At 44.7% G+C, this 57,671-nt stretch carries 49 protein-coding genes and 2 pseudogenes (1 of these 51 running past the window's edge); 23 read left to right on the top strand and 28 right to left on the bottom strand.

Annotated features, from left to right (window positions below; translation table 11 throughout):
• The 5 genes from LYNGBM3L_RS04550 to rpsG all read right to left on the bottom strand — a co-directional run.
• On the bottom strand, window positions 1-1,203 hold the 5' end (the start) of the coding sequence (locus tag LYNGBM3L_RS04550) for a 3'-5' exonuclease (RefSeq protein WP_008179645.1). It extends 1,254 nt beyond the left edge of the window; 1,203 of the gene's 2,457 nt are visible here — the first part of the coding sequence; the start codon lies at window positions 1,201-1,203; its stop codon lies beyond the left edge, outside the window.
• Between the two features lie 576 nt (window positions 1,204-1,779).
• A complete protein-coding gene (gene rpsJ, locus LYNGBM3L_RS04545; protein WP_008179644.1) occupies window positions 1,780-2,097 on the bottom strand; it encodes a 30S ribosomal protein S10 in 318 nt (105 codons plus the stop codon).
• 98 nt (window positions 2,098-2,195) lie between these two features.
• A complete protein-coding gene (tuf, locus tag LYNGBM3L_RS04540) occupies window positions 2,196-3,425 on the bottom strand; it encodes an elongation factor Tu (RefSeq protein ID WP_008179643.1) in 1,230 nt (409 codons plus the stop codon).
• 23 nt (window positions 3,426-3,448) lie between these two features.
• A complete protein-coding gene (gene fusA, locus LYNGBM3L_RS04535) occupies window positions 3,449-5,524 on the bottom strand; it encodes an elongation factor G (protein ID WP_008179642.1) in 2,076 nt (691 codons plus the stop codon).
• Between the two features lie 140 nt (window positions 5,525-5,664).
• Window positions 5,665-6,135: a 30S ribosomal protein S7 gene (gene rpsG, locus LYNGBM3L_RS04530; RefSeq protein WP_008179641.1), complete on the bottom strand. Its 471-nt coding sequence runs from the start codon at window positions 6,133-6,135 to the stop codon at window positions 5,665-5,667.
• A 186-nt stretch (window positions 6,136-6,321) separates the two neighbouring features.
• On the opposite strand from rpsG, the gene LYNGBM3L_RS42800 reads away from it, so the two are divergent.
• On the top strand, window positions 6,322-6,471 hold the full coding sequence (locus LYNGBM3L_RS42800; protein WP_154659673.1) for a hypothetical protein: 150 nt from the start codon (window positions 6,322-6,324) through the stop codon (window positions 6,469-6,471).
• Here LYNGBM3L_RS42800 and rpsL read toward each other — a convergent pair.
• The 5 genes from rpsL to LYNGBM3L_RS39710 form a co-directional block, all read right to left on the bottom strand.
• A complete protein-coding gene (rpsL, locus tag LYNGBM3L_RS04525; RefSeq protein WP_008179640.1) occupies window positions 6,464-6,835 on the bottom strand; it encodes a 30S ribosomal protein S12 in 372 nt (123 codons plus the stop codon). The two genes, LYNGBM3L_RS42800 and rpsL, sit on opposite strands and share 8 nt — an antisense overlap.
• Window positions 6,836-6,923: 88 nt before the next feature.
• Window positions 6,924-7,268, bottom strand: a complete 345-nt coding sequence (locus LYNGBM3L_RS04520) for a HesB/IscA family protein (RefSeq protein WP_008179639.1) — start codon at window positions 7,266-7,268, stop codon at window positions 6,924-6,926.
• Between the two features lie 528 nt (window positions 7,269-7,796).
• Complete coding sequence (locus LYNGBM3L_RS04515; RefSeq protein ID WP_008179636.1) at window positions 7,797-8,225, bottom strand: phosphomannose isomerase type II C-terminal cupin domain; 429 nt, start codon at window positions 8,223-8,225, stop codon at window positions 7,797-7,799.
• Between the two features lie 310 nt (window positions 8,226-8,535).
• On the bottom strand, window positions 8,536-10,596 hold the full coding sequence (locus LYNGBM3L_RS04510) for a phosphodiester glycosidase family protein (RefSeq protein WP_008179634.1): 2,061 nt from the start codon (window positions 10,594-10,596) through the stop codon (window positions 8,536-8,538).
• Between the two features lie 255 nt (window positions 10,597-10,851).
• Window positions 10,852-11,106: a hypothetical protein gene (locus LYNGBM3L_RS39710; RefSeq protein ID WP_008179632.1), complete on the bottom strand. Its 255-nt coding sequence runs from the start codon at window positions 11,104-11,106 to the stop codon at window positions 10,852-10,854.
• A gap of 782 nt (window positions 11,107-11,888) precedes the next feature.
• Here LYNGBM3L_RS39710 and LYNGBM3L_RS04505 point away from each other — a divergent pair.
• Both LYNGBM3L_RS04505 and LYNGBM3L_RS04500 read left to right on the top strand, forming a co-directional pair.
• A complete protein-coding gene (locus LYNGBM3L_RS04505) occupies window positions 11,889-16,697 on the top strand; it encodes a glutamate synthase-related protein (RefSeq protein ID WP_008179630.1) in 4,809 nt (1,602 codons plus the stop codon).
• Window positions 16,698-17,378: 681 nt separating this feature from the next.
• Window positions 17,379-18,578, top strand: a complete 1,200-nt coding sequence (locus LYNGBM3L_RS04500; protein WP_008179628.1) for a DegT/DnrJ/EryC1/StrS family aminotransferase — start codon at window positions 17,379-17,381, stop codon at window positions 18,576-18,578.
• 372 nt (window positions 18,579-18,950) lie between these two features.
• On the opposite strand, the gene LYNGBM3L_RS42795 is transcribed toward LYNGBM3L_RS04500, so the two are convergent.
• Together LYNGBM3L_RS42795 and LYNGBM3L_RS39705 are read right to left on the bottom strand one after the other, a co-directional pair.
• Complete coding sequence (locus LYNGBM3L_RS42795; protein ID WP_131827243.1) at window positions 18,951-19,292, bottom strand: hypothetical protein; 342 nt, start codon at window positions 19,290-19,292, stop codon at window positions 18,951-18,953.
• Between the two features lie 117 nt (window positions 19,293-19,409).
• Window positions 19,410-19,511: pseudogene (locus LYNGBM3L_RS39705) on the bottom strand (transposase); the annotation flags it as partial.
• 458 nt (window positions 19,512-19,969) lie between these two features.
• Here LYNGBM3L_RS39705 and LYNGBM3L_RS44885 point away from each other — a divergent pair.
• The 10 genes from LYNGBM3L_RS44885 (at window position 19,970) to LYNGBM3L_RS04450 (ending at window position 28,649) form a co-directional block, all read left to right on the top strand.
• Window positions 19,970-23,014: a S8 family serine peptidase gene (locus tag LYNGBM3L_RS44885; RefSeq protein ID WP_008179627.1), complete on the top strand. Its 3,045-nt coding sequence runs from the start codon at window positions 19,970-19,972 to the stop codon at window positions 23,012-23,014.
• Window positions 23,015-23,047: 33 nt separating this feature from the next.
• A complete protein-coding gene (locus tag LYNGBM3L_RS42790; protein WP_008179625.1) occupies window positions 23,048-23,203 on the top strand; it encodes a hypothetical protein in 156 nt (51 codons plus the stop codon).
• A gap of 104 nt (window positions 23,204-23,307) precedes the next feature.
• Window positions 23,308-23,556, top strand: a complete 249-nt coding sequence (locus LYNGBM3L_RS35305) for a cyanobactin biosynthesis system PatB/AcyB/McaB family protein (RefSeq protein WP_008179623.1) — start codon at window positions 23,308-23,310, stop codon at window positions 23,554-23,556.
• A gap of 149 nt (window positions 23,557-23,705) precedes the next feature.
• Window positions 23,706-25,187 carry a zinc ribbon domain-containing protein gene (locus tag LYNGBM3L_RS04480; protein WP_008179622.1) on the top strand — a complete coding sequence of 494 codons (1,482 nt, stop codon included), beginning with the start codon at window positions 23,706-23,708 and terminating at the stop codon, window positions 25,185-25,187.
• A gap of 191 nt (window positions 25,188-25,378) precedes the next feature.
• On the top strand, window positions 25,379-25,915 hold the full coding sequence (locus tag LYNGBM3L_RS04475; protein ID WP_008179620.1) for a Nif11-like leader peptide family natural product precursor: 537 nt from the start codon (window positions 25,379-25,381) through the stop codon (window positions 25,913-25,915).
• A gap of 135 nt (window positions 25,916-26,050) precedes the next feature.
• Window positions 26,051-26,233 carry a hypothetical protein gene (locus LYNGBM3L_RS04470; RefSeq protein ID WP_008179618.1) on the top strand — a complete coding sequence of 61 codons (183 nt, stop codon included), beginning with the start codon at window positions 26,051-26,053 and terminating at the stop codon, window positions 26,231-26,233.
• 41 nt (window positions 26,234-26,274) lie between these two features.
• Window positions 26,275-27,150: a class I SAM-dependent methyltransferase gene (locus LYNGBM3L_RS04465; protein WP_008179616.1), complete on the top strand. Its 876-nt coding sequence runs from the start codon at window positions 26,275-26,277 to the stop codon at window positions 27,148-27,150.
• Between the two features lie 55 nt (window positions 27,151-27,205).
• Window positions 27,206-27,499 (top strand): hypothetical protein, encoded by a 294-nt coding sequence (locus LYNGBM3L_RS04460; protein ID WP_008179613.1) that lies wholly within the window; start codon window positions 27,206-27,208, stop codon window positions 27,497-27,499.
• 414 nt (window positions 27,500-27,913) lie between these two features.
• Window positions 27,914-28,288: a hypothetical protein gene (locus LYNGBM3L_RS04455; RefSeq protein ID WP_008179610.1), complete on the top strand. Its 375-nt coding sequence runs from the start codon at window positions 27,914-27,916 to the stop codon at window positions 28,286-28,288.
• A 43-nt stretch (window positions 28,289-28,331) separates the two neighbouring features.
• Window positions 28,332-28,649 carry a hypothetical protein gene (locus tag LYNGBM3L_RS04450; RefSeq protein WP_008179608.1) on the top strand — a complete coding sequence of 106 codons (318 nt, stop codon included), beginning with the start codon at window positions 28,332-28,334 and terminating at the stop codon, window positions 28,647-28,649.
• Between the two features lie 826 nt (window positions 28,650-29,475).
• Here LYNGBM3L_RS04450 and LYNGBM3L_RS04445 read toward each other — a convergent pair.
• The 4 genes and pseudogenes from LYNGBM3L_RS04445 to LYNGBM3L_RS04430 form a co-directional block, all read right to left on the bottom strand.
• Entirely contained in the window at window positions 29,476-30,393 is a 918-nt protein-coding gene (locus LYNGBM3L_RS04445) for a polysaccharide deacetylase family protein (RefSeq protein ID WP_229414304.1), read from the bottom strand.
• A 129-nt stretch (window positions 30,394-30,522) separates the two neighbouring features.
• The gene (locus LYNGBM3L_RS04440) at window positions 30,523-32,079 is read right to left on the bottom strand and encodes a bifunctional pantoate--beta-alanine ligase/(d)CMP kinase (RefSeq protein WP_008179603.1); all 1,557 of its coding nucleotides are present in this window, start codon (window positions 32,077-32,079) and stop codon (window positions 30,523-30,525) included.
• A 116-nt stretch (window positions 32,080-32,195) separates the two neighbouring features.
• A pseudogene (locus LYNGBM3L_RS49300) lies at window positions 32,196-32,591 on the bottom strand (septal ring lytic transglycosylase RlpA family protein); the annotation flags it as partial.
• 1,036 nt (window positions 32,592-33,627) lie between these two features.
• Window positions 33,628-34,710 carry a septal ring lytic transglycosylase RlpA family protein gene (locus LYNGBM3L_RS04430; RefSeq protein ID WP_008179597.1) on the bottom strand — a complete coding sequence of 361 codons (1,083 nt, stop codon included), beginning with the start codon at window positions 34,708-34,710 and terminating at the stop codon, window positions 33,628-33,630.
• A gap of 672 nt (window positions 34,711-35,382) precedes the next feature.
• Between LYNGBM3L_RS04430 and purM the strand changes: the two genes are divergently transcribed.
• Complete coding sequence (purM, locus tag LYNGBM3L_RS04425) at window positions 35,383-36,435, top strand: phosphoribosylformylglycinamidine cyclo-ligase (RefSeq protein ID WP_008179594.1); 1,053 nt, start codon at window positions 35,383-35,385, stop codon at window positions 36,433-36,435.
• Window position 36,436: 1 nt separating this feature from the next.
• On the opposite strand, the gene LYNGBM3L_RS04420 is transcribed toward purM, so the two are convergent.
• On the bottom strand, window positions 36,437-37,660 hold the full coding sequence (locus LYNGBM3L_RS04420; protein ID WP_044492266.1) for an RNA-guided endonuclease InsQ/TnpB family protein: 1,224 nt from the start codon (window positions 37,658-37,660) through the stop codon (window positions 36,437-36,439).
• A 55-nt stretch (window positions 37,661-37,715) separates the two neighbouring features.
• On the opposite strand from LYNGBM3L_RS04420, the gene LYNGBM3L_RS37845 reads away from it, so the two are divergent.
• A complete protein-coding gene (locus LYNGBM3L_RS37845; protein WP_008179590.1) occupies window positions 37,716-37,847 on the top strand; it encodes a ribbon-helix-helix protein, CopG family in 132 nt (43 codons plus the stop codon).
• A 318-nt stretch (window positions 37,848-38,165) separates the two neighbouring features.
• Here the strand turns inward: LYNGBM3L_RS37845 and LYNGBM3L_RS04415 are convergent, their stop codons facing one another.
• From LYNGBM3L_RS04415 to petM, 4 genes are all read right to left on the bottom strand, one after another.
• Window positions 38,166-39,803: a DUF6930 domain-containing protein gene (locus LYNGBM3L_RS04415; protein WP_008179589.1), complete on the bottom strand. Its 1,638-nt coding sequence runs from the start codon at window positions 39,801-39,803 to the stop codon at window positions 38,166-38,168.
• A 465-nt stretch (window positions 39,804-40,268) separates the two neighbouring features.
• Window positions 40,269-41,186 carry an NAD(+) kinase gene (locus tag LYNGBM3L_RS04410; protein ID WP_044492265.1) on the bottom strand — a complete coding sequence of 306 codons (918 nt, stop codon included), beginning with the start codon at window positions 41,184-41,186 and terminating at the stop codon, window positions 40,269-40,271.
• Between the two features lie 212 nt (window positions 41,187-41,398).
• Window positions 41,399-42,376 carry an SDR family oxidoreductase gene (locus LYNGBM3L_RS04405; RefSeq protein ID WP_008179584.1) on the bottom strand — a complete coding sequence of 326 codons (978 nt, stop codon included), beginning with the start codon at window positions 42,374-42,376 and terminating at the stop codon, window positions 41,399-41,401.
• A gap of 222 nt (window positions 42,377-42,598) precedes the next feature.
• Window positions 42,599-42,703 (bottom strand): cytochrome b6-f complex subunit PetM, encoded by a 105-nt coding sequence (petM, locus tag LYNGBM3L_RS35300; RefSeq protein WP_063747919.1) that lies wholly within the window; start codon window positions 42,701-42,703, stop codon window positions 42,599-42,601.
• 162 nt (window positions 42,704-42,865) lie between these two features.
• Here petM and pdxA point away from each other — a divergent pair, with 162 nt between their 5' ends.
• A complete protein-coding gene (pdxA, locus tag LYNGBM3L_RS04400; RefSeq protein ID WP_008179581.1) occupies window positions 42,866-43,966 on the top strand; it encodes a 4-hydroxythreonine-4-phosphate dehydrogenase PdxA in 1,101 nt (366 codons plus the stop codon).
• 20 nt (window positions 43,967-43,986) lie between these two features.
• Here the strand turns inward: pdxA and LYNGBM3L_RS04395 are convergent, their stop codons facing one another.
• A complete protein-coding gene (locus tag LYNGBM3L_RS04395) occupies window positions 43,987-44,361 on the bottom strand; it encodes a hypothetical protein (protein WP_008179579.1) in 375 nt (124 codons plus the stop codon).
• Between the two features lie 603 nt (window positions 44,362-44,964).
• Between LYNGBM3L_RS04395 and msrP the strand changes: the two genes are divergently transcribed.
• Window positions 44,965-45,954, top strand: a complete 990-nt coding sequence (gene msrP, locus LYNGBM3L_RS04390; protein ID WP_008179577.1) for a protein-methionine-sulfoxide reductase catalytic subunit MsrP — start codon at window positions 44,965-44,967, stop codon at window positions 45,952-45,954.
• Between the two features lie 172 nt (window positions 45,955-46,126).
• Here the strand turns inward: msrP and LYNGBM3L_RS04385 are convergent, their stop codons facing one another.
• Window positions 46,127-46,753: a class I SAM-dependent methyltransferase gene (locus LYNGBM3L_RS04385; RefSeq protein WP_008179574.1), complete on the bottom strand. Its 627-nt coding sequence runs from the start codon at window positions 46,751-46,753 to the stop codon at window positions 46,127-46,129.
• A gap of 107 nt (window positions 46,754-46,860) precedes the next feature.
• Between LYNGBM3L_RS04385 and hemH the strand changes: the two genes are divergently transcribed.
• Window positions 46,861-48,024, top strand: a complete 1,164-nt coding sequence (hemH, locus tag LYNGBM3L_RS04380; protein ID WP_008179571.1) for a ferrochelatase — start codon at window positions 46,861-46,863, stop codon at window positions 48,022-48,024.
• 129 nt (window positions 48,025-48,153) lie between these two features.
• Here the strand turns inward: hemH and LYNGBM3L_RS04375 are convergent, their stop codons facing one another.
• Both LYNGBM3L_RS04375 and LYNGBM3L_RS04370 read right to left on the bottom strand, forming a co-directional pair.
• A complete protein-coding gene (locus LYNGBM3L_RS04375) occupies window positions 48,154-48,654 on the bottom strand; it encodes a DUF427 domain-containing protein (protein WP_008179569.1) in 501 nt (166 codons plus the stop codon).
• Between the two features lie 458 nt (window positions 48,655-49,112).
• Complete coding sequence (locus LYNGBM3L_RS04370; RefSeq protein WP_131827244.1) at window positions 49,113-49,862, bottom strand: 2OG-Fe(II) oxygenase; 750 nt, start codon at window positions 49,860-49,862, stop codon at window positions 49,113-49,115.
• A 439-nt stretch (window positions 49,863-50,301) separates the two neighbouring features.
• Between LYNGBM3L_RS04370 and egtD the strand changes: the two genes are divergently transcribed.
• Window positions 50,302-51,333: an L-histidine N(alpha)-methyltransferase gene (egtD, locus tag LYNGBM3L_RS04365; protein ID WP_008179564.1), complete on the top strand. Its 1,032-nt coding sequence runs from the start codon at window positions 50,302-50,304 to the stop codon at window positions 51,331-51,333.
• 106 nt (window positions 51,334-51,439) lie between these two features.
• Here egtD and LYNGBM3L_RS42785 read toward each other — a convergent pair whose 3' ends face one another.
• Window positions 51,440-51,604, bottom strand: coding sequence for a hypothetical protein (locus LYNGBM3L_RS42785; RefSeq protein ID WP_008179563.1), 165 nt, complete (start codon window positions 51,602-51,604; stop codon window positions 51,440-51,442).
• 35 nt (window positions 51,605-51,639) lie between these two features.
• Between LYNGBM3L_RS42785 and ovoA the strand changes: the two genes are divergently transcribed.
• From ovoA to LYNGBM3L_RS04350, 4 genes are all read left to right on the top strand, one after another.
• On the top strand, window positions 51,640-53,004 hold the full coding sequence (gene ovoA, locus LYNGBM3L_RS04360) for a 5-histidylcysteine sulfoxide synthase (RefSeq protein WP_008179561.1): 1,365 nt from the start codon (window positions 51,640-51,642) through the stop codon (window positions 53,002-53,004).
• A gap of 130 nt (window positions 53,005-53,134) precedes the next feature.
• Window positions 53,135-53,359, top strand: coding sequence for a DUF433 domain-containing protein (locus LYNGBM3L_RS04355; protein ID WP_008179559.1), 225 nt, complete (start codon window positions 53,135-53,137; stop codon window positions 53,357-53,359).
• A 47-nt stretch (window positions 53,360-53,406) separates the two neighbouring features.
• Window positions 53,407-53,565, top strand: a complete 159-nt coding sequence (locus LYNGBM3L_RS42780; RefSeq protein ID WP_008179558.1) for a hypothetical protein — start codon at window positions 53,407-53,409, stop codon at window positions 53,563-53,565.
• 153 nt (window positions 53,566-53,718) lie between these two features.
• On the top strand, window positions 53,719-53,934 hold the full coding sequence (locus LYNGBM3L_RS04350) for a hypothetical protein (protein ID WP_008179557.1): 216 nt from the start codon (window positions 53,719-53,721) through the stop codon (window positions 53,932-53,934).
• 458 nt (window positions 53,935-54,392) lie between these two features.
• Here LYNGBM3L_RS04350 and LYNGBM3L_RS04345 read toward each other — a convergent pair whose 3' ends face one another.
• Both LYNGBM3L_RS04345 and LYNGBM3L_RS04340 read right to left on the bottom strand, forming a co-directional pair.
• The gene (locus tag LYNGBM3L_RS04345; RefSeq protein ID WP_009148815.1) at window positions 54,393-55,904 is read right to left on the bottom strand and encodes a reverse transcriptase domain-containing protein; all 1,512 of its coding nucleotides are present in this window, start codon (window positions 55,902-55,904) and stop codon (window positions 54,393-54,395) included.
• Window positions 55,905-56,447: 543 nt separating this feature from the next.
• A complete protein-coding gene (locus tag LYNGBM3L_RS04340) occupies window positions 56,448-57,551 on the bottom strand; it encodes an RNA-guided endonuclease TnpB family protein (protein ID WP_075873657.1) in 1,104 nt (367 codons plus the stop codon).
• Window positions 57,552-57,671 lie beyond the last annotated feature (120 nt).

Here is a 57,671-nt window from a genome sequence, read left to right as displayed (position 1 = left end):
AAAAGGATTTAGAATCAGACGTAGGTAAGCAAGAGCATCTTTGACTTCCTGTCGCATGAAAAATTGGAATCGCTCAACTGTAATACAAGGAATACCCATGCGCTCCAATATCTGACTGATAATCTCTGTGCGTTTATGGTTACGAGCAAGAACTGCTACTCGACTGTAAACAAAATCCTTTTGCTTACTTGCTAGTTGCTGGATTTGTCCACCAATCCACTCTGCTTCCGTCCACTCATTATTTGCTAAATGGAATTGAATCAAATCACCATCTTTACACTCAGGCGCTGGTGTAATGTTTGTTTGTCGATGTTCAAAGGAATCTGCAAATCCAGAAGCAGCATTCAGCAGGACTTTTGTTGCTCGATAGTTCCAGGTTAAAGAATAGCTTCTAGGATTAAAATCATGATAAAATTGTTTAATTACCTTCTCTGGTTCAGAACCTCGCCATTCATAAATAGTCTGATCTAAATCTCCAATCATCCCTAAATTACCACTGTTGGCAGCCAAGTGCTTGACAATACCATACTCTGACAGATGGGTGTCTTGAACTTCGTCAACTTGAACAAAATCAAACTTATCTGTCCAACGTTGGCTAATCTCTGGTTCATGGTGTACCATGAGACGAACATAAAATATCAGATCTGCAAAGTCTAAGGCATGACGCTTTTGAAGGATAGTTTGATACTGAGCAGCACATTGAGCGTAGTTATTCCCTAATGGGGCATATAGATTTTCAACCAGATTATCTAGAGATAATTTACAGTTTTCAGCCTGAATTTTGCACTTAACTAAGCTAGAAAACAACTGCTGGGCATCTCTATCTTTCAATACATGGAAAACTTCTTTAACCAATTCGAGACAATCATTATCGTCATAAATCACGAAATCTGTTGGCAATCCAATCTGACGAGCTTCCATCCGTAGTATGGAGGCACACAAACCATGAAAAGTTTTAATTGTTAGGTGTTGTAGTTGTTCTGGACAATACTGAGATAACCGCCCGCTCATTTCCTTGGCAGCTCGATTGGTAAAGGTCAGGCATAGAATTCGTTGAGGAGAGATACCCTGATTAATTGCACATAAAACCCGCTCTGCTAAAACACGAGTTTTGCCTGTACCAACCGGAGCAAGTACCAAAATTGCGCCTTCTACGTGGCTAGCGATCGCATTTTGTTCTCGGTTAAGCTCGTTGCTGAACATCACGAGGTGTAACTAAATTTTCATTATAGGTAATTCTTTGGTGTTGCGTCACTAGTGGAATGCTTAACCAGAAAGGGAAATTTGTTTATACTTTAAAAATAACTAATCAGCCTGATTGATAACTGCATCAAGACAATTGATGAACCTATTGATGATTTTTTTTGCTATGATAGGATCGGGCATTGCATATTTTTTTTTAGTAAACCATTCTTTGCGTCAGCAACGCCTACCTTTCTTTTGACCCTCATAGACTGCTCTATTCCTTCAAGACCATGAGGGCTACTTTCCTTATCCAGTCTGCTTTATGACTTACTTGTCGCCCCCGCAGGGAGCAGCAATAACAATACCTTTGACCAGGCTTTTGTGTAATATTTTGCTCACTGTCTTACTGCTGAAGCCTGGTGGGGTTTTCCCATTATATCTTTTCTAGTTTATTTAGAAGAAAAGTTGATGAGTTGCGATTTTACTTCTAGTTGAATACTTATAATTTTTGGTTGATTGTCAATTTTCCATTAACAATCAACCAAAGGCTATCAATCATCTTATTTTATCAATGATTACCGGGACTTTAAATCCTTAAAGCTTAACTTCAATATCAACTCCAGCAGGCAAATCCAATTTCATCAGAGCATCAATAGTCTTTGAAGAAGGCTGATAAATATCAATAATCCGTTGGTGAGTACGTGTTTCAAAGTGTTCCCGAGAATCTTTATCAACGTGAGGCGATCGCAAAACACAGTAAATACGACGTCGAGTGGGTAAGGGAATCGGGCCAATAGCTGTAGCATTTGTCCGGTTTGCTGTATCTACAATCTTCTCACAGGAAGTGTCCAGCAAGCGTCTATCAAAGGCTTTTAGTCGAATCCGAATTTTCTGCTGTTGAATAGTTGCCATTTTTTTAATTTTCTAGGTTCTTTTGTTAGCGTAAATAAACATGAATAAAGAGCAGAGAAGCTAGAACTTCCCTGCTCCTACTCTATAGTAGAGTACTGCTATTCGAGGATCTTGCTGACCACACCTGAGCCGATGGTGCGACCACCTTCACGGATAGCAAAGCGCATTCCTTGTTCAATCGCAATGGCGTTGATCAGGCTCACTGTCATTTTGATGCGATCGCCTGGCATCACCATCTCAGCTGTAGAGCCATCGTCAGCAGTAAAGGCATCAATAGTGCCAGTCACATCAGTGGTTCGTACATAGAACTGAGGGCGATAGCCGGAGAAGAAGGGAGTATGACGTCCACCTTCTTCTTTCTTCAGGACATATACCTCAGATTCAAACTTGGTGTGAGGGGTGATTGAACCGGGCTTGGCAAGTACCATACCCCGCTCAATGTTCTCTTTTTGGATACCCCGCAGCAGTAGTCCAACATTGTCTCCAGCCATCCCTTCGTCTAGGGTCTTCTGGAACATTTCCACACCAGTTACGGTGGTGTTACGGGTCTCTTTAAGCCCGATGATTTCTACCGTCTCACCAACTTTAACCTTACCCCGCTCGATTCGACCGGTGGCAACAGTTCCCCGACCAGTGATGGAGAAGACATCTTCCACTGCCATCAGGAATGGCTTATCCACATCCCGCTCTGGTGTGGGAATGTATGAGTCTACATTAGACATCAGTTCTAGTACCAGATCAGTCCACTCATTGTCACCTTTGGCAATGCTTGGATTCTCGGTCAGGGCGTTTACAGCCTCTAAGGCTGACCCAGCCACAATCGGGATATTGTCCCCGTCAAAGTCATAATCGCTCAACAGTTCCCGAATTTCCAGTTCTACTAGCTCTAGGAGTTCTTCATCATCTACTTGGTCTTTCTTATTTAAGAAAACCACGATGTTAGGAACTCCCACCTGCCGAGCTAGGAGGATATGTTCTTTCGTTTGTGGCATGGCACCGTCAGCGGCAGAAACCACCAGAATTGCCCCATCCATTTGCGCCGCACCCGTGATCATGTTTTTCACATAGTCAGCGTGGCCTGGGCAATCTACGTGGGCATAGTGGCGATTTTCGGTTTCGTACTCTACATGAGCAGTATTGATGGTAATCCCCCGTGCTTTTTCCTCAGGAGCTGCATCAATTTCCTCGTAGTTCCTCGCTTTTGCCTTCCCTTGAGCCGCCAATGTCATAGTAATAGCAGCAGTTAGGGTAGTCTTGCCGTGGTCTACGTGACCAATCGTGCCAATGTTGACGTGGGGTTTATTCCTTTCAAACTTTTCGCGTGCCATGAATTACATGTTCCTTTTTTTTGTTATGCGTTCCCTTGATTCTTAGCAATGATGGCTTCTGCCACATTGCGAGGTACTTCATCATAGGTGTTAAACTCCATAGAGAAAATACCCCGACCTTGGGTCTTAGACCGGATATCCGTAGCATAACCAAACATCTCTGCTAATGGAACTTTAGCAGTGACTTTGGCAATGCCGTCTTCAGAACCCATACCTTCAATTTGACCACGGCGGGAGTTGAGGTCACCCATGACATCCCCAAGGAAGTCTTCGGGCACTTCAACCTCAACTTTCATCATAGGCTCTAGGAGTACTGGCGCAGCCTTCATCACAGCATTCCGCATGGCCATAGAACCAGCAATCTTAAATGCCATTTCTGAAGAGTCTACGTCGTGATAAGACCCATCTATTAGGGTAACTTTCACGTCGATCACTGGATACCCTGCTAGAATACCTGATTCACAGGCTTCCTTCATCCCCTGTTCAGCAGGAGAGATGTACTCTCTCGGTACAGAACCACCTACAATCTTGGAGACGAATTCAAAACCACTACCAGTATCTCCTGGTTCCAATTCAACAATAACGTGACCGTACTGACCTTTACCGCCACTTTGACGGATAAATTTACCTTCCGCCTGGACTGATTTACGAATCGTCTCTCGATAGGCTACCTGGGGAGCGCCCACATTCGCTTCTACCTTAAACTCTCGCAGCATCCGGTCTACCAGGATTTCCAAGTGCAGTTCACCCATGCCCGCAATCACAGTTTGGTTGGTTTCTGGGTCAATGCTGACACGGAAGGTGGGGTCTTCTTCAGATAGGGATTGGAGGGCTTTGGATAGCTTCTCCATATCCTGCTTGGTTTTTGGCTCTACTGCCACCGAGATCACTGGTTCTGGAATGAAGAGGGATTCCAAAATAATCGGAGACTCTTCGTCACAAATAGTATCCCCAGTGATAGTATGCTTCAAACCAACCGCAGCGCCCAAGTCTCCAGCCCGCAACTCCTCTACTTCAATCCGGTCATCAGCTTTCAATACAATCAAGCGAGATATCCGTTCCTTCTTATCCTTAGTGGAGTTGAGGACATAGCTCCCCTTCTTCAGTACCCCAGAGTACACCCGTAGGAAAGTTAGGCGACCATAGGGGTCTGCCATAATCTTAAATGCCAGAGCTGACATAGGGGCTTCGTCATCAGCCACCCGCTCGACGGTTTCACCCTTAGGCATAGTACCTTGAATTGGCGGAACATCAATCGGAGCTGGTAGGTAATCAATAACCGCATCCAACAGCAGCTGAACCCCTTTGTTCTTGAATGCAGAGCCACACAGCATGGGAACGATTCTGCCCTCAATGGTTCCTTTGCGCAGGGCTTCACGAATTTCCTCTGCCGTGATTTCCTCTCCTTCAAGGTACTTCTCAATTAACGCCTCGTCAGTTTCAGCCACCGATTCCACTAATTTGGCATGGTATTCTTGGGCTTGCTCTTTGACCTCTTCAGGAATTTCTGTATCTTCGATGTCAGTTCCCAGGTCATTGGTGTATATCTTGGCTCGCATCCGCACCAAGTCAACAATTCCTCTAAAATCCTTTTCACTGCCAATAGGGATTTGGATGGGAACAGCATTGGAGCGCAATCGGTCACGAACTTGCTCGTAGACCTTGAAGAAGTTTGCTCCTGTCCGGTCCATTTTATTAACAAAAGCAATTCGAGGTACCTGATAGCGGTCTGCTTGCCGCCAGACTGTTTCAGACTGAGGCTGGACACCACCTACGGAGCAAAACACAGCAATCACACCATCCAATACCCGCATGGAGCGTTCCACTTCAATGGTGAAGTCAACGTGACCGGGAGTATCGATAATATTAATCCGATGCTCTCGCCAGTTGGTGCTAATCGCAGCAGCAGTGATCGTGATTCCCCGCTCCCGCTCTTGGTCCATCCAATCAGTTACAGCTGTACCTTCATGGACTTCACCAATTTTGTGAACAATTCCGGAATAAAACAGGATTCGTTCAGTTGTTGTTGTTTTGCCCGCATCAATATGAGCTGCAATTCCGATATTGCGTGTTTTCTCAAGGGGGATGGTGCGTGCCACGGTTACCTCCTTTATCTGGTGCCACCATTTCCTCACCAGGTAGCTATCTATTTACAATTTTATACTTTTTTTAAGTTTTTTAGGCATTTGTGGACATTATCTTATGGCTACCAGGTTCTTGTTCTGAACTTTTAGGGTAATTAGTACCGATAGTGGGCAAAAGCTTTATTTGCCTCGGCCATTCTATGGGTTTCTTCACGCTTGCGAATAGCATTTCCGGTTTCATTGGCAGCATCCATCAGCTCATTAGCCAATTTGCTAGCCATGCTCCGACCGGAGCGACTTCTGGAGAATTTAATCAGCCAGCGTAGGGCTAGGGTAGTCCCTCGCTCAGCCTTTACTTCCATAGGAACCTGATAGGTTGCCCCACCAACCCGGCGAGCCTTGACTTCTACTAGAGGCGTCAGGTTACGCACAGCTTTTTCAAAAGTTTCTATGGGATCAGCTCCAGTTCTTTCTTCAATGATTTTCATTGCGTCATAGATAATTCGGTAGGCAAGGGATTTCTTGCCATGACGCATCAGTCTACACCCCAACATACAAATCAGGCGACTGTTATAGACTGGGTCAGGGGGGACAGGACGCTTTTTAACAACTGAGCGACGAGACATAAGTAAGCTTCAGAAAAAATCAAAAATACAGTTTACTATTAAAAATTAACCAAGGCAAACAAATACACTCCTGTGATTAACCCTAGTGTGATTAACCCTGGTGCGATTAACCTTGGTTATACAGTTAGCTTATGGTTGGTCTTGTAAATCCTGTTTTTGTTTACAGGTTGTACGAGAAGCTAATCAGTGCAGCTTTCTAGTATGCCTAGGCTTCAGGAATTGAATCTTTCCTTGGGCAACGACCAAGCGCTATTTATCGGCATGGGTGAGATTACAGCAACTCTATTGCTGGAAGTCTCTTACTGTAGAGGGGTTAATGCTCGTGAGTTTACTTAGGGCGCTTCGTCCCATACTTAGAACGACCTTGACGCCGATCCTTAACTCCTGCCGTATCAAGGGTACCCCGAATAATGTGATATCGCACTCCAGGTAAGTCCTTAACACGACCGCCTCTGATCATCACGACGGAGTGTTCTTGTAGGTTATGACCAATACCAGGAATATAAGCTGTTACTTCAAATCCTGAAGTCAGACGAACCCTTGCCACCTTTCGCAAGGCTGAGTTCGGCTTTTTGGGTGTGGTTGTGAAGACTCTAGTACAAACACCACGGCGCTGGGGACATTGTTTCAGCGCTGGGGACTTAGTTTTCTTCTTAGCTTTGAAGCGCTCGTTACTAATGAGCTGCTGAATGGTGGGCATGGGTTACGGCTTAATAAACATTGGTTGATTGAACTTAATCAACTACAAACAAACCAAAGGTAATTATACCAATAATAACACTATGGTGTCAATCTGGCTCCTGTGATGGGTCTACACGAAAGGAATTACCGCAGTCGCAGCTTTCTGAAGCGTTAGGGTTATGGAAGCGAAACCCTCCTCCCATGAGGTCTTCTGAGTAATCTAGAGTTAAGCCATTGATAGTTTTTAGGCTTTGCGGGTCTACTATGACACTGATGCCATCACACTCATAGACCTGATCCTCAGAATTGATCACTTGCTCAAAGTCAATAGTGTAGTAAAAATCAGCACACCCCCCCTGGCGCACACCTAGACGTAATTTGGCCTCTGGCTTTTGACCCTTGGACTGTACACGTCTAATCTCACTCGCAGCAGCTTTACTCAGTTTAATCATTAACGATAGTAACTATACGCAACAACTAGCACCAGCTAATGTTACCTCAAAAAGGAATAGTCATTAATCATTAGTCATTTAATTTGCCACTGCCAAGAGGCTTTTTTGGGCATCCTAAAGACTTATAACTAATGACTAATGACTACTAACTAAAGACTTACAACTAATGAGCCCTTTGGGTAATTCAAAATTCAAAATTCAAAATTCACGCATCAAGTTTAGAACAAATTTTGAATTAATTAATTCCGGGTACAAGCCCCCCGGGGAATTAAAAATTCAAAATTCAAAATTCAAAATCTAGAATTGTCCGAATCATTTTGAATTAATAATTTTGAACTTTGAATTGGAGCGTTCGCGCAGCGTGACCTACGGTCAAGCGAGTTGTGGTCTTCAATCAGTGGCGGGTACAAGCCCCCACTGATTGTCATTTTGAATTAATAATTTTTAATTTTGAATTGGAGCGTTCGCACCTCAAGGAGCGTCGGCAATGCCTATAGCGTGACCTACGGTCAAGCGACTTGACTCAATCTATTTGTCTTCTGCTTTGCTACGGGCATAGTCATCTTCAAAACGAATAATGTCATCTTCTCCGAGGTATTCTCCATTCTGAACTTCAATTAAAACGAGGGGAATAACACCAGGATTCTCTAGTCGATGAGCATGGCCTTGGGGAACATAGGTTGATTGATTTTGATGAATAATTTCTTGTTTATCGCCACAAAGAACTTTAGCTGTACCACTGACAACAATCCAGTGTTCGCTCCTATGGTAGTGCATCTGTAAACTTAAGCGATGACCCGGCTTGACTTCAATGCGCTTGATTTTGTATCCCCGTCCTTCTTCTAAGACAGTGAATGACCCCCAAGGTCGTAGTTCGGTAGCGGCAACGCCTTCAGCTACTCGGGATGACTGTAGGGTAATTGCGGAAACTTGAGAAATTTCTTTTGACTGAACCATGGTTTTGTTACTGAAAACGTCTAGCTAAGTGATTTTGGGAAAGTTGACTAATCGGTTACTAATTTCTAGCTTAAACAAAATCAAGGATAATTGACTATAACCAAACCTAGCAAACTATAACTATTTTTTTAATGTCAGATTAGTCTATTACCTGAATTTATATCAATTCTTTACACTCTTATATAGTTATCTTGACCTAAGTGGAAGCTGAATAAACCTATAGTTAAGGGATTCGTGATTTCGGAAAATCTTAATAAATATGAGCACTTCATAATTCCTTCATACTTAATACTTAATACTTCTTAAACTATTAGGGAACAGGTGTAAAAAAGATGCCCAGACCGTTGTTAACTGGTGCTGCTGTATAGGGAGAGCGATCTAGGAGTTGACCACCTAGATAAAGTCCAGTTGAGCTACCCCCGTCAAGATTGAGGGCATTAATGGCTCCCAATTTCTGCATCAACTGAGCTGTTTCCCTTAATGTTGGGCCACGTCCAGTATGACTATACTGAAAAGCAGCAATAATCAATGTGCCATTAGCAGTGCTTCCAATAGCACTGCGTGGAGCAGACTGCTGAATAAAGGCATCACTAAATTGTTCCGATTTGCCATCCAAAACAATAAGCCTATCTTGTAGTAGCAGTGGTCCACCACCGAGAATATGGGGGTAGCCATTGAAGTCAGCGGGAAAGGTACTTCCCTCAATTCGCACTTGGGTACCGATACTAAGATCATGAACGGCTGTGCTGTTGGCCCTCAGGGTAACTAGATAGCCATTGGGGGGGATAGGAAAGGCTTGCTGACCGGCAAGTCCTCCAGGCAAAAGATGGGTGACCGAGTTGTTCTGGACAACTACGATGATTTCATGATCAATTAAGGGAGTGTAGGTTGGTCCGAAGGCGCGAGTGTAGCGGGCAATTCCAGCTTTGACATAACCACTGTTGAGGAATAGTACTGGCAAACGTTTCTGGTTTGAGGTAACTAAGGTTTCGGTCAGGCTCAGTCGTCCGAGTTTAACGTGACCGCGATCATTCCAAGCGATCGCTCCCCGATTCAAAATTGGACCAGATAACCACCGACTATCACGGCGAATTGCTCCTAAGGGCAATTGGTTGTTACGGTTGAAAAAGCCAGCATTAATTGCAGCAGATGCTTGCCACCACTGAGCAGCTTTAATTAGTGGGGCTGTTCCCACTTGCGTCGTAGCATTACTGCCAATCGGTCTGAGGCGCAAGTGGTGAGATTTGGGGTCAACCTCCAGCCACACCACTGGGAAACTAGTATCTTTGAGACTAATCAACTGCTGACGCCACTGGATGCCAGGTGCCCAGAGAATATTTTTCTTGACCATGGCATCGGGTCGCAAATCAATCACCAATCGAAACGGGTTAGGCAAGGTGAAAACTCGCAGACGTTTACCTTTGGGGAAATCCACCCTGAGCCTAGTTTGGTTCTGATGGCTTTCTAAGCGGATAACCGGTTTATCCATAGGAGCGCCCACGGAAATGGGAGCTACATCTTCAGGCCCTTGGATCTTGGCACCCTCTAGAGCATTAAAACCCTTGACTAGTGACTGGTCGGCTGAGGCAGCTACTGTAATCACACCTTCAGTGCGTCGGTCATTGACTTGCCAGAAGGTTGGGCGGTCTAAATCAAGAACAATACGATTACCCCAAGGCTGACGTCCCTGGCGGATAGCCTTCACCCTGGCTGGCATGGAAGAGATATACAGCTTATCCCCGTGAACTTGTAACTGCCAACCTGCTGTTTTGGCAAAATCGGTAATATCTAGATATCGATAAGCACCACTAACTTGGCTGGGGAAAACTACTGATGTACTCCGGGGTTTAGAAAACCACCGGATCGGTTGCTTGGTAAAATCTTTACTATTGAGCATTTCTATGCCCAAAGTTTGCATCGCTCCTACATCACTGATGCCAGTGCGCACTGAGGTTCCGACCAGCCACTGCTGCCAAGGTAAGTTGATCCGCTGACCATTTAAATACACTTGAAACCCTTGTCGGATCACCTGGGGGGGGACAGAGAAAAACTCTACCTCTAAGGTGTTATCAGGCATGGGTGGTAGCTCTTCCAATAGTTTCTTCCCCTTTAAAACTAGGATGTTCTCCTGGGTGGTTTGGGATAAACTTTGAACGAGGACAGGGGTCTCTTCATCTGCTGGGGGCAACTGGTTAAGTAACTCTTTAAAGCTATTTAAGATTAAGGGTTCAATTGCTCCAACTCGCCTATTTGCCGTAGCTACGGATGCTGGGAATAGAATTAGGAGCAAGAGGGTAATGGCTAGCTTGGAGATCTTAGTCCACACTTTTGTAGTATCAATTCCGGTCTTTGGTGTTACTCTAGTCACCATCAAAGGGTTCCATTGAGCATTGGTTGCTGCTAGTAGCCTGTTTCCTCAAAGGACTGATTTGGCTGAAAGCATACCTTTCATAGCCTAAATCAGTCAGCAAAAACTATAGAGAAGGTTTAATTTCACATACTCTTAACCTAGGCTCTAGGCATTTAGGCTCTAGGCATGGCGTTGCTTAATAATGGAATGATTTTATAGCAGTCGCCAGGGTAATTAGGACATGACAAAAGTCTCAAACTACAGTTTGGCTTGAGTTTAACTTCTGACTTCTGACTTCTGACTTCTGACTTCTGCTATAAGAGTAGGTGCGCGCCTCCAAGGCCGCGAGCAATCCCTCGCGGCCTTGGGTCGCACCTGTGGAATGGGCATCTTGCTTAGGTGCGCTCTTACTTGGCGAATTAAATTCGCCACGGGTCGCACCTGTGGAATGGGCATCTTGCGTGGAACTGGCATCTTGCCAGTTTCAATATCTTTTCGCGCGGGCAGGATGCCCACTCTACTTATATTCATTCAAAAATTGAGCAACGCTCTAGGCATTTAGGCTAAGTGGGTTCTAAAAAAGTTATGAAGCACTCCGGGTCAAGCACGGAGGCCCTCAACTCCGCCTTTTGTAAGACCTAAGACCATGAGCCTAATACCTAGGCATTTAGAGAGGAGATGCCACCTGGTCTAAACTAAGACTGTGATGAAGGCTACTGTGACAACATCAAGTCCTGTCAGTGCAAAAGAGTCGTTAAGAAAGCTATTTTGAGTTTCGCTCAATGGTCTTGATCACTGCTACGGTAAATCCACCAATTTCTTCCCGAGTAAAATTTTCAGTAGGTTTATGGAGAAATTAGGTATTGCTATCGCTAACCTATTTCTTATATCATGACTATCCACCTATATAGGTAAGTTTCTAGGATTTATGCCAGCGTCAGGGAACCCTGGTCACTTTGGTCATCAGCTAGGTGGTTAGTTGCATGCCCTTGTTGAAGCACTAAGCGTGTTGCTACTGGTAAAACCTGATCAGGTTAACTACATCCCTTGCTCTGTGTCGGAGGATGTAGCTTTTGTGTCAGCAGCTGACCAGATTTCATTGGATACTCAGGATAGGAGTTTCTAAGGGAAAAAAAGCTTGATAGATTTTTCCACCCAGGGACTCGGGATTAGACCCAACCAAATTCTGGCTCACCATTGATGGTAAATCATTGTTGATTTTTCCAGCCTAGTAGCAGTCTATAGGTCACTGCTACTAGGTTAATAGTCCTCAGTCTGTAATGAAAGCATCACTAAACACCGTGAATAATTGGATGAATAATATCGATAACCATAAAAACCAGGAAGATCTACAACACTATCACAAAAGGATACCGTATCCAGGTCAACGTTGGTTGGTGGAGGAACGAGATGCCTGTGGGGTTGGCTTTATTGCTTCTGGGCAGGGTATAGCTAGCCATAAATTGATTGAACAAGCTCTAGTGGCACTGGGTTGTTTAGAACACCGGGGGGGGTGTAGTGCTGACCAAGATTCAGGGGATGGTGCAGGCTTATTGACCGCTATTCCCTGGAAACTGTTGCAAAAATGGTTGACCGAACAAGGAATTGACCAGCCTCCTACGGAGCAGTTGGGAGTTGGGATGGTATTCTTGCCTCAGGATGAGACGTTGGTTAGCCAAGGTAAGTCAATTGTTGAGGAAGTCCTCGCTCAAGAAGGCTTAAAGGTTTTAGGCTGGCGTGTGGTACCAGTACGTTCAGAGATCCTGGGTATCCAAGCGAAAGCCAATCAACCCCATATCGAACAGTTGATCGTAGCCTCTGAAGGGGAGATAGGAGATGAACTGGAGCGTTTGCTGTTCAAAACTCGCTGTCGCATTGCTAAGGCCCTAAAATCTCAGAGTACCATCCGAGTGCCTGAGGATTGGTATTTTTGCTCTTTTTCTAGTCGCACGATTGTCTACAAAGGCATGGTGCGCTCAGCGGTACTTGGAGAGTTTTATTTAGATTTAAAAAATCCTGATTACCAGAGTGGTTTTGCTGTCTATCATCGACGCTTTAGCACCAATACTATGCCCAAGTGGCCCCTCGCTCAACCGATGCGCTTGTTGGGACATAATGGTGAGATTAATACTCTGTTGGGCAATGTCAACTGGATGATCGCCCGAGAGGCTGACTTGGCTCATCCGGTTTGGGAAAAAGGGTTGAAGGCAAATAACCTTGAATCTGCAACCGAAACTAACCTGAAACCAAATAACTCCTTAGATGAGATCAAGCCTATTATCAATCCAGAAAACAGTGACTCAGCCATCTTAGATAATGTATTTGAATTACTGGTGCAATCTGGACGCAGTCCTCTGGCAGGATTAATGATCATGGTGCCGGAGGCTTACCAAAATCAGCCGGATTTGGATAACTATCCGGAAATTGTTGATTTTTATGAATACTACAGTGGAATTCAGGAAGCTTGGGATGGTCCAGCGCTATTAGTATTCAGTGATGGGAAAACAGTGGGAGCCAGCCTAGACCGAAATGGATTACGACCGGCTCGTTATAGCATTACCCGGGATGGCTATGTGGTGGTGGCATCAGAAGTGGGGGTAGTGGACTTGCCAGAATCCGAGATTGTGGAAAAGGGCAGACTCGGACCAGGGCAAATGATTGCTGTTGACCTGGAAAGCAACGAAATTCTAAAAAACTGGGACATCAAGCAACGGGTGGCAGCTCAGCAACCCTATGGTCAATGGCTGAAGCAGTATCGTGTAAAATTGGAACCCCAACCCTTTACTGAGGCTCCTGAACAAGATGCGGCTGAGTTACTGCGTCAGCAGACCGCTTTTGGCTACACTGCTGAGGATGTGGAGATGATCATCCAGCCGATGAGCACCCAGGGGAAAGAACCTACTTTCTGTATGGGAGATGATATTCCCTTGGCGGTACTCTCCAATAAGTCTCGACTACTCTATGACTATTTCAAACAACGCTTTGCCCAGGTCACTAACCCACCTATTGACCCTCTGCGGGAAAGTTTGGTGATGTCGTTGAGTATAGAGCTGGGTGAGCGAGGGAATATATTAGAAGCTAAGCCCGAGTATGCCCAGTTGTTAAAGCTGGAAACCCCAGTACTCAATGAGGCCGAGTTGGCAGCGGTGAAAGCCTCAGGGTTTGAGACGGCTGAACTGTCTACTTTATTTGAAATTGCTACTGGTCCGGGGGGGCTAGAAGTAGCTGTGAGTCGTCTGTGTGACCAAGCGGCTGAGTCGGTAAGGGCTGGCAAAAAGATTCTGATTTTGAGTGATAAAACTGCTGGAGGGCTTTCTGAAAACTACACCTATATTCCACCGATGTTGGCTGTAGGTGCGGTTCACCACCACCTGATCTCTCAAGGATTAAGGATGAAGGCATCCATTATTGTGGAAACGGCTCAATGCTGGAGTACTCATCACTATGCTTGCTTAATCGGTTATGGTGCATCAGCAGTTTGTCCGTATTTGACTTGGGAATCGGTGCGGAATTGGTGGGCTAATCCTAAAACTCAAAAATTGATGGCCCAGGGGAAACTGGAAAGCCTAACCATAGACCAAGCTCAGAAAAATTATCGCAAGGCGGTAGAAGCAGGTTTATTGAAAATCCTATCTAAGATGGGAATTTCCCTATTATCGTCTTACCATGGCGCTCAGATTTTTGAAGCTATTGGCATTGGTGGGGATTTATTGGCACTAGCCTTTAAGGGAACTACATCCCGGCTGGGAGGTTTGAGTATTGCTGATTTAGCTCAGGAAGTGATGGAGTTTCACAAGCGGGCTTTCCCCCTGACGGCTAAGAAACTGGAAAACTTTGGCTTTATCAATTACCGTCCTCGGGGCGAGTATCACATGAACAGCCCTCAAATGGCTAAAGCCCTACACAAGGCGGTTTCTGCTTTCGTCCGTGACCAATCCTCTAACAATGGCAACGGGAAACATCACAAAGAGTTGGAAGTTAGCAAGTTGCAGGTTAAACCTTCAAACCTTGAAGCTAACAAAGAAGCCTACGACCACTACGATGTGTATCGCAAACTGTTGGAAGAGCGTCCAGCAACTGCACTACGAGATTTGTTGGACTTCAACAGCGACCAACCTACTATTGAGATCGAGGAAGTAGAACCTGTTGAGGAAATTGTCAAGCGCTTCTGTACCGGCGCAATGTCCCTAGGCTCTCTATCCCGAGAAGCTCATGAAACTCTAGCTATTGCGATGAACCGGATTGGCGGTAAATCCAACAGTGGTGAAGGGGGTGAAGACCCAGTGCGCTTCACCATTCTGAATGATGTGGATCAGACTGGTCATTCTCAGACTCTACCTCACTTAAAGGGATTACGTAATGGGGATGTTGCTTCCTCTGCGGTTAAGCAAGTAGCATCTGGTCGTTTTGGAGTAACACCAGAGTACCTGATGAGTGGGAAGCAGTTAGAAATTAAGATTGCTCAAGGTGCTAAGCCAGGGGAAGGGGGTCAGTTACCGGGTAAGAAGGTCAGTCCCTACATTGCTAAGCTGCGGCGTTCTAAGCCAGGGGTAACCCTAATTTCCCCACCACCCCATCATGATATCTATTCGATTGAAGACCTAGCGCAGCTGATTTTTGATTTGCATCAGATTAACCCTCAAGCTAAGGTATCTGTGAAGTTGGTGGCAGAAATTGGGATTGGAACTGTTGCGGCTGGGGTAGCTAAAGCGAATGCGGATGTAATCCAAATTTCTGGTCATGATGGCGGGACTGGAGCATCTCCCCTGAGTTCGATTAAGCACGCTGGAGTGCCTTGGGAACTGGGAGTAACTGAAGTACATCGGATCTTGATGGAAAACCAACTACGCGATCGCGTTTTGCTGCGGGTAGATGGTGGCTTAAAAACTGGTTGGGACGTACTGATGGCGGCCTTGATGGGAGGACAAGAGTTCGGTTTCGGTTCGGTATCGATGATTGCTGAAGGCTGCATTATGGCACGGATTTGCCATACCAATCAATGTCCTGTAGGAGTTGCTACTCAGCAAGAACGGCTGCGCCAGCGCTTTAGCGGGATTCCAGGCCATGTTGTCAACTTCTTCTACTTTGTGGCTCAGGAAGTGCGATCGCTTCTTGCCAAACTAGGTTACCGTTCCTTAAAGGATATCATTGGTCGGGCTGATCTACTCAAAGTCCGGGAGGACCTTGAGTTGACTAAGACATCTATGCTGAATCTAGATTGTCTGACTCAGCTGCCTGATACTCGCACAGACCGCAGTTGGCTCAACCATAAGGATGTCCACAGCAACGGCCCAGTGCTAGATGATCAACTGCTGGGTGACGCTGACCTGACGAATGCTATTCAAAACCATGGGTCTGTGACTAAAGATGTGGACATCGTGAACACTGACCGTACTGTAGGGGCTCGAATTGCTGGAGTAATTGCCAAGCAGTATGGTAACAGTGGTTTCGATGGAAACATTACTCTCAACTTCAAGGGGGCTGCGGGTCAAAGCTTTGGTGCCTTTAACCTGCCTAGTATGACCCTGATTTTAACTGGTGAAGCCAATGACTATGTAGGTAAAGGGATGCATGGTGGTGAAATTATTATCAAACCACCCGCTGATGCCACCTACGACCCAGCTAACAATGTGATTGTAGGTAACACCTGCCTCTACGGTGCCACTGGCGGAACCTTATTTGCCCATGGCGGTGCTGGTGAGCGGTTTGGTGTGCGCAACTCTAAAGGCTGTGCTGTGATTGAGGCAGCTGGTGATCACTGCTGTGAATACATGACCGGTGGTGTAATTGTAGTCTTAGGGAAAGTGGGACGCAATGTAGGTGCTGGTATGACTGGTGGTTTAGCCTACTTCCTAGATGAAGAGGAGAGTTTTCCCGCCAAAGTGAACCAGGATGTCAAGATTCAACGGCTGATTTCAGCGGCTGGAGAGCAGCAGTTGAAAGGCTTAATTCAAGACCATGCCACTCGGACTGGTAGCCCGAAAGCCCAGATGATTCTGGATAACTGGTCTGAATATCTGCCCAAATTCTGGCAAGTGGTACCGCCTTCTGAGGCGGATACTCCTCAAGCCAATCCTGATGTGGTAGAGGAACGGGAGTTAGTTTCTTCGACAGTAGGCTAAAAACCTTGAACGCGATCGCGTGGCCTATTGGCCAAGGTTCTAGGTTGGCTTGGGTTAAAAGTTGCAGGTTAGAAGGTTGAAGGTTGGTTTGATCACCTTTAACCTTCAACCTGTCAAGATTCAACTGTGAAGAATCTTGGCCTTTAGGCCACGCGATCGCGTTCAACCTTTCACCTGCTCTAGGTCGATCTTTTCGAGGCAAAATTCATTCACAGATGCTTGACGACGAATCATCATCTCCCTTACCCAATCACGATTGCCTCGCTTAATATACTCTTCAATACAGTAAGCATAATAGCCAATGTGATTAGACTCGTCACTGATGAATTTATCGGATATCGTAGTTACCTTCTGTAAATCTTAAGGTCTGGCGTAGGCTTGCAGCACAGGACGCAAAAGAATTGGAATTTAAGTAAAATTTAACTAATTAAATTGGCTATACCGAACTGGCTGTGTAAAAATGTTATAAAATAATTATAGCAGTCCTAAATGATTCGTTAAATCTATTGGCCAAAGCTATCGCTATAACCCTTGCACAGCAACGATTACAGATGCTGATTTTACAAATAAATGATTTAGGATTGCTGTAGTATAATCCTGATTGGACGGTAATTTGAGTTTTTAAGCGATGCAGCGCGGTCTTGGGGGTTTCCCCCATGAGCGACTGCATCAAGAGATAGAATGATTTTTTCTAAAAACCCCATCCAATCAGACCTAGTCGGGAATAAGCACGGTTTTATAGACACTAGGTTCGGTAGATCCAAAATTCCCTTTGAAGGCTATAGTTTTCGCTTTGAGTTTCTCAAAAAACAGATTCTTGAGTTATTTGACGAAGTAATTTTATCTGGAAAATATACAGGACGCGGAAATCGTGTTATTGCTCTTGAAAAATCGATAAAAGATTTATGGGGAACAACCGGAATTGCCACATCATCTGGAACTATCTCTTTGCAAATAGCACTCATGTGCGCTGGAATCAATCCAGGTGATGAAGTAATAGTGCCTTCATTAACATTTATTTCAACAGCTTATGCTGTAAATGCAGTCGGAGGTATTCCAGTATTTGTAGATATAGACCCCAAAACACTAACCATTAATCCAGATGCAGTCTTGGATTCTATTACTAGCAAAACAGTAGCGATTATCCCAGTACATATGTATGGGCAAATGGCTGATATGGACAGATTAATGGATATAGCTAAAAAGTACAATCTAAAAATTATTGAAGATTGCGCACAAGCACATGGGGCTACTTATTATGGCAACTATGCTGGTAGTATGGGAGATTTTGGTTGTTTTTCTTTCTATAATGGTAAAAATATAGGCGGATTAGAAGATGGTGGCATGATCACAATGCAAGATGCAAAGAATGTGTCACAAGTCCTTCGTTTATCTGATTTAGGTAGAATCCCTGGAAATCGTTATAATCACGAGGTCTTTGGGCTAAGAGGGCGTATGGGAGAGTTTACAGCCGCATTAATAAATTTAGAATTAAAATTCTTAGAAGAGTGGAACCAACGTCGTAATTATATTGCTAATTATTACAACGCTCATTTTGATGGTTTACCACTACAGATTCCTTTTGTTGCTCCAGGGCGAACTCATGTTTATTATCTATACACTGTGATAACGGATTCAGTCCAGACAAGACAGAAATTAGAAGACCACTTAATTTCTGTTGGCATCGAAACTATGAGAATATATCCGAAATTGATTCCAGATCAACCTGTTTATCAAAATGGTTTACCTCATCGGGTAGGACGATTAACAATAGCAAAGCAAATCGTGGAAAGGTTATTATCTTTACCAGTCTATCCAGAATTGGAGATGACGGATCTTAACAGAATAGTTAAAGCAGTGCAGCAAGTATTTTGCCAGTAGTCGATAGTCATACCAAATCCCCTTGATTTAGGAGGTGTTTTTTGTAGGGCAATGTATCAAAAAGGTTGGTAATCGGAGTATACCTGAAAGGTGTTTGACAGGGCTTCTGGACTATGAGAGCAAGCGTGAGGATGATTTTAGCGATAGCGGTGGCATTCTCGCTTACTTAAGTTAGGTTGGGAGCGATCCCGTTTCCTTAGGCGAGAATAACACAAAATCATCCCCACTTGCGGCCGTTGTGGACAAATTATGACTGTCAATCTACGGAGCTGGATGGCCCAAAGGATGCTCCCAGGACTGCCAGATCGCTAACACTCGATTTCGTGTGCCTGCCACTGGCCAGTATAATAGACATCTTGCAAAAGTATTTTTCTAATAGTGTTCTTGATGCAATAGCGAGTGGGGGAAACCACGGCAGTCGCTCATGGGGAGGGGCTGTGTGCGGAACCTGCGTCCGCACCGCTGTTTGCCCCGTGGAAACCACGGCAGTCGCTCATGGGGGAAACCCCCAAGACCGCGCTGCCTCCCCAAGACCGCGCTGCCTCCCCAAGACCGCGCTGCCTCCCCAAGACCGTAATGGTGCGCTTTCCGTGATGGCGAGGGATTGCTCGCCGCCACGGGTCGCACCTCTGCATCGCTTTGCGTCAATTCTTGTCCACTGTTCCGGTGATCCGCTGTTCCCTGTTCCCGACAACTGCCGCGAAGTCTAATCAAACCTGAGATTGAAAAATGGTAGTAAGCGAGGGCAGGCATCCGCTTCGCCACGAAATCCCTGGCAGTCCTGTGAAGATGAACAGAATTTTTAGGCTCTACGGAACCTACTGTGTAAAACTAACCATCAAAATGCCAAGTTAAAAAACTTCTCAGTCTGAAATTATCAAAATTTATGAATCCATCGGCTCTTCGTTTAATTAGCTTCAGCTTATTGTTGATTATGTGATGCCATAATTCTTAATTATCTCTATTGGCCTTGGCTGTTGAGATTATTATTTAATAATAAATCTCTAAGTCAATATTTACAAGATTTAGATTAATTAATTTATTAATTATTTTTTTGACAGTTACTCGAAATTACCCAAGAGGTTGGAGATAAATTATTATAAAAATTCATATTTATATTGAAAGACTGAGCCGATGTTGAGGTAATCTCCTGTCAATAGGAATCAACTTCTTCTTGATGAATGTCAAATTTTGTGAATGTATTCAACATTTCTTAATATATTCACTATTTCATGAGAGGAGTGTATATAATTGCTATCGGGGTGAAAGCTATAGGGCGCTGCGCCGCAGTGGCTAAGGGATTCCAGCGCTAGTAGCTTCACTAAATCTCCCCTGAAGACGGGAGGTTCAAGGACTCCCTTCTCCCTAGCACTTCTCTGGATAACCAATAGATGTTTAACTACTCAGCGTCAAAATTGCCTGGACTTCAATCCCTGTGGGATGAATCTATTGGCGATTCGCGGGTATGTGTAGCCGTTCTTGACGGATCAGTTGATCTATCTCATCCCAGCTTTCAAGGGGCTCAGCTAACTAAGCTGCCTACACTGGTTTCAGATGCTCCTGTGGGGAAGATGGCTAGTCATGGTACTCACATTGCCAGCGTAATTTTTGGGCAGCATGGTAGTCCAGTTCAGGGAATTGCCCCCGGTTGTCGTGGGCTGATTGTGCCAGTATTCTCTGATCGTCAGAATCGTTCACTGTTGCAAATAGACCTAGCTCGAGCCATTAATCAGGCGGTTGAACAAGGAGCTAATGTCATAAATATCAGTGGAGGCGAACTCAGTGAATCTGGTGCAGCAGACCCCATTTTAGAAAAGGCTGTCCGTCACTGTCATGAGAATGGTGTTTTAATCATTGCAGCAGCGGGAAATAATGCCTGTGAATGTCTTCATGTTCCGGCAGCTTTGCCCTCGGTACTAGCTGTGGGTGCAATGAATGACCAGGGATTGCCAATCGATTTTAGTAATTGGGGTCAGGCTTACCAAAACCAGGGAATCTTGGCTCCTGGTGAAAACATCTTGGGAGCCATGCTTGGTGGAGGTACCACCCTAAAATTTGGGACTAGCTTTGCGACTCCAATTGTATCTGGGCTGGTAGCACTGTTAATGAGCATCCAGCTCAAACGAGGAGAAAAACCCGATCCTCACTTCATCCGTCAGGCACTGCTTGAAAGTGCCTTACCTTGCCACCCAGATACAGTTCCAGATGCTCGTCGTTGTCTGGCAGGTCGTCTCAATATTCCTGGAGCATATGAGTTGATTACTAAAGGGGAAACACAAGAAATGTCCAATCAGAATTGGGAGGTGGAAAGAATGCAACCCAGTGAAGCCAGTAATTTGGGTTCGGCTGAATCGGTTAATCAGCAGCAAGTCTACGAAACGACGGTTGTCCCCAGTGCTAGTTCTGGACAAATGGGAGTCGTTCCCGCTGCCCATCATCAACCAGTTCAGCAAGCCATGCCAGTTCAACAGGGAATGCCCGTTCATTATCAGCAGATGGGAGTCGTTCCCGCTGGCTATAATCAACCGGTTCAGCACGCCATGGCAGTTCAACAGGGAATGCCCGTTGATTATCAGCAGATGGGAGTCGTTCCTGCTGCCCATCATCAACCAGTTCAGCAAGCTATGCCAGTTCAACAGGGAATGCCCGTTGATTATCAGCAGATGGGAGTCGTTCCCGCTGGCCATCATCAACCAGTTCAGCAAGCCATGCCCGTTCAACAGGGAATGCCCGTTGATTATCAGCAGATGGGAGTCGTTCCCGCTGCTCAGACTCCACCAGTTCAGCAAGCCATGGCAGTTCAACAGGGAATGCCCGTTGATTATCAGCAGATGGGAGTCGTTCCCGCTGGCCATCATCAACCAGTTCAGCAAGCCATGCCCGTTCATCCAGTTCATCATGGGCAGATGGGAGTCGTTCCCGCTGCTCAGACTGCACCCATTCAGCAAGCCATGCCAGTTCAACAGGGAATGCCGGTTCATTATCAGCAGATGGGAGTGGTTCCCGCTGGCTATAATCAACCGGTTCAGCAAGCCATGCCCGTTCAACAGGGAATGCCGGTTCATTATCAGCAGATGGGAGTGGTTCCCGCTGGCTATAATCAACCGGTTCAGCAAGCCATGCCCGTTCAACAGGGAATGCCAGTTCATTATCAGCAGATGGGAGTGGTTCCCGCTGGCTATAATCAACCGGTTCAGCAAGCCATGCCCGTTCAACAGGGAATGCCGGTTCATTATCAGCAGATGGGAGTCGTTCCCGCTGCTCAGACTGCACCGGTTCAGCACGCCACGCCCGTTCAACAGGGAATGCCGGTTCATTATGGGCAGATGGGTGCGGTACCCGCTATAGCTGCTAACACCGTTGCTCCTACTAGGGTTACCCCCAGCGGTGTCGTCCCTTCCATGGGATGTGGCTGTGATAGTGGGTCAAAGGCTTTGGTTTACGCAATCGGCACCATTGGCTATGACTTTGGCACAGAGGCTCGTCAAGATAGCTTTAAGCAGCTGATGCCCTTAGTGGATTCTCAAAACGTTAATAGAGAAGTTTCAGCAGAGAATGAAAATACTGAGACTGCTGTTCCTGCTAATCCATTTGATGTGAGGCAGATGACTAACTATCTTCTGGGTACTCCCATACTCGATGGCAATGGTGATCTGCAGCTAGATAGCCAGAACGACTATGAAGTCCGCCGTAATGAGGGAACAGACAACCTATCAGAAACTCAATCCCTGATTTGGACATTGAATCTAGAGCTGACCCCCATTTATGCTATTGAGGCGAAAGGTCCATCTGCTCAATTGGTGTACAAGCAATTGAGCAAGTTTCTAGAGGGGCAGGCTTTGCCACAAATTGCCCAGAACGATTACAACAAAGGATACATCGATAAAGTTTCAATCCCAGGAATTTTAACAGGTAAAACCGTTCAACTATTCTCTGGTCAAGTTGTTCCTGTACTTGAACTGTATAATCTGCGAGGACTGTACGGTTGGCACATTGAGATCTTAATCCAGGATGTCATTAACGCAGTTATGGCAGGCGGCATAGATGAAAGCCTGTTGAATCAATTGATTGAGGCGACCGATTATGCATTAAGAGCGTTTCTACAACGCATTTACTACGATCTGCGTAATCTTGGTCAAACCTCCCAAGAACGTGCTTTCAACTATGCTGCGACCAATGCCTTTCAGTTTGCAGATGCCTTAGTGACTGTACTACAGACTTCGTCGAGTTCAACTGCTGGGTCTATGCAGCTTGATACCATTGGGGTTGAACGAAGCCCCTTCTGCCGAGTCGATTCAGACTGCTGGGATGTCAAGCTTAAGTTCTTTGACCCAGAAAACGATAGACGAGCCAAAAAAATCCTGCGATATACAATTGATGTTAGCGATATTATGCCGGTGACCATGGGTCAACCCAGAATTTGGGATGCGCTCTAGTCAGATATTTTTTTTAAAAAAGGAGAAACGGCCATGAAATGTCCTAAGCAAGCTGTACCTGTTCAACGTCCTTCCACCTCAGCAGCAATATCTAACGAGAAAGGGGTTAAACCTAGCACTACTGCCTTTGAGGAAATACTGAGAGGGACATCAGGTGCATCAGGCTTGGAAGTAACCCTCAAATTCTGAGTCCAAATTGATTGGATTTGATGAGGGAAACTGGTCTGTGCTAGGTAGTTACAGACCCATCAACAACCATTAACAAAGGTAAACATCCATGACGCGATCAAGTTATGAAACTACCGAAGCAATCTGTACCCGTTAAAAGACCAGACCTGATTGACCCTTCCACAACAGTAGACCTGCAAATATTAATAGATGCAGGGGCAGTGGAGGAGTTGCGCAACCTTAAATTTGATTTACTTCATGGTGCCAACTATAACAATCCCATGAGATTCTTGATGCCAGCCAACTTCTGTGGCTGTCAGATATTCTCTGGACAGTCAAGAGCAAGATGCTCAGCTACCTATGGTGGGCTTTAGAGTTGAAGTATTGCTTAGCTTAGAAGTTGAGCGCCTCGCAGCCAAACCCCTAAAAATAGGGATAATAATGTATTTAACCGTATAAATCAGACATGGACAATTTACTAGCGCTATGGTATAATTAAAATAGGACACAGAGTTTTGCGACCATGCCAAAAAAAGTAGGAGCAACCAGGAAGATATCGACTCAAATCGTCCCTGTAGTGGGGATAGCAAAGTCGGTTGAGCTTGAGTTACTGTCTACTATGAAAAAACTTGGTGTGGTTCGCTCTGAGTCTTACAACAAATTGGGAAGCATTAGCTACTGGGGACTCGACTGGAAAAAAGCATACCCAGAAGTCAGGAGTTTTAGAAGTCCCGAATCCCTGGGATTGCCCTCTAAATTGATGGAATGGACGGTCAGTGATGTAGCCAAGGCCATTACAGCGAGCCAAGCTGCTTGCACTGAAGCGGTAATTAAAAAGGTTTACAAAAGGTTCCCTGGGAAAGATAACCAAAAGAAGCGGAAAGAGCTTTGCAAACAACTTAAGACCGTAGCTTTCCTCGATAACTCCCTCTTACACAGATTTGTCAGAAAGGAATTTCAGCGGGGACATTCTTGGGGTAAAAACCAGATAGTCTATCAACAAGGAGGGTACAAATGCAAAAGACTTTCCCGTAATACTTACCAGTTAGAAATAGCTGGATTAAAAAGAGGGAAGAGGAACAGGATAGTTGTTAGGTCTAACCGAAAAATAAAAGGACAAATAAGGTTAATCCACAACCAACTCCTGCAAAGATTTGAAATTCACTTCTTGGTAGACTATGGAACCGTAGAGATTTCATCTGAACGTCGGAGTATAGGAGTAGACAAGGGTTACACTGAGGCTTTCTATGACTCAGAGGGTCAAGCTCACGGAAAAGAACTAGGAAAAGTAGCCACCAAAAAGTCTGAGCGCATATGTGCAAAGAACCGGAACAGGGGTAAGCTTTGGGCACTTCATAGAAAACTAGAAAAAATAGACCCGGCCAAGTCGGCTCGAATACTCGAAAATAATCTGACCAGAAAAACAGAAAATCGCCGTTACAGAAAAAATCAATCAGAACTGACGGCGATAATAGGAGCAGCCTCTAAGTCTCTTTTTAATGGGGAATCTTTAAAGGTGTTTGCTGTTCGCGAAGCGTGGCCTACGGCCTCAGATTTAACACAGCCGATCCGAAATAAGCGCCAGTCTAAGGCCGTGTCCCGCAAACTCAATAGTTGGATGAAAGGAGTTATGCGAGATTCTTTGCAGAAATGGGCTGATTGGACTGGCTCGCTTGTCACAGAAGTTCAGCCTAGTTACACGTCGCAAATTGACTCCAGAAATGGAACCCTGTTGGGGAAAAGGACTGGGGACAATTTTACCGGATTTGATGGGGTCGTGTTACAGGCTGACTGCAATGCTGCTAAGAACATCCTTGCCAGAGGTACAGACAAGGAGATTTCTCGGTACATGAACAAGACCGAGGTTCAGGCCGTATTGTTGCGTCGTACCGCGCGTTTTTTGAAAGGGATGGGACTTAGTCTGCTTGATGCAGTCGAGCTTGGATGGATTGACTCTAAGCATACCAAAACTAAGGCTTTCAAGGAACTCCTCAACGGGATTTGAGGAACGCCTAGAAAAGATGAGTGGAAGACTTACTCCAATGGTTCATGACCACTCCTCACTCAGGCAACAAGAAAATGCACCTTGACCGTTTGATATTGGTTTGTCCCAATTAATACCGGTTTAAGAGTATCCCGATTTGATGGTGTTGGCTCGACTAACTAACTCCAGGATTCAACTTAGTAATAAAAGCCATGAATATTCACCAGGCCATTTATCGAACAATAGCCAAAAAAAAAAGCAAACCTCCGAGTACCTCAGAAGCTGAGCCGACGGTTCAACTGACTGAAATTGTTGACAAATTATTGGCAAAGCTACAGAAACAAAGCAACCTGCAACATTTTTCCTGGGTTGTTCAAAACGACCCTAATCTGCAAGCAGAACTGAACAAGATAACGGATAAAGGTGCCTTTGTCGAACAATTGCTGGCTCTCGCCAAAACTCAGGGTGGTTACAACTTTGCCGCTCAAGATGTGATGACAATGCCTGGATCGTGGAGTGCTAATTCTGTTGAGGAGCTGATCTCAGCATTCTACAAATTGGCCCAGGGAAGCCTGGAACACTTTCTGACAGATGTTAAACAAGATCCAGCCTTGCAACAAAAGCTAAGTGAGAAGCTGCAGACAACAACTGACAAAGGCAACCTTGCCCAAGTTCTAGTCAAACTCGGTAAAGCGGAAGGTTATTCCTTTACAGCAGAAGATGTTGAAGAGGTCGCACAGGGAATCTGATTAAACTTGATTCAGGAGAAACGGTGATGAAACTTCCCATTCAAGCTGGGCATGTCCCCCCTTGGTTAGGGTATGTGTTAGGCGAAAACTCACATCTAATCAAGTAAGTAACAGCCTAGTTCAGGAGAAATAATCATGAAATTACCGAAACAAACTGCACCCATTCAACGAAAAGTTTCCGGGACTACCCTGTCCTTGAATAATGGTGTCAATGGTGTTGAAGCTAGTGACACTATAGATGATGTTCTTAGAGTTACGGAGGCTGTAGCTCCAATTGTAACTCCAGTTTTAACGGCAGCTATAGGCTCTCTTATCTAGCACTAATTGTCTCGTAGGAATGATCCTTCAGGAGTCTGAGCATGAGTCTTACTTCCTTACCCGTTCAAGACATCTCTGATACAGCCTTCCTCACAGCCTTCTATCGGGTTCTGGAGAGCGATCGCCCAGACGCTCATTTTCAGGATCCCTATGCCCGGATTTTGGCGGGAACTCGGGGACAGCAGGTGTTGCAGCAAATGCCCCAGCAGGAGGCCCACGCCCCTGGGTGTATCGTGCGCACCTGTGTTATGGACGAGTTGATTATCCAGAGTATTGAGCAAGGGGGAGTCGATGCAGTTCTGAACTTAGGAGCAGGACTTGATACCCGTGCCTACCGTCTGCCTGTACCAGCTTCACTCCTGTGGATTGAGGTTGATTTCCCTACTGTCTTAGACTATAAAGCTAGTAAACTGGCTAGCATCAAGCCTGGGTGCAGACTCAAATCTGTTCCCCTTGACGTGACCAATTCCCAAGCAAGGCAGCGTCTTTTTCGGGACATTGGCTCTGAGACAAAAAAGGTACTGATCGTAACGGAAGGGCTGCTTGTCTATCTGAATCCTGAGCAAGTTGCAGCCCTAGCTAGGGATTTGTGGGCACAGCCCCAGTTGAGTTGGTGGCTCACGGATCTGGCTTCCCATAGTGGGTTGCAGCTCATCCAAAACAGTCTGGATCAGGCTACAGCTAATGGTGAAGCCAAGCTTCAATTCGCTCCTGCCGAGGGGACAAACTTTTTTTGGCAATTAGGTTGGGAAACCACTGAATTTCGTTCTCTCCTAGAAGAAGGACAGCGTTTGCAGCGTTTAGACCTGCCTGAGGCACTGCTGGCGTTATTATCCTCCCCAGAACATCAAGAAAGTTTGCGCAAGTTAGTTGGCTTTGCTTTGCTGAGGCGATCAGAAAAAGACAATCATTCCTAACTGACTCTCTTTCTGTCTAACCATTGACGAATTAACTAAAACAAGGAGCAATCATATGAAACTTCCAGTTCAAGTTAAGCCCGTTAGCCGGGACTCCCTAGGAAAAACTTATTTAGGCTTCAAGACTGGTATTAATCCAATTGCAGCTCTAAACCAAGGGCGGCAAGTGCAAGCATCTAATGGTAATCTTCTAGCACCACCACCACCGGTTAACCCTGGGCCAACAGCTCTGCCACCCATCTCACAAAACTGTAAAAACTGCATAGACCAGCAAGTGGGGCAAGGTCTGTCAAGAAGCGCAGCCTGGAATGCTTGCTTCAGCATCCCGACTATATGCCCAGGGGCGTAACATTGCTCGACCCTAAAATTCCTGGGTGAGGGGCTCAAAGCCCCTTAAGGTCACGCAAATCGCCGTTTTTTTATACTATTGGGTTTAATAATAGAAAAACAGGGGCGAAACCGCTGCCACTCGGGAGCTTCAGCGAACCGAAAAATTGAAAATGAAACAGCCCTGCGAATATATGCCCGTGAGCAGAGACTTATTCGGAAAAACCTAATTTAGGTTTCAAGGCTGCTAAATTCTGGGAGCGTATTAGAACATATAGTCGCGAACCTAAATGATAGCAAATGTGTGATTGCACTAGTTTTCTAAGTGCCATCACACTTTCTGTGCATAATTGCCTCTAGGGAGGTATCCTCAATAATATAAAGTCTGGTTGAACACCCTTAATGAAATCCCAAATTTCAGAAGGGAAAAAAGAGTATGAAACTTCCAAATCAAGCTTCACCCGTCAGGAGATTGGTTGTCCAGAACTATTTAGGTGTACAAGAGACCCTAGAGGAAGTAGCTAGCCAAAGGAACTCTTGGGAGTTGAAGCTAAAAAAAGAAAATGATTCCTCCTCTCCCTTCGAAGATATCAAGAAAACATTTGATATTGTTGCAAAATCTGAGTTGGAGGAAGTTTCATCTGGGGAAAGCAGTACTAAGGAAACCCCTAACCCCATTCCTGAACCTCCTGATCAGATTCAGGAATACCCCAGTGATACTGGACTTTGGACAAAATTGGGAAGGATTCTGCAACACCTAGCGATGCCAGCAATTTCCCGTCCGTCCGACTCTTCTGGCAGGGTAGTTTGAACACCCTTAATGAAATCCCAAATTTCAGAAGGGAAAAAAGAGCATGAAACTTCCAAATCAAGCTTCACCCGTCAGGAGATTGGTTATCCAGAACTATTCAGGTCTACAAGATACCCTAGAGGAATTAGCTAGCCAAAGGAACTCTTCGGAGTTGAAGCTAAAAAAAGAAAATGATTCCTCCTCTCCCTTCAAAGATGCCGAGGAAACATTGGAGGAAGTTTCATCTGAGGGAAGTAGTACTAAGGAAACCCCTAACCCCATTCCTGAACCTCCTGATCAGATTCAGGAATACCCCAGTGATATTGGACTTTGGATAAAACTTTGTAACTTCTTTTCCTGCATCAAAAATCCCCCCATCTAATATCAAGTCTGGTTGAATACCCATAATTAAGGAGAGAGTGGGGAGGGTGGGAGGTGTGGGGAGATGGGGAGATAGGGAGATTTTTATTAAGGGTAATTATCCCGACATGATATAGCGCTACGCGCAAGTCAGAAGTTAGAAGTCAGAAGTCAAAGGTGCGCTTTCCGTTCTCCGTAGGAGACGCGGGGCGCGTTCGGCGAATTAAATTCGCCACGGGTCGCACCTAAAAGTAAGCTATGATTAAGTTTCGGAGTTTAGGAATGTCCTAATCTGAATGCGTACTGCTATATAAGTCAGGGTAAATGCATCTAATGTTAGTATAAATTGTAACATAAAAAAACTGATTAACTTAATTTTTTTTAATTCGAATAAATCCCATCCTAAAGCGGTGCGACAAGGCGCGAGGTTTCCTCGCCAAGGGAACGGGCACCAAGAGAGGCAGTTTTTTTGTTCAAAGTCAACGAATTTTCCGCTGACTTTGAACAAAAATCAAAGGAGGATTTGCGTACGCAACCACAATGTAGAGTACTCTCAAATCGACTAATGATAACAGGGCAAATAATTGATAATCAATCGGGCTTATGGAGAATAAACAGGTTAATTATGGATTTTTGATACTATTGTTTACTTTTTGACTGTAATTTTTAATACAAATTTATAGGCGTTTAACCTGGGGGAAAAGCCCATCAGCCCAAGACTATGAATCCCTGGCAGCAGACGTAAAAGAGATTAAACAAAGGCTTACCTGTTTTATTAAAAAGCTGACGGCTGACGGCTGATAGCTGAATGGTTACCTAACGATTAACCGTTGATAAGTAATTACATGTCACTTCTGTTCTTTTTGTGCTATCTCCAACTCTTTTTGTGCCATATCCAACAATTCTGGTACGGTCACAAACTGGTAACCTTGCTTTCTCAATTCAGTAATAATTACCGGTAAAGCTCGTATCGTCTTGGCACGATTGCCGCCACCATCGTGGAGTAGCACAATTCCTCCCGGTTTCGCTCTGCGGAGAACATTATAGGTCAACCGACGTTGGTTTACCGAGTAATCCTCTGAGTCAGCTGACCATTTTACAATCACGTAATTTTTTTTTCGGGCGTAAGCCACTAAGCCATTGTTCATTATCCCCCCAGGGGGTCTAAACAAAGAGGTCTTAACGTTAATAGTTTTGTAAATCCGTGCTGTGGTATTATCAATTTCCTTAGCAGCTGCTAAGGGATTATGATAGTAATAACTATGGTTCCAACTATGGTTGCCAAGGGCATGACCATGGTCCACAATTTTCTTAAGCTCTTCTGGATATAGATAAACATTTCTCCCTACCACGAAGAAAGTTGCCTTAACATCATATTTTTTAAGGATGTGTAGGACATCGTTAGTCATCTTCGGCCAAGGACCATCGTCAAAGGTCAAGGCAATTACTTTCTGTGGAGTTTTAAGCTCAACGTCCTCGATATATTTTCCCCGAAATTGCGGAGGAACATAGTTAATCTGCTTGCCTCTCTCTTGCTCTGCCCATTTAGCAATACCTTGCTGCAAACCTTTATCTGGCGGCTTAGTTAACGTTTCAACCTTCTTTGAGTCAGTTTGCTGCTGTGGCATTTGCCTAGTGATTAGTGCAGCAATATTTTGGTTAGCCCATCGACTTGTTTTCAAGGTGTAGCCAGCCATACAACTTAGAATAGCAGCAATTATAATCCATGTACTGCGCGACCAGAATAAGCCCTCACGTTTTGCCAAAATTGGTCTCCTTTGCTCCTGCAAAAATACCAGGAAAGTAAATTATCATCTATAACTAACCATCATCTTATATACTGGTGGCTAGCTGTTGCCTAATTGTCTGTTTAATTGTCTGTTTAAGATTAGCGGTCAGCCATCCGGTGACAATTGCTGATAGTAGATATTGACAAGACAATCGGTAACTTCTGCAATACTCATACCATCGGTTTGTACTTCAATAGCATCAGCTGCCTTGCGCAAGGGGGCTACAGCACGGGTGCTGTCCTTCAGGTCGCGCTGTTGAATCTCCTGCTCCAGCTGTTCTAAGCTCACCTCTTGCCCCCGGTTTTTCAGGTCTTGCTGACGGCGACGTGCCCTTTCTTGGACAGAAGCCGTTAAGAATACTTTGACTTCTGCATTGGGAAAGACATGGGTGCCAATGTCACGACCTTCAGCCACTAATCCTCCTTGACGACCCCAGCGCTGCTGTTGTTTGAGTAACTCACGGCGTACTGAACTCAGGGCAGCCACTGTAGACACTTTGGCAGTAACGGACTGTGAGCGAATGACCTGGGTAACTTCTTCTCCATCAACCCACACCTGAATCCCAAACTCTCCCGGTTGATTATTAGTCAGATTAATTGTACACTTACTGACTAATTCTGCGATCGCAAGCTCATCCTCCAAGTCAATACCGGCTTTGAGCACCCGCCATGTCACAGCCCGGTACATGGCACCAGTATCAAGATACATCAATCCTAACTCTTTGGCTACCAAACGGCTAACGGTAGATTTTCCAGCTCCAGCCGGACCATCAATGGCCACAATCGGTTTGCGGTGGGACAGGAGTATATTGTCAATTAAACGAGTTGTACCTAAGTGAACTGCGATCGCTAATAATCCTTGCTCTTCAACCTGTTCGAGGGGAGTGAGAGTAACAGGATGTACTAATTCCACATACTCGACCTGGATATCCTGGGTTCCAGCTAATTCTGACATAACCCTCTCAATCAGATTGATGCGATCGCATAATCCACCTTGAAACGCTTTCTGAGCGCTACGCAACGCTTTATATAGTAATGATGCTTGGGCTTTTTGCTCTGGTGTCAGGTATTGATTGCGAGAACTACAAGCGAGTCCCGACTTTTCCCGCACAATCGGACAAGGAACAATTGTCACTGGTAACTTAAAATCTGCCACCATACACTGGATGATTGCCAACTGTTGGGCATCCTTTTGACCAAAATAGGCTCTGTTTGGTCGTACCAAATTCAACAGCTTGACCACAACAGTTGCCACACCCTGAAAAAAACCAGGACGAGAGACACCACATAGGACAGAAGTCATGGCTTTGGGTGGAACCACTTGAGTCAATTCATCACCCTTGTCCGCAGTGGGCATTGGATTGTCACCATACAACTGATCCACAGTGGGAGCAAAAATTGCATCAACTCCAATCTGTTGGCAAAGTTCTTGATCCTGAGCCAATCCACGGGGGTACTCCTGAAAATCCTCTGTCGGTGCAAACTGAAGAGGATTAACAAAAATACTAACAATCACCAGAGAATTTTCTCGTCTTGCCCGCTCAATTAAGCTTAAGTGACCGCTGTGCAAGGCTCCCATAGTGGTTACTAGACCCACTTCCTTGCCATGACCTTGACGTTCTAAGTAGCAGTGTAATCCAGCAGTTGTTGTAAACAGGTGCATAAGACTCTAGAGTTTAGATCCCTATTGATGTTAGCAACATAGTCCTATATAAATAGAAATCTCCAGGAGTTGCCAAGTAATTCCTGGAGATTTCTATTGGCTAATAACTAATTAATTTAATAAAGAATTTCTATACGCACAGACCCAGTGCCAGACCTTACCAGTCCAATTATTCTGGCAGCTCCTCTGGACAAGTCAATAATCCTACCCCTGACATAAGGTCCACGGTCATTAATCCGCACAATGACAGAGCGACCATTTCTGAGATTAGTCACTTTGACTCTAGTGCCAAACCGCAAAGTACGATGAGCAGCAGTCAGAGCGTATTGATTGAATCTTTCGCCACTAGCAGTGCGCCTGCCATGGAAACCTGAACCATACCAGGAAGCTATCCCCCTTACACTCCATCGCACTCGGCGACGGCTACGCCTTGCAATCGTTGGTACTTTTAGTGGTTGCCATGTCTGTGGTGAAGCAGTGCTTTTTTTGAGAGGAGAAGCTAAGCCGATCAGGATAGCGTTTCCTTGGAGATTAGAATTGGCAGAAGCTCTCTTCTCTTCTGACTTTGGAATCTCCTCAGTCGTAATTAGCTCAGACCCTGGCAAGGTTAAACTAGGAAGAGTTCTAAATTTATCTGGAAACTTAGCAAAATCAAACATCTGAACTTGCTGATTTGAGAGTTTTTCAGCATCTGGAATTGTGGCAGATTTCACCTCTGTCATCAGTGGTAAGTCAGGGTTATCTTTAACAGTATAGTCAAAGCCCTTAGCTGATGAAATATCAGTTGATAAATGATATAGCACTACGCGCTACTGTTAGGACATTCCTAAACTCCGAAACTTACTCATAGCTAACTTTTAGGTGCGACCCGTGGCGAATTTAATTCGCCGAACGCGCCCCGCGTCTCCTACGGAGAACGGAAAGCGCACCTTTGACTTCTGACTTCTAACTTCTGACTTGCGGGTAGCGCTATAAGCCTCACAGCTTAGTTGCTAGAGGCTATCCACTTAAACAATAAGCATTCAGCCTAGGGAGTTAGCTGAATGCTTACTTTAAGCAGGGACACGGATCATACTAATAGTGACATACTCCCACACGCTCATCGAAGATTACAGTGTGGGCTTCTTACCAACTCCAGCCATCACTATCGGCTTTCGCCGACGCGGGGCGCGAACGGATACACGGGTTACTTTATTAACGACACGGGATGCCCCGACCCACCGGAACAATATAATGAGTTCTATTTTTTAGGCACGTAAGTGGCTGACTTGCCCAGCATTTAAGGCCGTAGGCCACGCTACGCGAACGGCTTTGTTTATCAGTACATATATTATAGCAATTTTATAATACCCTGTGCAAAATTCATCCCACACCTAATGCGTAGCATTAGGTGTGGGATGAATTTTGCCGGACAGCTAATTGTCGTGTCTACCTGCAACAAACTTTTTTTCACCTTTGGTAATGGAGAATTGGGAATTGGGAATTAGATTACAATTAGCGATTACCCATTCCCCATTAGCCATTACCCATTGCCGTTGAAGATTTAAGTTAATATAAAACCTCTAGACGCACAGCAGCAGTGCCGGATCTTTCAAGTCCGATAACTCGGGCTGCGCCCCTGGAAAGGTCAATGAGCCGACTCCTGCTGTGGGGTCCACGGTCATTAATTCGCACAATGACGGAGCGACCATTTCTCATGTTAGTCACCCGCACCCTAGTCCCAAACCGCAAGGTACGATGAGCAGCAGTCAGGGCGTATTGATTAAATCGCTCACCACTGGCAGTGCGTCGGCCATGGAAACCCGGACCATACCAAGAAGCCATACCCCTCATCTGACTTCTTACTCGTCGAGTGGTACTCCTAGCTACTTTCTGTACTCTTCGTGGTTTTGGTGCTGGCGGTAAGTCGGCAATTTCTTTGAGAGGGGGAGCGTAACCGATCAGCCGTCGCAATCGATTAGTAGCTTGTAGAGCATCTTCAGCCAGGTCTTTAGTGGTATCTGGCAGAATTGTATTCTGATCAACTTGGACTAATTCTTCCTGATTGACTTGGATGCTGTAGCTTTTGTAGGAACCATTCCAACGGACAGTGATTGACTCAGCATTGACATTGTTGCGATGAAGTTCATTGATCCGAGCAGCAACCACTTGAGCCCGCTGAATTGAGTCATTTTCTGACCCCTTAGCATCCGATATCGTAGCGTTGCCTGGGGCAACAGAAGACGGAGTTGCTATCTTTTCAACCTCAGTAGCAACTCTGTCTTTGCTAGGGTCAGTATTGATTCCCTGTGAACCTAGGAAAGTCAGAACAGGAATACTGCGGACATACAGTGTAGCTGCCTGACGTCCTGCCAGTTGATAAGCATAAATATTGGTAATGATTTCTGAGGTACTGGCAGTCCTCAGTTGCTCTGGAAACTCAGCCAATTGAAACTCTGGTGTGGGCTGAGCTGGTAGTTTTTTTATTGCTGCAGTTGCGCTAGATGGCAATTCTTGTGCCAGTTGGGTATCAGAATTTCCTTTCACAGTCTGAACAACTGTCTCAGCGGATGAGACAGGAGTTGATGTTGTTGTACCGAGAACTGTTGTTAGGAAAGAAGCGGTGATGCCACCCCAAATTTTTTGATTCATAGGTCTGTTGTCTACGATAATTGGCAGTTTTAGGCATTATGGTGCTGCAAGAAACCCAGCAACATAACTTCAACTTGCCCATTAACTCCTCACAAATTGGTTATTAGTGATTTAACTAAAAACCTGAAACAGAATACCATGAAGTTTCTGATGGTGGAATCCCCATTTTATGAAGCTGTTACTAATAACTTGTCAAAATCGACTGTTGTAGATTGACCACAAACTAAGTTATATTAGTGGTTAGAGCTTTTGTGAAGTTTTTGTGAAGTAACGCCAATAATAGTTAATTCTTATCAATCCCATCAAGATCTGCGAAATAACTAATGAATCAACCTCAACAAATTTCCTCTATAAAGTAAACTTGAATACAGACTAGGTGCAACCAATTCTGGTAAGAAAGGGCGCTGACCACGGCGCTGACCACGGCGCTGACCACTACCTTCATCAAAACACTACTGATCTGACCCTATTTGCCCCCTAGGTCTTGATCGACACTACCCTGTAAGATCAGGTCAGGATAATTACCCTTAATAAAAATCTCCCTATCTCCCCATCTCCCCACACCTCCGTTTCTCCCCATCTTCCCCACCCTCTCCTTAATTATGGGTATTCAACCAGACTTGATATAAAATACATCCTGCATTTCTAGCTCAAAAGCATTTTTGTTTTCCCATGGATTATCGAGACGCTGGTGTTGATATTGAGGCAGGTCGAGGATTTATTAACCAAATCCGTAGCCTGGTAAAAAGTACCCACCGTTCGGAAGTATTAGGTGGACTAGGTGGTTTTAGTGGTTGCTTTCAGCTGCCAGTTGGATATACTGAGCCAGTGCTGGTATCTGGAACTGATGGAGTTGGTACTAAACTCAAATTGGCTCAAGACCTCAACCGCCATGACACTGTTGGCATTGATTTGGTAGCGATGTGCGTCAACGATGTCTTGACTGTTGGTGCGGAACCCCTGTTTTTCTTGGATTATTTAGCCACTGGCAAGCTCAACCAACAACAACTGACTCAGGTTGTTGCCGGTATTGCCCAAGGTTGTCGTCTGGCTGGGTGTGCTTTACTAGGAGGGGAAACCGCAGAAATGCCTGGTTTCTACGAACTCGCTGAGTATGACCTAGCAGGATTTTGTGTAGGAATTGTGGAAAAGAGCCGCATGCTTGACGGTTCCCAAGTCCAAATTGGAGATGTGGTAATTGGTTTGGCCAGTCAGGGCGTCCACAGCAATGGTTTTAGTCTGATCCGGAAAATTGTTCAGGATTCCCCAGACAACGCTCTTTCCTGGGACATAACTCCGGAATTTTTAGCTGGTAAAAGCTTAGGGGAGGAATTGTTGACACCAACTCAGATTTACGTCAAACCGGTGCTTGATGCTCGTAGGGCTGGTATCGAGATTCACGGTATGGCTCACATTACTGGCGGCGGTATCCCAGAAAACCTCCCTCGTTGCCTGGGTGCTGGACAATCCGTCCAGATTTATCCCAACAGCTGGGTGATTCCACCAATTTTTAAGTGGCTAGCCCAAACAGGTCAGGTTAGTCCTCAGGCAATGTTTGATACCTATAATATGGGGATTGGTTTTGTGCTGATTGTTCCTCAACAGCAGGTTGAGCAAACCCTAACATCGTTTAATTCACAGCAGGTAAATGCATGTAAAATTGGTGAAGTAATCCCAGGGGATGGTGGTGTTGTTGGTCTAGTTACATACTCCCGACGCTCATGAGTCACGCATAGAGCGCGGGCTTCTCAGGGACTCCTGCTATTGCATCGGACGCTACCTGAGCTTTATTGACGGAATGCCCTACCGCCAAATACTTGATATTGATTGCTGCATTGTGGTCACGGTCAATCGTCAGCCCGCATTCAGAACAGTTATGAAGCCTGTCTGAGAGCGTTTTTGGGACTTTTGCACCACATTCAGAGCAGTTTTGAGAAGTGCCGTTTGGATTCACCGCAATTGCCAACAATCCGGCTCTTTCAGCCTTGATTGAGAGAATTTGCAGGAATTGACCCCATCCAGCATCCGTAACAGATTTTGCCAGCCTAGATTTGGCTAGACCTTTGATGTTCAGCTTTTCATGTGCTAAATTCTTGCCTTGAGATAAAAGCTTTTTGGCGGTTTTGTAGTGAAAGTCTTTGCGCTGATTTGAAACTTTCAAGTGAGCTTTAGCGACTCGCTTAATAGCTTTCTTTCGACGGTTGGAACCTTTCTTCTTACGAGAAAGTGAGCGCTGCAACCGTTTCAGGCATCTCTCTGCTTTGCGATAGTGTTGAGGAATTGGCTCGTATGCCCCCGAATCATCTACCAGAAACTCTTTCAATCCCATATCAATCCCAATGGTATTATCGAGACTTGGAGCATCAGGAGTAAGAACGGGAACCGACGAATCTTGTAACGACAACGTGATGTAATACCCATCCGCTTTCTTGGTAATAGTTGCTGTTTTCACTTTGAAGCCATCTGGCAACGGACGATGCAGAATCATTTTCAACTTGCCAATCTTTGGTAGCTGGATCAATCGCCCGTCAATATGTTCTGGCTTAATGGGATCTGGAAACGCAATTGAACGATAACGCCCAACTCCTTTGAACCGGGGCTTACCGCTTCGCTTGCCGTTGCAATCCCCTTGGAGCCATCGATCAAACGTCTTTTTTACTCGTGCAATCACATCTTGCAGAGTATGTGACGGCAGATCCTTGTATTCGGGGAACAGCTTTTTCGAGTTGACCAGATCCCGTTTCTGAGCATAGAAATCAGGACGGTCTTTCAATTCTGGGAGATGACATACCAATGGACAGGCATTAATATCGCAGCGATTTTGCTCCCACCAATTAAACCGCTCTGCCAGCCGATAGTTGTATTGCCGACGGCAAATGTCAAGCCATTGGTCAATGGTGACTTGCTGTTGTCGAGTCAATCTTAATCGGTACTGGTAGGCGGTTCGCATAGGAAAAAATATTGTCGTGATACTATTGTAGTGCATATTTCCATACACTGCAATCATGACCAGTAAAGAAACAATCCAGATTCGACTCCCTAAAACCGAAAAAGATCGACTGGATTCCTATTGTCGAAAAACCGAAAGATCCATCACGGATGTTCTGCGGGAATTTATTCGTTCATTGCCTGAGTGAGTTGCTCGTCTCGTCGGTGTGGGTCGCACTCGCCTCAGTTCCTTCGGCATTGATTGACCCACCCTCCTCATCTCGCTCGCATTCTTCCCGACGCTCACCCTTCGGGTAGAGCGCGGGGCTGCTGCTGCTTTAGCTCATCCCGTGATCCGATCAGGCTTCTGGGTGGGCAGTCTCTCAATCATTAGACTTCGCGGCAGTTGTCAGGGAATAGGGAATAGGGAATAGGGAATAGGGAATAGGTCTCAAAATTGACTTAGAAGCTATCCAAAATGATTGCTTAGTTATTTTTGCAAGAGGTCTATTCTCTCAATCAGAAACTCAAAAGGGTGGCTCAGTTATTGAGGGTTCTGCCTTCAGGATTGCTATTCCCAAATCTGTAGTGGAGAGCGATCGCGCTTCAAACAATGCCATCATGTCACGAGGCTTGGGATTACCCCGAGATGCTCCTGCTAGACCTCTGGCAATAACTAAACCACAATAGCCCTGATTTTCACAACCCTCCTCCCACTGCTCGCGGGCAGCAGCATGGTTGGTATCGGTTTCAGAAAACTCTCCTAACAAATAAAGACTGCTGTTTTCTGTTTGGATAATGCCAAGGTCGTAGCGTGTGCCCTCAAAGGGGTCTTCCCCTGAATTAAAGCAAATCCCTTTGATTCCACCAGCAGTCTGGATCTGTTCTATCAACACTTGTGCCTTTGGTCGGGTGGTTTGAATCAAAATAACTGGCATGCCTTCCCCGATTGCTTTAATATTCTGAGACTGATAGGATTTGACACCAGAGCGAATAGATTCTATTGCTTCCCAAGACATCATGCCCAGCTTGAGGAAAGCATCCTTTGGCACAAGGTCATCCCGTAAGGGTATGGTCATCGACCCTGAATCGAAATCATCTTCCTCGGACTCAATTGCCATCTCTAACAACTCATCCGCTAGGTCAGGATGGGTGTTAACTTTAACGTTAACAGTAGATTTTGCTTCTAGGGGTACCGGGATGCGGTAACGCTTACCAATCTTGGGTAAGTTTTCGTCATCTAATTGCTCATGGTAATCGTGAACAAATCGCTGAATGGCTTCTAGGGCAACATAAATGGCGATCGCTTCTTCTTCATAAATATAAGGTCGCATTCCTTCCAAGGGATGGACTGTACCAAAGCCAGGTACAATCTCTGATACTGGTAAATCAGCTAAATCAATATCATCCTCTTCATCCTCATCTTCGGTATCATCCCCAAACCGCCCGAAGGTTAAAAACAAGCAATCTTGCCCTAAGAAAGCTTGTTCCATCTTGTCCCACGAGTCATCTGCCAGCACTGATGATCGGAACCGTTTCAGGGAATCCCAGGACCGATATAGTAGTACCCCGTACTCCATACCCAGCATACCCATTACTGAGACGTATAGAGTTTCCAAATCCCAGCGATTTAATTCAATCGAGATAATCTGATGATCAGCCACTACTTCCCAAGCAGCTTCATGCCAAATTTCATAGGCTTTTTCTATAAGTAGGTCGGCATACTTAGGTGGTAGCTGGGGTTGTCGAGTAGCCGCCATTTCCTCAAATCCCCGAAACAGTTCGTCAATCAAGGGTAAATTGGGTACATAATCAATTCCAATGTCTAACCCTTGAAGGACACCTCGCAAAAAAAACTGAATTTCTCGGTTACGAACAACAATCTTTGAGGGTCGTGCTGGTCTGGCGGGGCTTTGGGGATGTTCCATGGCTTGCATAAGGGCACGAACAATCGCTTCTGGTCCCATTGTTGGTGATACTAAATCCATTGCCCTGACAATGCCTTCTGAGCCATCCACCCAAAGAATGCAATCATTATGACCCTCACCATCCGGCTGATGATTGTTACCAATAACTGACAGGGGACGGCGGTCTCCCTCCCACACACTGGAAGTCTGTTGTAATTTATTGAGCCGACGACGAGTATTGCGATTCAAAGCAGACATAGAATAGTTTGGGTTGATTGCCTAAGTACCGACCATGAATAGCCAGTTGCTGGTGGATACTCCTATCTTACCGGGGTATAGTTGCACAAGCCCCCCTGATCCGAAGTTGCGTTTCACAGATTACATACATGGATTTGGGACACCACCAGACACCACCAGAAACTACCAGATCGAGATTAATAGTACTAGGTATGAATACAACTTTCGAGCAACACGTTCAGGAAACCCTTATGGTTAGTTGATTCCAGCTAATGGTGTTTCTCGTAACCAACAGGCAGCAATCACCGTTTTTGACACTCCTGCCTAACCCCCCTTCCCATGGCCTGGCTTTCTTCAATTCAGCTGGAGGAAAGCCTATACAGAAAATCCTGATCTAGAAAATCCTGATTGTTTTGTTTACCTATATCCCCAGCTCCCCAGCTCGAGAATACTAGTTGACAAAACTTTCTGACATGGATGTACGCTCTAAGGCAACTCCACAGAGGTCGGTTTAGCAATGTGCGGCAATCCCCACCCCAACTTTTCTCGCAAAACCCTGAAAAACTCTGGTGCTTGCAAACGGATAAATCGAGCGGAGTAAGGCGATCGCTTAACTTTTATTTTATCTTCTGGTATGACGTAGCAACCACCATTGCCATCAACTACCATCACCATCGAATTGGGAGTAGCGGGAAAAATGGTTAATTGCTCTGTGTCGGCAAAGACTAATGCCCGAGATGCCAAAGAATGGGGACAGATGGGCAACAGTTGCAACACCGGCACCTCAGGAGTTAATACTGGTCCTCCAGCACTTAGAGAATAGGCAGTAGAGCCAGTGGGTGTTGAGACTATTATACCATCAGCTGCAATATCCACTGGTGCGTGATGTCCTATTTGTACCTCAAAATGGCACATACTCGTCAAAGGTTCCCGGTGCAATACCATTTCATTTAAACAAAGTGCCTCCCACCAAATCGTCTCATCTCGCAGGATCTGCACAGAAAGCATGGACCGTTCTTCTATAGCATACTCTTCTGCCATTACCTGCTCCAAGACAGAAGGCAACTGATTGACATAGGTCTCTGTTAAGAAACCCATGTGACCTGTATTCACCGTTAGCACAGGGATCCCTTGGGGAGCCAATTGGCGAAAAGCCGCTAGTACTGTACCATCTCCCCCCAATACAATTGCGAAAGCCATCTGGTCATCAAAACCAGGGGGGGCTAGTTTGTCCATTGGTGTATGACACACTGGTGATTGAGGACTCGAATAACCCAGAATTCCCCCAACCCCTGTCGCCATACACACTTCCCAACCCGCAGTCCTCAATTGGTTGTGCAACTCTTCAGCAACGCTACAAGCCATTGGTTTAAGGTCGTTGTAGATAATGCCTGCTTTTGGTATACTCACCAGTCCCCGTCTTGAACTACTTGGATTAAATTATCTGAAACATCATGGACAATTGTGATTTAATCAGCTACTGTCTTGATGCAGTCGCGCTATGGGAACCGGCTGTGTGCTCAGGCTGGCATCCGCACCTTGGAAGCCCCGTCGAGAAGCACTTTTGCTGCACTGGCTCCCCAAAACCTCCCGCTTATCGATTTTCCAGGAAATATCTAGGATTTAGATTTAAAAGGAGTCCTCTTCTTAGACTTCTTTTTAGCTTTCTCGTAATCGATTTCTTTGAGCTTATTCATAATCCGGTTAAAGTATTCTTGTAGATATTCTTCCAAAGTTGTGGTTTCCTTAGGGTCTAGGCCAAAGACCTCGTATACCTTATCCATCGGTGCATCCAGCGGTTTCCCGCTCACTAGCACCTCAGTGAAGGCAAGCCGATCTGCCACATTCCAGCCCCACTGAAAAAATCTCACGAATCGCCGCATACCCCGCAAAAAATTTATTGGGAGTCGGGCTATTTTAGCATCTTTACCGGACAACCGCTCACACAGGTTAATGATTTCGTAGGTACTATAGGCTCTGGTTCCCACAACCGGGAATGTCTGATTTACTGTTTCTGGAACTTCCAGAGCACGAATGCCAAACTTAGCAATATCCTGGGTGTTCATATAGGCGATGGGAGAGGTTTCTCCTGTAATCCAAACCGCCTGTCCATCCAAAATGGGGATCGCATACTGACCAATTAAGCCTTGCATAAAGCCACTTGGTTTCAAGATTGTGTGTGGCAATCCTGATTCTGCCAGAAATAGTTCTGTACAGTGCTTTATTTCCATCAGTGGGACATGAGCAAAATTCTCACTTCCCAGAATTGAGAAAAAGACATATCTTTCTATACCAGCAGCCACAGACGCTTGAATGAGGGCAACTTTCCCTTCCCAGTCTACCTGTCTGATGGTCAGAGAATCTGTTGGTCTCGATGTTGCCGCATCAATGACAGCTGTGATCCCTTCCAGGGCTTTTGGTAGGGTTTCTGGAACACACAGGTCTCCTTGTACTAGTTCTGCTCCCCATTCTTTAAGGAAAGAAGCTTTTCGTGGACTGCGTACAAGACAGCGTACCTGATGATCCTCGTCTAGTGCACGACGAACCACCTGTCTTCCTAAGGTGCCAGTTGCACCGACGACCAACAAGTTCATTATAGTAATTTTAGTAAGGAATCTTAAACTTTCTATAAGATTCTATCAGAAATTTTGTCGATCTCTCATTTTTCTGGTATTCAATAGGCAACGCCATCAGGTGAGGGGTGTGGGAGAATGGGTTTAGGCTAAGACAGCATAAGTGATTGGTTTAAAAGAAAACTGTGCCAGAATTCTTGACCAAACCCCACAGCCGTTACCCCATAACCCATTCACTAGAAACTATTCTGACACTCCCTGGATTTTGAGTAGCAAGAAGCCTAAGCCCAAACCCACAAGAATCAGGGTGAAGGACAAAAACGCTGCATTGAAAATTTCTGTACCCATTAGTTTTATGATCTCCTATGTACTTTTGTTACAAGGTATCATGACTAGGGTGCGAGAATATAGCAATCCTATGGAAATCCTGAGCAAGAGTATTCCAGCAAAGGGGTTAGGGTACTGGAGTGTTTACGAATTATGTCAGACTTGTCAACAAACCATCAGAACATGTCTTTGACAGGAAAACTTAACTCACCACCAAGGCGTCCTAGGTTAGCGGTGACCTTGGGAGATCCGGCAGGCATTGGACCAGAAGTTGTCCTCAAGGCATTGGCAGATTCCCAAGTCACTAGGAATTGTGAGATAACCGTGATTGGCAGTCGGTACCTCTTGAATGGGGCTTACACCCAGCTAAGTCAGCAGGGGATTGAAGATGTAGCTACTTTAGCTTCCCCAGAGACATTATCAATCCTTGACATTGAGTTGGATTACGGACAACGGCCTCAAATAACCCCAGGTGTTGGTAATGCTGCTAGTGGTGCTCTTAGTTTTATGTATCTGGAAAATGCGATCGCACTCACCCAACGTGGTGAGTTTGATGGTATTGTGACCGCACCCATTGCCAAGTCTCTCTGGAAAGCCGCAGGACATGATTATCCTGGTCAAACTGAAGTGCTAGCCCACTACTCTGGTGTCAAACAATTTGGGATGCTCTTCGTAGCGCGATCGCCCCATAGTGGTTGGGTGCTACGTACACTTTTAGCTACCACACATATTCCTTTAAGTCAAGTCCCAAATACCTTAACGCCACTATTGATGGGGAGTAAACTAGACTTACTGATCGCCTGTTTGGCTAGTGATTTTGGCATCAACAAACCTCGAATCGCGATTTCTGGGTTAAATCCTCATAGTGGTGAGCAGGGTCAGCTAGGTTGTGAAGAACAAGATTGGCTGATTCCCTGGCTAGAGCAAGAGCGCCAGCAACGCCCGACTATCCAATTAGATGGACCAATACCTCCTGACACTCTTTGGGTAAAACCTGGTCAGGCTTGGTACGGCAACCACCAGCAGTACGCTGATAATGCTCATGATGCTTATTTGGCACTCTATCATGACCAGGGCTTAATTCCTGTCAAACTCATGGCATTTGACAGAGCGATCAATACTACCATCGGTTTACCCTTTGTGCGTACTTCTCCTGATCATGGCACAGCGTTTGATATTGCCGGTCTTGGCATTGCTAACGCTACTAGCATGAAGGCTGCAATTAGCCTAGCTACTGAACTGGTGAACCAGAGGTTGAGTAACCCTTTAGCTATCAGTGCTTAGAACAAACTTTTAGTCAACCTTTACTCTCTTAGTGGAACCGCCAACTGGACTTTTTGAGTATTGCGAGTAGTTGGGGATTGAGGAAACACATTAAGTTCTTCCTGCTGGATGGTATCCCCAAAAACTATGTCTACATTGTCACTTGAACCAACCTTGAACTTAGGCTGTAAATTGTTACCTAAGCCTTCCTTTTCCTCCAGCTCTAGTGATGTTGGGAAAAAGGTGCCATAATCGTCTGAGACCGTGCGACCATTAACTTGGCGGAGGGTGTCACCAGACAGGGTTACTGAACCGCTTGGCTCACTAGACTGCGCTCCTGACTGAGCATAGGCAAGAGGTACCAATCCCACAACTATCCAGCCGATTCCTACTATAACTAGTGTTTTACGGATCATCAGCTTTCTCCTGGTTTTTTTATTTACGTTATTTTATTTATTTATTTATTTTTATTTTAGTAGTCATGACATTAATCTGGCATCCTAATACATCCTTATAAAAAAAAATAAGCGGTAGTAATTTTAACTATAGTTATTAACTATACTTGGCACAAGTATAACTTAAGCTTTTAACTGGCGCTATCAGTCAAGGCACTACTTGAAAAGCTACCCTTGCCAGCTATAAGCTCGTAAGCATTCAGCTATCAACTAATGCGCTACATCACAGCGTCGAAGCCTGTGCCACGCAAGCTACTTGAGGTGCTATCAGCTTATGGGCTATCAGCTTATGGGCTATCGACAAGCTAAGGGAACAGCTTTTGAATAAGCGATGCAGCGCCGACCTGCGGGGGTTTCCCCCACTCGCGCTTTGCATCAAGAAAACAGGTAAGCATTCGTTTAATGTCTGTTACGGAAAGCTGTTCCCGTAGCGTGAGCCTTGGCCTATGGCCACGCACTAGCGTTTGGCTGACGGCTAACGGCTGACTGCTGAATGCTTAAATAAGCTCCAGAGCCTCAGAGGCTGACTGCTAAAAGCTCACCGTCAACAATATCACTTACTTTATGACCATCATTCGTGTACCAAAGTCCTGGGAACTGCCAGAGCAACAAGTCACCTCAGAAACGGCTTATTCTAACCGACGTCGCTTTCTCAAAAATTTAGTTGGTGCCAGCCTAGGCACTGGAATGCTCTCAATTCTTGGTTGTCAAGCTTCCTCTTCTGCCTCAGACAAAGCTCTTGTGGAAACCCTAAATCAACCTAAGTTAAAATCCTTAGCAACCAATCCAGCTTTTGCCAGTGTTGACAGACCCATCACTGATCAGGATCTTGCTGGACAGTACAACAATTTTTATGAATTTGGCGGCAGTAAATCGATCTGGCAAGCAGCCCAAAATTTACCAACCAAAGACTGGAAGCTACAGGTGACGGGATTAGTCAAAAATCCCCAAACCTATGACCTAGATGATCTGCAAACTAAATTTCCCATCGAAGAGCGGATCTATCGCTTCCGCTGTGTAGAGGCGTGGTCAATGGTGCTACCCTGGATCGGATTTCCCATGAAAGCGCTGATCAAAGCAGTAGAACCTACTTCAGAGGCTAAATTTGTGCGATTTACCTCCTATTATGACCGCAAAATTACTATTGGTCCAGGCATACACCTTGGTTCCTTACCTTGGCCTTATACCGAAAGTTTACGTGTTGAGGAAATGGCTAACGAACTAGCATTTTTTGCTATTGGTATTTACGGTCATCTATTACCCAAGCAGCATGGTGCTCCTATTCGCATGGTAGTGCCCTGGAAATATGGTTTTAAAGGAGCAAAATCTATAGTCAAAGTCGAGTTTTTAGCTAACCAGCCAGCTACCTACTGGAATACTATTAATTCCTATGAATATGACTTTGAGGCAAATGTTAACCCCAATAAGCCTCACCCCAGATGGTCACAAGCTACAGAAAAATTCATCAGTAGCGGTCCTAACTTATCCTGGGACAAACGACCCACCCTACTTTACAACGGTTATGGGGAATATGTAGGTCAGCTGTATAGTTGAAGGTTATTTGGTTGTTCGCCTTTGGCGTTAGGTGTAGGGTAGGTTGAAGTTTGAAGGTTGAAGGTTGAAGGTTGAAGGTTTAAAAATGAAGGTTGAAGGTTGAAGGTTGAAGGTTGAAGGTTGATCGCCCTTGGCCTTCCCTTCGGGTAGGTTTTTTGGTTACTGTCGGCCTTTACCCTTTGGTCACCTGAATCACCTGTAAACTACCACCTGCGTACAAGGAGCGATCGCATACCTTAAACCCCACTTCCTCAAGCCCTTTGACCAAGTCAGTCTCCAGTAATTGCCAAGCTGTTTGGGTTTCAAACAACCACATAAATACCGCTAACCCTGGCCAAAACAAAACATTAGTTGGCTTGTGCAAATCCACTAGGGTAAATACTCCTCCTGGTTTAAGCACCCGGTAAACTTCCTGAATAATCTGCTGCAACACCTCAGGGGTCATTTCATGGAGTGCGGCGCTGGTGTGAACTATATCAAATTGAGCATCTGGAAATGGCATCTGTTCAGCCAAACCCTCTACATAGTTGGCCTGGGGAACATTCCGCCGCGCTCGCTCTAGGGATAGTGGCGAAATATCTAAACCTGTGACATGCTCAGACAATTCCACCAAGAACTGGGTTGCCTGACCACTGCCGCAACAGAGATCTAGCACCTTGGTTCCTGAATGAATTGTTAAGCCCTGTAACGGTAGCTGGCGGAATCGTCTCTCTCCACCCACGCTCAAAGCCGCGATCCGGGAAATACTATCATACAGCCATTGGTACTGATAACTCCAAGCTCTAAGAACTGTTGCCACTACTCACTCCTTCGTAAAGATCTGTGTTTCTTGTTGCAAATTTAAGTTAAAAAATATATTGTTAAAATCAGTAACAAATATGAAAGTTATGGGAAGCTGTGTTAACTATGGGTCGTGTTGGGGTATTATTGCTTAATCTAGGTGGGCCAGATCAGTTAAAGGATGTTCGTCCCTTTCTATTCAACCTGTTTTCTGACCCGGAAATCATTCGCCTGCCTTTTCCGTGGCTGCAAAAACCCCTGGCTTGGCTAATCTCGACTAAGCGTGCTAAGATATCCCAGGAGAACTACAAGCAAATTGGCGGTGGTTCCCCTCTACGGAAGATTACAGACGCCCAGGCTCAAGCCCTCCAGGAACATTTGCAAACGAAAGGGCAAGAGGTCAGTGTCTATGTGGGAATGCGTTACTGGCATCCTTTCACTGAAGAAGCGATCGCAACCATCAAAGCGGATGGCATCGAACGCTTAGTTATTCTACCGCTTTATCCCCAATTTTCTATCAGCACCAGTGGTTCTAGCTTCCGTCTGCTAGAAAATCTGTGGACAGAAGACCCAGACCTGAGCAAGATTGAACACACAGTCATTCCCTCCTGGTACCAGCAGCCACAATACCTCCAAGCCATGGCTGATTTAATTGCTCAGGAACTCGATAAGTTTTCTAATCCTGATCAAGTTCATATCTTCTTTAGTGCTCACGGTGTCCCGATCAGCTATGTCACAGAAGCTGGAGACCCCTATCAGCAGGAAATTGAGGATTGCACTGCCTTAATTATGAAAACCCTCAACCGCCCCAATCCCCATACTCTGGCCTATCAAAGTCGGGTTGGTCCGGTAGAATGGCTCCAACCCTACACCGAAGATGCCTTGCAAGAACTCGGAGCTAAGAATACTCAAGATTTGCTGGTAGTCCCGATTAGTTTTGTCTCGGAACATATCGAAACCCTGCAAGAAATTGACATTGAGTATCGAGAAATAGCAGAAGAATCAGGGATTAAGCAGTTTGAGCGGGTACCAGCCCTCAATACCCATCCCCTGTTTATTGAGTCTTTGACAACTTTGGTAGTTGACGCTCTCGAATCACCCAGCCGTGAACTCTCTGAGGTAATTCGTCCCCCAGAGACAGTCAAAATTTACCCTCCAGAGCGCTGGGAGTGGGGCATGACTACAGCAGCAGAAGTTTGGAATGGTCGTCTGGCTATGATTGGGTTTATTGCTTTACTGTTGGAGTTGATTAGTGGTACTGGACCGCTACATTTTGCTGGGTTGTTGTAAATTTCTTCAGGTTACAACAGAAACGGGCAAGTCTAGATCTAGCACATTTAATTGGGAGGGGGGGCAAGTAATCGTCCCCCTCGACTGCTCCCAAATATCACCCACTATCTACCAAATCTACTAACCCATCTACCAACCCATTGTTCCTGGTTCTCCCTTGAAAGGTCCAACAATATCACTGGTGATCCAGCCACCATAAAGATTGCCAGCTTGGGGTATAACTAACTCATCATCCACATAGCAAGCATCCATTGGACGAGGATAAAAACCGTAGTAGTCTCTAATTTCAGTAAAATGAGGGGTTGGCTGAAAATAACGCCAAGCTGCATTAGCTACTTGTTTGTCACCCACAACAACATTGTAATATAAACACTTACCTTTCCACTCGCACCAGGTTTGACGTGGTGTTTCAATTAGATATTCCAACTTAATGTCTTCAGCGGGAATGTAGTATATGGGGGGATGGCTTGTTTCCAGCACTCGTTTAGCTCGTCTGGTCTCAGCTAGAACGATATCATTGAAAATGATTCGGATATGCTTAGTTGTATCTTCCCAAATGGCAGGGCGAGGATAATCCCAAACAGATTCTTGACCTGGACTGGGAGGGATAGGAGTTGGTCTTGGTTTCATGTCCTCAGTTATATTAGACTATATACAACTTCATGGTGTGGAATAAGAGTGAGTAGTATTTTGGTGAAAGTCTTCATTCCGCAGTATTGTCCAAAAATTCATTGTACACATTAGGTGCAAATACCACTCTTGTCAAAAGATATGCACCTGGGCTTGTATAATCATTATTTTTAAATAAAAAAACATTGTCTCCGTAATTCTTTAATATCGAACTTAAAACAAGTAATCTACTTTGAATACATTCTTTTAGTTTATTTTGCAGTGTTGTAAAAAATCTTTTGTTAAGTAAGATGGTGGACAACCAAAAAATACAGTAGTTTCATTTTTTGTTATATTTAACACTTTTTTGTCAGTTTGTAAGAAATCGCCTATTATTGCTGTGGTTTGGCTAGGGTTTGGTCAAAGTAAAGGAAACTAAAATCAATACTTGTGTACCACTACAGGTGATTCTAGGAACCCTATACATAATTTGGATCTGAAGAAATTCCCTTTTGATTCGTATACAAGTAAGAATCTAGCCCCTTCTCTACAATAAACTCCACTCCTGGAAAGTCGTAACTCATCACTACATTAATTCTTTCTTGTTCACCTTCTAACGCTTTCACGCTATGAAGACATTTGTCTCCTTGCATAATCACTATCATCCCTTGACGAGGTTTGATAAATACTTTTTTACCAAAAAAATATCGAATTAACTTAAGCTTTACTACAGCATCCAAGCACTTTTGTATAAAGGTGAATTGTTGGTTTTTCCTGCCAAACCTAAGCCTATAGTTAGGATACATTTCTAGTTCCCCACCTTCTACTGAATTTAAATATAGTAAGGCGGTAACAGCATTTCTGTCATAGTGCCATCGATACTCTCCACCTGGTTTAATGATGTTAATGTTAACTGCTGGTAATTTGTTACTAAGAGGAAATAGAACCTGACTACTGACTTTGTTCACTAATAGATTGACATTCTCGTATAACTGCCATACTTCAGGTAAGTATTTCTCAATTTGTTGCCCATTAATTACAAAATATCGAAGATCTCTTTCTTTAAAAGGTCGATAAACTTCAGTTACTTCATATTTTTTTTGTCGATAATTAGCGATTGTTTTTAAAAGGGTTTCACATTCCCTAATTGTCAAAAAATTATCAATTATTAAATAACCTAATCTTTTTAAATCTGAGATATTTTTTATTTGAATATCAGTGTTTTTCATAATCATTAATGTTGATTTATGGCCTATAAAAAATTTGTAGTATTAAATAAATTTGGATATTACGTACTTGTTATGTTAATTAAAATCTTTGGGAAAGGAAGCATTTAGCAGTGGAAAGAGCCTGTATTCAAAAAAAAAAATTAGTGATGATTTCATTATATCATATTTGGCCATAAAATTTGGCCATCAAGTTAACTTAGCTTTCATTGATCATACTCTTGCTTATTTGTCAAACTAATTTAGATGGGTTTGCCCTGCCCTCAGGCAAAATCGACAAAGTATAGCTCTTACTTTGGACAGCGAACCCAAAGTAAGAGCTATTTAAAACTGGTAAAAATTATGGTACTCTTAACCGGTGCTAATCCGAACATGGGTTAAGCAGTATAAATGTACTGTTTTTAGAAAACTGTTTTTGGAAAACTAAAATTAAAAGAGTATTATGTCAACAACTTTTCAAGAGACCACAAAGAATCTGAGATTCAGTGAGGATCGCCTAGGAATTAACTATCTCGGGAGTGCCAACCTTCCTACTGCAACAGATGATGGCAAAGATATCATTCGAGGATTAACCCAAACGCCGAAATGTTTGCCACCTCGTTACTTTTACGATCAAAAAGGCTCCCAATTATTTGAGGAAATCTGCGAGTTACCGGAATATTATCCCACCCGCACAGAGGCAGAAATTTTACAACAGTATGCTGTAGAAGTAGCCCAATTGACGGGAGCTTGCGAATTGGTGGAGCTGGGTAGTGGCAGCTCTACCAAGACTCGCTTGTTGTTGGATGCCTATGAAAACCAGGGATATCCTTTGCGCTATGTTCCTATTGATGTCAGTGGGGAGATTCTTGAAGAGAGTGCCAAGCAGCTGTTGCTGGATTATCCCAAGTTAAAGGTTCAGGGTCAGGTCGGAACCTATGAACACGCCCTGAGCCAATTAACTCCAACACCATTACCTAGTCGGATGGTTTTCTTTTTGGGTAGTAGCTTGGGGAATTTTCCTCCTGAACAGTGCGATCGCTTTTTTGAGAAAATGACAGCTTTACTAGCACCAGGAGATTACTTTTTGCTGGGCATTGACTTAGAAAAACCCAAGCAGATTCTGGAAGCTGCCTATAATGATACTCAGGGGGTGACTGCGGCATTTAACCTGAATATGCTGGCACATCTGAACTGGCGTTTCCAAGGAAATTTTGACCTCGATCGCTTTACCCATCAGGCGATTTATAATCAATCGGAAACTCAGATTGAGATGTATTTACATTGCCAGCAGACCCATGTTGTGCGCTTAGCCAGCCTGGATTTAACGGTTGAGTTCCAAGCAGGAGAAAGCATGCTTACAGAAATTTCTCGCAAATTCAATGTGGAGCAGATGGAGCACTATCTAAACGATCGGGGACTAAAAACAGTTCAGGCTTGGACTGATATTAAGCAATGGTTTGGTTTACTCCTGTGTCAGATACAGACTGTGTAATCGACGTGTAAGCTATCAGCTATCAGCTTTCAGCTATCAGCTTTCAGCTATCAGCTTTCAGCTTTCAGCTTTCAGCTTTCAGCTATCAGCTATCAGCTATCAGCTTTCAGGCAAAGGCCTGTGGCCAAGCTACACCGAACAGTTTTTGAATAAAATAAGCCGACCGCTGACTGCTGACCGCTGACTGCTGACTGCTGACCGCTGACCGCTGACTGCTGACCGCTGACCGCTGACCGCTGACCGCTGACCGCTGACCGCTGAATATAGACACCCCTAAGTTGAAGAATAGTATTTGGAACTCAAAGGATGGATACTCTCGAATCTACTCAATTCCCTCGCCTTGACACCTGCAATAGCGAAACTATTATCAATTACTTTAAGAATTCATGGGAACTCGAAGATGTTCTGATGAAAAGTCTGGTTGGGGAAGAAACATTCTATATCAGTCCCGACCCCTTAAGAAACCGTCTGATTTTCTATTTGGGTCACTCTGCTGTCTTCTACATCAATAAATTCCTTGGGGTTGGGTTATTGGATAAACCCATTAATCCTAACTATGAAATCCTGTTTGAGATTGGTGTAGACCCGGAAACTCCTGAAGAACTCGATCAAGCAACCAAAGATATCCACTGGCCGAAAGTGGAAGAGGTTTGGCGGTATCGAGATCAAGTGTATGGGGTGGTTATAGAAACTATCGAAAAGACTCCTCTGAATCTGCCAATTCATCAAAATCATCCTCTTTGGGCGCTGATGATGGGAATTGAACACAGTCGCATCCACTTTGAAACCTCTTCGATGCTGATCCGACAACTGCCTGTAGAGCGGCTTGAACGTCCTGACAGCTGGAATTATGCTGTTTCTAATGGCAAGGTTTCCAAGAATGAAATGCTCAAAGTTTCTGGGGGTTCGGTAGCACTTGGTAAACCAGAGGATTATCCTATCTATGGCTGGGATAGTGAATATGGCAATCGTTCGGTAGAGGTTAAACCGTTTTTAGCCAGTCAGTATCTGATTACCAACGGAGAATTTCTGGAGTTTGTCAATGATAATGGCTACGATAATCCAGATTACTGGGATAAAGAATCCTGGATTTGGAAGACAACCTATAATATTAAGCACCCTAAATTCTGGATACCTAGCAATGGTGGCGACAACTGTGGCTACAATTATCGAGCGCTGTTTGACGAGATTGACCTACCTCTCGATTGGCCCGTTGAAGTGAATCATCATGAAGCCATGGCTTACTGTCGTTGGAAGGGTAAAGGGATTCGTTTGATGAGTGAAGCAGAGTGGAATATTGCCACTGCTGAGCTTGATGAAAGTAGCACAAATTTCCAGCAAGACCCCTTTGGGATAGAGGATTACAATCTAAATCTCAAGTTTGGCTCACCTAGCCCAGTGGGTATGTTAGAAACTGCTAAAAGTCCTACTGGACTCTATGACCTGCGGGGGAATGTATGGGAGTGGCTGAGTGATGACTTCAAGCCGCTACCAGGATTCAAGCCCCATCGGCTCTATGAAGATTATTCTGCTCCGTTTTTTGATACCCAACATAACATGATGCTTGGTGGTGCTTGGGTGACTACTGGAACAGAAGCATCCACATTCTATCGTAACTGGTTCCGTCCCTACTTCTACCAACATGCTGGGTTTAGAATTGCTGCTTCATAGCTTTTTGTTGTAAAAAAAGGTGTAAGCATATGCGCTACTTGAGATGCTACTTGAGGTGCTATCAGCTATCAACACCGGAGCTGTGGGACTTCTTTTAACATTGAGTTAAATAACACAAGACTAACAAACTATGGACTATCGCCACATCATCACCATCGAGCCTGGAAAACGCAGTGGTAAACCCTGCATCAGAGGCATGCGCATTACCGTCTACGACATTTTAGAATATCTGGCCGGGGGAATGACAGAAGCAGAAATTCTAGAAGATTTTTCTGAACTAACGTCCGAAGACATCAAAGCCTGTCTTGCTTTTGCAGCAGAGGGTGAGAAAAAGTTATTCGTGGTATCTTTGTGAAACTTCGTGCATAAAATGTCTATAGAAAGGAGCGGGTTGATGAGGTCATGGAAAATGATGAAGTTAAAAACGAATATTATAAGCAGGCAATTTTATCAATAACAATAAATACAGTAGTAGTTGCAGTAGAAACAGGTAAATCAATCCTTCTACTTGGGTCAATGGCAATTAATAAAGCGTGGAGAGCGATATTATCCCCACCCTAATACTAACCTGAAGACTTGTTTAGAAATCTGGACTTATAAAGTTAAATAAATTTAAGCCTTAATAGATACTGAAGTCCAGGAAAAAAAACTTCATGGCAGCGGACGAGGACTATTAGAATAGAAAGGTACGCTCGACTTGAGCGGAGTGTTTATATGGTTTCATCAGAACTAATCTCGACGTTGAGAGAACTGAGTCGCTCAGACAAGTTCTATATCATACAGATTCTGATTTCGGAACTAGCCCAACAAGAAACTGATTTAATTAAACCTGACCAGTCTTACCCAGTGTGGTCGCCTTATGATGCGGTTGAGGCAGCGGATACGATGTTAAAAGTGCTACAGGCTGCCAAAGCTCAAGATCATGGCTAATCCTGAACGATATCCAAAAGACCTAAAAACCGCTCTCCCAACAGACCCTTAGCAACCACGAATATAGCGCAGCAATTCTCCCCTAAACGTTATCCCCTTTAGTCAGGATTCTGGTGATGGTTTTGACCACTGATACGGGAACGCTTCCGATACTTTTTAGCTACTAAAGTCTACCAAGCAGACTCTAGCCCGCCAATGCAAGCTGATTTTTCAGCCAGGGTGTATCTACCAAGGCACGAAGAAATATTCCTCGTGCGCCATTGATGTCCCGTTCGCGTTCGCGCAGCGTCGGCTTTGCCGAAAGCGTGACCAAAGGTCAATCCATTATCCGGCCATCAATCTTCGATCTAATAATCTTGCTTCCACCAACGTTGACCAATTGTTAGAGTCGATGTCCCCTATTAAGGGGAGCATCTCTCCTACAAATCCGTACGTGCGACTTTCGTTGCATACGGCTCCTAAGTATCTTTTTGGCTGCTGTGTATGTATTGGTGGCAGCTCTGGTGAACCGCCATTAAATTCTTTGGTTTCCAATTGTCGTGGTTTCCATCTAGGTGATGAAGGTGTACAGATTCGTTGCCTATTAACTTGTGACCACAATGTCCACAGCAATGGTTTTGCTTCTTCAAGGCTTTGGAAGTAGCATTATCGTAGAGTCCAGAGTTCCTTTGGCTCCAGTACACCAAGTCTCCGTCATAGGGGGACTTGGTGCCCCTGACTTTAATATGCTTGTTTTCCTTATATTTCACCGCCGGGAATGCTTTCTTTACTAATCTTTCGGATTCGTATCGATTGATTTTCTTCTCTTTTCTGAATTTCTCTTCTGTTCTCTTTGCAGTGAACCACAGAGAGTTTCGGGAGCCGTCCATCTTGCAATTCCGGTGGTAATTTCTCCAGCCCCTTATTATGGGAGCTAATTTTTCAGCCTTTATTTTTGCACCATAGTTCGAGCTGTTGGCCACGGCTTTAATCTTCTTTTTGATGGTTCTTAGGTTTTCCGCTGAGGGAATACTTCGGAACTTTCCATTTTTCTGGACTCGGAAGTTCCAGCCCAGGAAGTCAAAACCGTCTGTCGAGTGAGTTATTTTGGTCTTTTCTTCGCTGATTTCCATTCCGCGTTCAGTTAAGAATTCCTTGACCTTTTTTAACACCTTTTGAGCGTCTTCGTTAGGTTTCAGGAATATTACCATGTCATCCGCGTAGCGGATTGATTGGTGTAGGCTTTCAATTCCATTTAGTGCCACGTTGGCTAAGAGTGGGCTGACCACACCTCCTTGGGGTGTTCCTTGCTCCGTGAATTCCGGACTGACGCCCGCTTTTAAACATCTAAAAATCCCCTGTTTTATGGATGCCGGTGCTAACAGTCTATCCATTATGGAGCTGTGTGATATGCGGTCAAAACACTTTTTGATGTCTAGTTCTATGACCCTTTTTGTGATGCCGTTGCAACTTGAGTTCAGGTTATTGAACACGTGTTTTTGGGCATCGTGCGCACTTCGTCCAGTCCTAAACCCGTAACTCCGGGCGTGAAAGGTAGCTTCGTGTGCAGGTTCTAGGGCGTATTTCACTAGACATTGCCATGCTCTATCAGCGATTGTCGGGATTTTCAGCATTCGCGTTTTCCCGTTCTTCTTGGCTATCGGGACTTCCCGTAGTCCAGTATGTTTCCAGTCGGAGCCATATTGGTTCAATAGCTCAAGTAGCTCTAATCTCTGCCGGTATGTGAGGGATGACTTACCATCAATGCCGGGGGTTTTCTTACCCTTGTTGAGCTGTGTTACTTGACGGATGGCCAGTAGTTGTGCTGAGCGGGATTTCATTATCAGTTTCTGTAGAGACCTGGCTTTTCTCAGGTTTCCAGCTTGAACTGCTTTATATAAACGTCTTTGTAGGCGAAAAAGGTTTTGGCGAAGTTTCTTCCACTGTTGCCCTTTCCAAAGGTCACTAGCTTTTTTGCTGTGTCTACCCATGCTCTTCTCCAAAGTCTATATACTTGATACCCGTGACCAGTTTTCGGTCACATCCTACCCGGCAGGAGGGATTAAGTTTGACATAACTTACTAGGGTTTCGACCGTTCCTTAGACCTCGTGTTGCTGCCGTTTTTACTCGTTCCATCTATTAGATTGTTGTGGTGATTTAGGTCAGTCCAATTTGCCCATCCTCCTCTCGGAGATTACAGCTATTCTGGAGAAGACGCTGTGAGAGTAGAGGATACATTCCATATTGGTTTTTCAGGTTATGGTAGGCTGGTAGGACATTTTTCTAGGACTTGTTTAACCATGTCACCTCCCCTTTAGCGCCAGTGTTGTTACCTGCTTCTTTTCAACTGATTGCGCCCTGGTGCCAGCTTCACTCTGTAGGGATGTCGCCCTGCTCGGTGTGGCCAGATAGGGAGTCACTTATCTCTTCAAGGGGCGGGTTTTCACCGCCATCCAATAGATAGTTAGAAATCTTTTGAGGGTGTTACCCTCACGATTCCCCTTACTCATACCCCTCTAGTTTCTAGAGGCTCCTAGTAAGAACGAGCCGCACCACCAGTCCAACTAACAGTCTTACTGGTATATGCTTCACATACATCCACTACTATTTTTCCATTCTCAATCGCCTTGTGTTTTAAGAATTCCTTGAACCGATAGTGAGCAAAAGATAACATATTGCGCACTGTCTTAGACCTGATTTTTCGCTTTGACTTCTTGGACATTTGAGATGTCTCAAAAGTAGGGAGTAATATTACGTCAAAGTTATTTACGAAAAATCTGGCAGCCTTATGATGAAGCTCGTTAACTAGATTTTGGATTTTGATTACCATCCTTCTAGCAGCTTTCCTCATTCGACGTTTTTGCTTACCTTTGGCTTTGCTTATTTTTGAAATAAGACTATCTAGGTGATGACATAATCGCTGGATTCGCGAGAAGTCACCTTGGCCAATTTTGCCAACATAAGTTTCACTGAAAAACGTCAAGAAAGTTCTAACGCCAGGGTCTAAAGCTACTACTCTACCTTGGTTTTCGGTCTTTTCTTGAGTAGTAGTGTAAGGAACTACTAAATAATAATTTCCGTTGTTGCTAACCAATCGGCAGTCACAAATTTTTTCAGGGAGTGCTTCAGCAAAGGTTAGTGCCCCTAATTTTGTGTGATAAACTCCTTTAGATGAAACCGCCGATTTTGGGATGTAACAAGACTGAGTAGGATTTTTCCTAGACCTAAACTTTACCCGGTTGATTTGTGAAGTTTTTTTGTACTTTTTCTTGGCTTCTCTGACGGAGGTGCAAGCATCCTTAATCGCTATAGATTTGATTTGATAAGGCACTGTCTTGCACCAATCAGGAAGGTCATTTAAGATGCCAGTTTTAATGGCTTTCCAGTTGGCTTTAACTTCTCCACTTTGAATAATTTTTACGGTCTTGTTAAAGACATAGCGAGACACTCCAAACCATCTTTTTATCATGGAACGTTGCTCAGGACTTAGGAACACTCGAATCTTCTTTGATTTTTTTGCCGTATTTCCGGAGTCCGTGGACTCTGCAAGAGAAGACGTGAATGATGGAGAGAAGATCTGCTGTAAGTTCCAATTCGGGGCAGCTTTCAGGCTGGTCGAGAACCAGGATTTTTCCACCGTTGATACTGACCGGAGATGAAACCTTAGAGTAGTGCAGCCTTACTACAAAACCTTTACCCTATGCTGCATAATTTACCAACTATAAAGGCTGCACTACTCTTACGGTAACTTCTAACC

The organism is Moorena producens 3L (assembly GCF_000211815.1).
Taxonomy (GTDB): Bacteria; Cyanobacteriota; Cyanobacteriia; order Cyanobacteriales; family Coleofasciculaceae; genus Moorena; species Moorena producens.
Note: the sequence above shows the minus strand (reverse complement) of the source record. Positions and strands in the feature narration are given on the sequence as shown.

Bases quoted from the DNA above. Each gene is read 5' to 3' on its own strand.
- LYNGBM3L_RS37845 (WP_008179590.1), top strand. From the start codon at position 37,716: ATGACCAGTAAAGAAACAATCCAGATTCGACTCCCTAAAACCGAAAAA.
- LYNGBM3L_RS04480 (WP_008179622.1), top strand. From the start codon at position 23,706: ATGCCAAAAAAAGTAGGAGCAACCAGGAAGATATCGACTCAAATCGTC.
- LYNGBM3L_RS42790 (WP_008179625.1), top strand. From the start codon at position 23,048: ATGAAATGTCCTAAGCAAGCTGTACCTGTTCAACGTCCTTCCACCTCA.
- LYNGBM3L_RS04505 (WP_008179630.1), top strand. From the start codon at position 11,889: ATGAATAATATCGATAACCATAAAAACCAGGAAGATCTACAACACTAT.
- LYNGBM3L_RS04515 (WP_008179636.1), bottom strand. From the start codon at position 8,225: ATGGTTCAGTCAAAAGAAATTTCTCAAGTTTCCGCAATTACCCTACAG.
- tuf (WP_008179643.1), bottom strand. From the start codon at position 3,425: ATGGCACGCGAAAAGTTTGAAAGGAATAAACCCCACGTCAACATTGGC.
- LYNGBM3L_RS04430 (WP_008179597.1), bottom strand. From the start codon at position 34,710: ATGAATCAAAAAATTTGGGGTGGCATCACCGCTTCTTTCCTAACAACA.
- msrP (WP_008179577.1), top strand. From the start codon at position 44,965: ATGACCATCATTCGTGTACCAAAGTCCTGGGAACTGCCAGAGCAACAA.
- LYNGBM3L_RS04455 (WP_008179610.1), top strand. From the start codon at position 27,914: ATGAAACTTCCAAATCAAGCTTCACCCGTCAGGAGATTGGTTGTCCAG.
- LYNGBM3L_RS04405 (WP_008179584.1), bottom strand. From the start codon at position 42,376: ATGAACTTGTTGGTCGTCGGTGCAACTGGCACCTTAGGAAGACAGGTG.
- rpsL (WP_008179640.1), bottom strand. From the start codon at position 6,835: ATGCCCACCATTCAGCAGCTCATTAGTAACGAGCGCTTCAAAGCTAAG.
- petM (WP_063747919.1), bottom strand. From the start codon at position 42,703: ATGGGTACAGAAATTTTCAATGCAGCGTTTTTGTCCTTCACCCTGATT.
- LYNGBM3L_RS04500 (WP_008179628.1), top strand. From the start codon at position 17,379: ATGATTTTTTCTAAAAACCCCATCCAATCAGACCTAGTCGGGAATAAG.
- LYNGBM3L_RS04355 (WP_008179559.1), top strand. From the start codon at position 53,135: ATGGACTATCGCCACATCATCACCATCGAGCCTGGAAAACGCAGTGGT.
- LYNGBM3L_RS04415 (WP_008179589.1), bottom strand. From the start codon at position 39,803: ATGTCTGCTTTGAATCGCAATACTCGTCGTCGGCTCAATAAATTACAA.
- LYNGBM3L_RS04460 (WP_008179613.1), top strand. From the start codon at position 27,206: ATGAAACTTCCAGTTCAAGTTAAGCCCGTTAGCCGGGACTCCCTAGGA.
- purM (WP_008179594.1), top strand. From the start codon at position 35,383: ATGGATTATCGAGACGCTGGTGTTGATATTGAGGCAGGTCGAGGATTT.
- LYNGBM3L_RS04510 (WP_008179634.1), bottom strand. From the start codon at position 10,596: ATGGTGACTAGAGTAACACCAAAGACCGGAATTGATACTACAAAAGTG.
- LYNGBM3L_RS44885 (WP_008179627.1), top strand. From the start codon at position 19,970: ATGTTTAACTACTCAGCGTCAAAATTGCCTGGACTTCAATCCCTGTGG.
- rpsJ (WP_008179644.1), bottom strand. From the start codon at position 2,097: ATGGCAACTATTCAACAGCAGAAAATTCGGATTCGACTAAAAGCCTTT.
- LYNGBM3L_RS04375 (WP_008179569.1), bottom strand. From the start codon at position 48,654: ATGAAACCAAGACCAACTCCTATCCCTCCCAGTCCAGGTCAAGAATCT.
- LYNGBM3L_RS04350 (WP_008179557.1), top strand. From the start codon at position 53,719: ATGGTTTCATCAGAACTAATCTCGACGTTGAGAGAACTGAGTCGCTCA.
- LYNGBM3L_RS04345 (WP_009148815.1), bottom strand. From the start codon at position 55,904: ATGGGTAGACACAGCAAAAAAGCTAGTGACCTTTGGAAAGGGCAACAG.
- ovoA (WP_008179561.1), top strand. From the start codon at position 51,640: ATGGATACTCTCGAATCTACTCAATTCCCTCGCCTTGACACCTGCAAT.
- LYNGBM3L_RS39710 (WP_008179632.1), bottom strand. From the start codon at position 11,106: ATGAATATAAGTAGAGTGGGCATCCTGCCCGCGCGAAAAGATATTGAA.
- hemH (WP_008179571.1), top strand. From the start codon at position 46,861: ATGGGTCGTGTTGGGGTATTATTGCTTAATCTAGGTGGGCCAGATCAG.
- rpsG (WP_008179641.1), bottom strand. From the start codon at position 6,135: ATGTCTCGTCGCTCAGTTGTTAAAAAGCGTCCTGTCCCCCCTGACCCA.
- LYNGBM3L_RS04370 (WP_131827244.1), bottom strand. From the start codon at position 49,862: ATGAAAAACACTGATATTCAAATAAAAAATATCTCAGATTTAAAAAGA.
- LYNGBM3L_RS04520 (WP_008179639.1), bottom strand. From the start codon at position 7,268: ATGATTAAACTGAGTAAAGCTGCTGCGAGTGAGATTAGACGTGTACAG.
- egtD (WP_008179564.1), top strand. From the start codon at position 50,302: ATGTCAACAACTTTTCAAGAGACCACAAAGAATCTGAGATTCAGTGAG.
- LYNGBM3L_RS42780 (WP_008179558.1), top strand. From the start codon at position 53,407: ATGGAAAATGATGAAGTTAAAAACGAATATTATAAGCAGGCAATTTTA.
- pdxA (WP_008179581.1), top strand. From the start codon at position 42,866: ATGTCTTTGACAGGAAAACTTAACTCACCACCAAGGCGTCCTAGGTTA.
- LYNGBM3L_RS04470 (WP_008179618.1), top strand. From the start codon at position 26,051: ATGAAATTACCGAAACAAACTGCACCCATTCAACGAAAAGTTTCCGGG.
- LYNGBM3L_RS04440 (WP_008179603.1), bottom strand. From the start codon at position 32,079: ATGCACCTGTTTACAACAACTGCTGGATTACACTGCTACTTAGAACGT.
- LYNGBM3L_RS04450 (WP_008179608.1), top strand. From the start codon at position 28,332: ATGAAACTTCCAAATCAAGCTTCACCCGTCAGGAGATTGGTTATCCAG.
- LYNGBM3L_RS04475 (WP_008179620.1), top strand. From the start codon at position 25,379: ATGAATATTCACCAGGCCATTTATCGAACAATAGCCAAAAAAAAAAGC.
- LYNGBM3L_RS04420 (WP_044492266.1), bottom strand. From the start codon at position 37,660: ATGCGAACCGCCTACCAGTACCGATTAAGATTGACTCGACAACAGCAA.
- LYNGBM3L_RS04465 (WP_008179616.1), top strand. From the start codon at position 26,275: ATGAGTCTTACTTCCTTACCCGTTCAAGACATCTCTGATACAGCCTTC.
- LYNGBM3L_RS04395 (WP_008179579.1), bottom strand. From the start codon at position 44,361: ATGATCCGTAAAACACTAGTTATAGTAGGAATCGGCTGGATAGTTGTG.
- LYNGBM3L_RS35305 (WP_008179623.1), top strand. From the start codon at position 23,308: ATGAAACTACCGAAGCAATCTGTACCCGTTAAAAGACCAGACCTGATT.